The sequence below is a fragment of the Mesorhizobium sp. CA13 genome (assembly GCF_020165235.1).
In the GTDB taxonomy this organism is placed as follows: domain Bacteria; phylum Pseudomonadota; class Alphaproteobacteria; order Rhizobiales; family Rhizobiaceae; genus Mesorhizobium.
The window spans coordinates 1-57671 of the sequence record NZ_JAIUHS010000007.1 but is presented as its reverse complement, the minus strand read 5'-3'; the positions used below and the strand labels follow the sequence as shown (position 1 = coordinate 57671).

General features: G+C 65.4%; 48 protein-coding genes. 25 read left to right on the top strand and 23 right to left on the bottom strand.

What is annotated here, in order from left to right; translation table 11 throughout:
• Positions 1-40 precede the first annotated feature (40 nt).
• Both LB566_RS17600 and LB566_RS17595 read right to left on the bottom strand, forming a co-directional pair.
• Positions 41-217 (bottom strand): hypothetical protein, encoded by a 177-nt coding sequence (locus tag LB566_RS17600; RefSeq protein ID WP_181165187.1) that lies wholly within the window; start codon positions 215-217, stop codon positions 41-43.
• A 96-nt stretch (positions 218-313) separates the two neighbouring features.
• A complete protein-coding gene (locus tag LB566_RS17595; protein WP_224625444.1) occupies positions 314-2353 on the bottom strand; it encodes a transcriptional regulator in 2040 nt (679 codons plus the stop codon).
• 233 nt (positions 2354-2586) lie between these two features.
• On the opposite strand from LB566_RS17595, the gene LB566_RS17590 reads away from it, so the two are divergent.
• The 7 genes from LB566_RS17590 to LB566_RS17560 all read left to right on the top strand — a co-directional run bounded on the left by LB566_RS17590 (position 2587) and on the right by LB566_RS17560 (position 11482).
• Complete coding sequence (locus LB566_RS17590) at positions 2587-3675, top strand: PLP-dependent cysteine synthase family protein (protein WP_224625310.1); 1089 nt, start codon at positions 2587-2589, stop codon at positions 3673-3675.
• A gap of 12 nt (positions 3676-3687) precedes the next feature.
• Positions 3688-5172, top strand: coding sequence for a pyridoxal phosphate-dependent decarboxylase family protein (locus tag LB566_RS17585; protein WP_224625309.1), 1485 nt, complete (start codon positions 3688-3690; stop codon positions 5170-5172).
• A 48-nt stretch (positions 5173-5220) separates the two neighbouring features.
• The gene (locus LB566_RS17580) at positions 5221-5577 is read left to right on the top strand and encodes a hypothetical protein (protein ID WP_224625308.1); all 357 of its coding nucleotides are present in this window, start codon (positions 5221-5223) and stop codon (positions 5575-5577) included.
• Between the two features lie 116 nt (positions 5578-5693).
• Positions 5694-6065 (top strand): hypothetical protein, encoded by a 372-nt coding sequence (locus LB566_RS17575; protein ID WP_140551726.1) that lies wholly within the window; start codon positions 5694-5696, stop codon positions 6063-6065.
• 107 nt (positions 6066-6172) lie between these two features.
• Positions 6173-6799, top strand: a complete 627-nt coding sequence (locus tag LB566_RS17570; RefSeq protein WP_224625307.1) for a CDGSH iron-sulfur domain-containing protein — start codon at positions 6173-6175, stop codon at positions 6797-6799.
• A gap of 309 nt (positions 6800-7108) precedes the next feature.
• Positions 7109-9148 (top strand): hydantoinase/oxoprolinase family protein, encoded by a 2040-nt coding sequence (locus LB566_RS17565; protein WP_224625306.1) that lies wholly within the window; start codon positions 7109-7111, stop codon positions 9146-9148.
• Positions 9149-9310: 162 nt separating this feature from the next.
• Positions 9311-11482, top strand: coding sequence for a malate synthase G (locus LB566_RS17560; protein WP_224625305.1), 2172 nt, complete (start codon positions 9311-9313; stop codon positions 11480-11482).
• Between the two features lie 49 nt (positions 11483-11531).
• Here LB566_RS17560 and LB566_RS17555 read toward each other — a convergent pair whose 3' ends face one another.
• From LB566_RS17555 to LB566_RS17540, 4 genes are all read right to left on the bottom strand, one after another.
• Positions 11532-13064, bottom strand: a complete 1533-nt coding sequence (locus LB566_RS17555; RefSeq protein WP_140551722.1) for a YifB family Mg chelatase-like AAA ATPase — start codon at positions 13062-13064, stop codon at positions 11532-11534.
• Positions 13065-13249: 185 nt separating this feature from the next.
• The gene (gshB, locus tag LB566_RS17550) at positions 13250-14191 is read right to left on the bottom strand and encodes a glutathione synthase (protein WP_224625304.1); all 942 of its coding nucleotides are present in this window, start codon (positions 14189-14191) and stop codon (positions 13250-13252) included.
• A 73-nt stretch (positions 14192-14264) separates the two neighbouring features.
• Positions 14265-14639 (bottom strand): GtrA family protein, encoded by a 375-nt coding sequence (locus LB566_RS17545; RefSeq protein WP_224625303.1) that lies wholly within the window; start codon positions 14637-14639, stop codon positions 14265-14267.
• 4 nt (positions 14640-14643) lie between these two features.
• Positions 14644-15654, bottom strand: coding sequence for a glycosyltransferase (locus LB566_RS17540; protein ID WP_224625302.1), 1011 nt, complete (start codon positions 15652-15654; stop codon positions 14644-14646).
• Between the two features lie 163 nt (positions 15655-15817).
• Between LB566_RS17540 and LB566_RS17535 the strand changes: the two genes are divergently transcribed.
• The 7 genes from LB566_RS17535 to LB566_RS17505 all read left to right on the top strand — a co-directional run bounded on the left by LB566_RS17535 (position 15818) and on the right by LB566_RS17505 (position 23761).
• On the top strand, positions 15818-17614 hold the full coding sequence (locus tag LB566_RS17535; protein ID WP_224625301.1) for a GtrA family protein: 1797 nt from the start codon (positions 15818-15820) through the stop codon (positions 17612-17614).
• A gap of 153 nt (positions 17615-17767) precedes the next feature.
• Positions 17768-19117 carry a putative bifunctional diguanylate cyclase/phosphodiesterase gene (locus LB566_RS17530; RefSeq protein ID WP_140551717.1) on the top strand — a complete coding sequence of 450 codons (1350 nt, stop codon included), beginning with the start codon at positions 17768-17770 and terminating at the stop codon, positions 19115-19117.
• Between the two features lie 154 nt (positions 19118-19271).
• Positions 19272-20039, top strand: coding sequence for an SDR family NAD(P)-dependent oxidoreductase (locus LB566_RS17525; protein WP_224625300.1), 768 nt, complete (start codon positions 19272-19274; stop codon positions 20037-20039).
• Complete coding sequence (locus LB566_RS17520) at positions 20036-21010, top strand: 2-dehydro-3-deoxygalactonokinase (RefSeq protein ID WP_224625299.1); 975 nt, start codon at positions 20036-20038, stop codon at positions 21008-21010. The genes LB566_RS17525 and LB566_RS17520 overlap by 4 nt, the downstream gene beginning before the upstream one ends.
• The gene (locus LB566_RS17515; protein WP_140551714.1) at positions 21007-21645 is read left to right on the top strand and encodes a 2-dehydro-3-deoxy-6-phosphogalactonate aldolase; all 639 of its coding nucleotides are present in this window, start codon (positions 21007-21009) and stop codon (positions 21643-21645) included. Before LB566_RS17520 ends, LB566_RS17515 begins: the two co-directional genes overlap by 4 nt.
• Positions 21645-22526, top strand: a complete 882-nt coding sequence (locus LB566_RS17510; protein WP_224625298.1) for an SMP-30/gluconolactonase/LRE family protein — start codon at positions 21645-21647, stop codon at positions 22524-22526. The genes LB566_RS17515 and LB566_RS17510 overlap by 1 nt, the downstream gene beginning before the upstream one ends.
• Positions 22527-22693: 167 nt before the next feature.
• Positions 22694-23761, top strand: a complete 1068-nt coding sequence (locus LB566_RS17505) for a D-alanine:D-lactate ligase-like protein (protein ID WP_224625297.1) — start codon at positions 22694-22696, stop codon at positions 23759-23761.
• Positions 23762-23816: 55 nt separating this feature from the next.
• Here LB566_RS17505 and LB566_RS17500 read toward each other — a convergent pair whose 3' ends face one another.
• From LB566_RS17500 to dnaK, 9 genes are all read right to left on the bottom strand, one after another.
• Complete coding sequence (locus tag LB566_RS17500; RefSeq protein WP_224625296.1) at positions 23817-24233, bottom strand: GFA family protein; 417 nt, start codon at positions 24231-24233, stop codon at positions 23817-23819.
• A 29-nt stretch (positions 24234-24262) separates the two neighbouring features.
• Positions 24263-24727, bottom strand: a complete 465-nt coding sequence (locus LB566_RS17495; RefSeq protein WP_224625295.1) for an SRPBCC family protein — start codon at positions 24725-24727, stop codon at positions 24263-24265.
• Positions 24724-25044 carry an ArsR/SmtB family transcription factor gene (locus tag LB566_RS17490; protein ID WP_140551710.1) on the bottom strand — a complete coding sequence of 107 codons (321 nt, stop codon included), beginning with the start codon at positions 25042-25044 and terminating at the stop codon, positions 24724-24726. Before LB566_RS17490 ends, LB566_RS17495 begins: the two co-directional genes overlap by 4 nt.
• A 279-nt stretch (positions 25045-25323) precedes the next feature.
• Positions 25324-25611, bottom strand: coding sequence for a DUF1330 domain-containing protein (locus LB566_RS17485; protein WP_140491638.1), 288 nt, complete (start codon positions 25609-25611; stop codon positions 25324-25326).
• A gap of 28 nt (positions 25612-25639) precedes the next feature.
• The gene (gene pyrF / locus LB566_RS17480; protein WP_263498214.1) at positions 25640-26338 is read right to left on the bottom strand and encodes an orotidine-5'-phosphate decarboxylase; all 699 of its coding nucleotides are present in this window, start codon (positions 26336-26338) and stop codon (positions 25640-25642) included.
• 11 nt (positions 26339-26349) lie between these two features.
• On the bottom strand, positions 26350-26946 hold the full coding sequence (locus LB566_RS17475; RefSeq protein ID WP_224625293.1) for an NADPH-dependent FMN reductase: 597 nt from the start codon (positions 26944-26946) through the stop codon (positions 26350-26352).
• 105 nt (positions 26947-27051) lie between these two features.
• Positions 27052-27657, bottom strand: coding sequence for a phospholipid N-methyltransferase PmtA (pmtA, locus tag LB566_RS17470; RefSeq protein ID WP_140625262.1), 606 nt, complete (start codon positions 27655-27657; stop codon positions 27052-27054).
• Positions 27658-27863: 206 nt separating this feature from the next.
• Positions 27864-28994 (bottom strand): molecular chaperone DnaJ, encoded by a 1131-nt coding sequence (gene dnaJ / locus LB566_RS17465; protein ID WP_140551706.1) that lies wholly within the window; start codon positions 28992-28994, stop codon positions 27864-27866.
• A gap of 213 nt (positions 28995-29207) precedes the next feature.
• Entirely contained in the window at positions 29208-31124 is a 1917-nt protein-coding gene (dnaK, locus tag LB566_RS17460; RefSeq protein WP_140551705.1) for a molecular chaperone DnaK, read from the bottom strand.
• A gap of 568 nt (positions 31125-31692) precedes the next feature.
• On the opposite strand from dnaK, the gene LB566_RS17455 reads away from it, so the two are divergent.
• From LB566_RS17455 to LB566_RS17435, 5 genes are all read left to right on the top strand, one after another.
• Positions 31693-33690 carry a hypothetical protein gene (locus LB566_RS17455; protein WP_411910487.1) on the top strand — a complete coding sequence of 666 codons (1998 nt, stop codon included), beginning with the start codon at positions 31693-31695 and terminating at the stop codon, positions 33688-33690.
• Between the two features lie 10 nt (positions 33691-33700).
• Positions 33701-37459 carry a DUF11 domain-containing protein gene (locus tag LB566_RS17450; RefSeq protein ID WP_224625291.1) on the top strand — a complete coding sequence of 1253 codons (3759 nt, stop codon included), beginning with the start codon at positions 33701-33703 and terminating at the stop codon, positions 37457-37459.
• A 212-nt stretch (positions 37460-37671) separates the two neighbouring features.
• On the top strand, positions 37672-38349 hold the full coding sequence (rpe, locus tag LB566_RS17445; protein WP_224625290.1) for a ribulose-phosphate 3-epimerase: 678 nt from the start codon (positions 37672-37674) through the stop codon (positions 38347-38349).
• Between the two features lie 266 nt (positions 38350-38615).
• The gene (locus tag LB566_RS17440; protein WP_224625289.1) at positions 38616-39359 is read left to right on the top strand and encodes a GntR family transcriptional regulator; all 744 of its coding nucleotides are present in this window, start codon (positions 38616-38618) and stop codon (positions 39357-39359) included.
• Between the two features lie 219 nt (positions 39360-39578).
• On the top strand, positions 39579-41108 hold the full coding sequence (locus tag LB566_RS17435) for a malonate--CoA ligase (protein ID WP_224625288.1): 1530 nt from the start codon (positions 39579-39581) through the stop codon (positions 41106-41108).
• 107 nt (positions 41109-41215) lie between these two features.
• Here the strand turns inward: LB566_RS17435 and LB566_RS17430 are convergent, their stop codons facing one another.
• The 5 genes from LB566_RS17430 to LB566_RS17410 are packed head-to-tail and all read right to left on the bottom strand — an operon-like array spanning position 41216 to position 46219.
• Complete coding sequence (locus LB566_RS17430; RefSeq protein ID WP_224625287.1) at positions 41216-42328, bottom strand: NAD(P)/FAD-dependent oxidoreductase; 1113 nt, start codon at positions 42326-42328, stop codon at positions 41216-41218.
• 9 nt (positions 42329-42337) lie between these two features.
• Complete coding sequence (gene nagA / locus LB566_RS17425; protein ID WP_224625286.1) at positions 42338-43516, bottom strand: N-acetylglucosamine-6-phosphate deacetylase; 1179 nt, start codon at positions 43514-43516, stop codon at positions 42338-42340.
• Entirely contained in the window at positions 43513-44565 is a 1053-nt protein-coding gene (locus tag LB566_RS17420) for an SIS domain-containing protein (protein WP_224625285.1), read from the bottom strand. The genes nagA and LB566_RS17420 overlap by 4 nt, the downstream gene beginning before the upstream one ends.
• The gene (locus LB566_RS17415; RefSeq protein ID WP_224625284.1) at positions 44562-45344 is read right to left on the bottom strand and encodes a GntR family transcriptional regulator; all 783 of its coding nucleotides are present in this window, start codon (positions 45342-45344) and stop codon (positions 44562-44564) included. Before LB566_RS17415 ends, LB566_RS17420 begins: the two co-directional genes overlap by 4 nt.
• The gene (locus tag LB566_RS17410; RefSeq protein WP_224625283.1) at positions 45341-46219 is read right to left on the bottom strand and encodes a BadF/BadG/BcrA/BcrD ATPase family protein; all 879 of its coding nucleotides are present in this window, start codon (positions 46217-46219) and stop codon (positions 45341-45343) included. The genes LB566_RS17415 and LB566_RS17410 overlap by 4 nt, the downstream gene beginning before the upstream one ends.
• Before the next feature lie 199 nt (positions 46220-46418).
• Between LB566_RS17410 and LB566_RS17405 the strand changes: the two genes are divergently transcribed.
• The 6 genes from LB566_RS17405 to LB566_RS17380 all read left to right on the top strand — a co-directional run bounded on the left by LB566_RS17405 (position 46419) and on the right by LB566_RS17380 (position 53167).
• Positions 46419-47366, top strand: a complete 948-nt coding sequence (locus LB566_RS17405; protein ID WP_224625282.1) for an N-acetylmuramic acid 6-phosphate etherase — start codon at positions 46419-46421, stop codon at positions 47364-47366.
• A 121-nt stretch (positions 47367-47487) separates the two neighbouring features.
• Positions 47488-48747, top strand: a complete 1260-nt coding sequence (locus LB566_RS17400; protein ID WP_140551693.1) for an ABC transporter substrate-binding protein — start codon at positions 47488-47490, stop codon at positions 48745-48747.
• 248 nt (positions 48748-48995) lie between these two features.
• A complete protein-coding gene (locus tag LB566_RS17395) occupies positions 48996-49925 on the top strand; it encodes a carbohydrate ABC transporter permease (protein ID WP_224625281.1) in 930 nt (309 codons plus the stop codon).
• Positions 49926-49934: 9 nt separating this feature from the next.
• A complete protein-coding gene (locus LB566_RS17390; protein WP_224625280.1) occupies positions 49935-50774 on the top strand; it encodes a carbohydrate ABC transporter permease in 840 nt (279 codons plus the stop codon).
• Between the two features lie 106 nt (positions 50775-50880).
• Positions 50881-51942 carry a Gfo/Idh/MocA family protein gene (locus tag LB566_RS17385; protein ID WP_224625279.1) on the top strand — a complete coding sequence of 354 codons (1062 nt, stop codon included), beginning with the start codon at positions 50881-50883 and terminating at the stop codon, positions 51940-51942.
• A 226-nt stretch (positions 51943-52168) separates the two neighbouring features.
• Positions 52169-53167, top strand: coding sequence for an ABC transporter ATP-binding protein (locus LB566_RS17380; protein ID WP_140551689.1), 999 nt, complete (start codon positions 52169-52171; stop codon positions 53165-53167).
• A 176-nt stretch (positions 53168-53343) separates the two neighbouring features.
• On the opposite strand, the gene LB566_RS17375 is transcribed toward LB566_RS17380, so the two are convergent.
• From LB566_RS17375 to LB566_RS17365, 3 genes are all read right to left on the bottom strand, one after another.
• Entirely contained in the window at positions 53344-54189 is an 846-nt protein-coding gene (locus LB566_RS17375) for a fumarylacetoacetate hydrolase family protein (protein WP_224625278.1), read from the bottom strand.
• A gap of 168 nt (positions 54190-54357) precedes the next feature.
• Complete coding sequence (locus LB566_RS17370; protein WP_224625277.1) at positions 54358-55089, bottom strand: SDR family oxidoreductase; 732 nt, start codon at positions 55087-55089, stop codon at positions 54358-54360.
• A gap of 179 nt (positions 55090-55268) precedes the next feature.
• Positions 55269-57641, bottom strand: coding sequence for an aldehyde dehydrogenase family protein (locus LB566_RS17365; RefSeq protein ID WP_224625276.1), 2373 nt, complete (start codon positions 57639-57641; stop codon positions 55269-55271).
• Positions 57642-57671 lie beyond the last annotated feature (30 nt).

The following is a 57671-nucleotide window of genomic DNA, read 5'->3' as shown; positions in this document are numbered from 1 at the left end:
CACGCCTCTTGGGAAACGTGCGCTGTCGACGACCGTGCCCTTATCGCACCGATCCCGTTACCGTCCGGTCCACGGCGGGAACGGATTTGCGGTCGTTGCCGGCAAGTGCGGCTATGATCAGCAGGCTGGCGACGACCGGGACGAAAAGAACCGCCACGCGGGCTTGCACGTAAAGAATGGCGCGCCATTCATTGCGCTTGTCAGGGCTGTCGCTCATCATACACTCTCTGTCATGCCCCTCCGGGCGCTGACATAGCGACGAACGGTTAAACAACCACTTCCGAAATCGTTAATCGACGGAAATTGCGCGGATTCAGTTCAATCCGATCCGCCTTGCGCCTTGCCGGAACAATGCCTCCGCATCTGCTTCGAAACGGAACGTGCCGATGAAATCGTCGGCACGGTAGTCCGGCAGCGCCTTGCGGATGGCGGCGGCGAAATTGCGTGCCTCGTCGAGCCGACCGGCCAGCGCCAGGCAGTGTGCAGCGATCGCCAGGATGATGGCGTGGGCATTGGGCCGCGCCGCCGCCTTCAGCGCCCATTCGGCCGCTTCCTCGAACTGGCCGAGCCGCACATGCGCCATGGCGCGCGCGCCCAGCATGCCGAACAACAACGGGTCGAAGGGGCTGAGATGGCGCGAATGGTCGGAAGAGCCGATCGCCGCCTGCGGATCGCCGGACTGCGAGTGGACGAAGGACAGCGCATAGTGGCCGAGCGCGAAATTGGGGCTGAGCTCCACTGCCCGTTCCAATTCGAAGAGCGACCCGTCCTGTTCGCCGCGCAACCACAGCGCCCGGCCCATTGCCCAGTGCGCGGCAGGGTTCTGTTCGTCGACCAGGAGACTGTGCCCCGCTGTCTCGTAGGCCAGCGCGCTTTCGTGGTCGCGGTCGCCCCAGCGCTGGAAAGCGCTTTGCCAATGGGTGAAGGACAGGCCGGCATGGGCGCGGGCGAAGGTCGGGTCGAGCGCCGTCGCCACGCCGAAGAAGTGCTGCGCCAACTCGTTTTCCGGCTGGGTGAAGCGGTACATGTGCCAGAGGCCGCGGTGATAGGCTTCCCAGGCGTTGAGCGAGTTGGGCGCCTTCAGCATCGCGCGGTTGCGTTCGACCGTCTCGATCTCGGCCGAGATAGACGAGACGATCGCGTTGCCGATATCGTCGAGCACGCCGAAGAGGTCGTCGGCCCGGCGCTCGAAGCTCTCGGCCCAGACGATCCTGGCCGTGCGAACCTCGATGAGCTCGACGGCGATGACGACGCGGCCGGCCACGGTGCGCACCGTGCCGGTGGCGACATAGTCCACATTCAGCTTGAGCCCCGCTTCCTGCGGCGCGATGTTTTTCTCGGCGAGCGCGAAGACCGAGCCGCGCGCGATGACGAAGAAATCCCTGAGCTTGGCCAGGCGCGTGATGATGTCATGGGTCAGGCCGTCGGCGATCCCGCCGCGCGTGCCGCAAGGGCCGGCGGCCTCGACGAACGGCATCACCGCCAGCGAGGCGTGGCTGGGCTCTACGCCCGCCGGAGCGGGCGACGGCGGCGATGCCGCGATGCCGACGGGCTGCGCCGAAAGCCGATCTACAGCGGGCCGATCTACCGACGGCTTGTCGCGTAGCGCCTGCCATGCCGCGCGCACCGGTCCGAAGTCCAGCCCTTCCGATTGAAACAATTGCGCCGTCGCCGTCAGATGCTGCTCGGCCGCGCCGATGGCGCCGCGCCCGGCCAGATGCGTGAGCAGCGCCAGATGCGCGCGGCCGTCGAACGGCGCCAGCTCCACCCACCGGTCGAGACCGGCGGCTGCTGCTTCCGAACCGGGCGGAAGCGCCGCGACCAGGTGCTCCAGCACGGCGGCGTGACACGATTGGAAGCGGCGTCGTTGCGCGATCAGCCAACTCTCGAAAAACGGACTGCGGTCGAGCTCCAGACCGTCGAGAAAGTCGCCGGCGAACAGCTCCGACAGTGACCGCAGGCGCTCGGCGTCGAGCGAGGCGATCCCTTGCGCGGCGGCGGCGCCAACCTCCAGCGCGTCGACGAAACAGCCGTCGAGGCGCAATGCGACCGTGTCGTCCTGTGTCTCGACCCGACGGTGCCCCGGCTCGTCGAGGACGGCGCGAAGCTTGCTGAGGCACCAACGCAACTCGCCCCTGGGATCGTTCGGAACATCCCACAAAAGCTCGCACAGCCGAGCGCGTCCCACCGGATGCGGCGCCAGCGCCAGATAGGCAAGCAGCGCGCGCAGCTTGCGCGATGCCGGCAATTCGGCCCGCACGCCATCGCGCACGACCGCAAACGGGCCGAGCAGGCGCACGGCAAGAGCGGGCTTGCCGCGATCCAGGCTCGGTCGAGCGGATTCCACGTGCATTTCCACGCTTGCTCCCACGCTTCCTCCCACGTTGGCCGGTCGGCCCTCGTTTTATCACCGAACACGGCATGAACGCACCCGGTTTGCGAGTTGCGCGCCGGGATGCGGGCAGCCGCATTGCCGGCACGTCGAGCGACCCTAGCGCGGCAAGGTCTCGAAACCTCGCCGCCCAAGCCGCCGGTTTGTAACCGGCCCGTGACCGCAAGGCACCAACACAGACGAGGAGACCAGATATGTTGCAGCAAGCAAGAATCAGAACCACGGCCGGCCGCGGCCGCCTGTTCGACAGCATTTTGGACACGGTCGGCGACACGCCGGTCATCCGCATCAACAATCTCGGCCCGGCCCACGCGACGATCTACGTCAAGGCCGAGTTCTTCAACCCGGCTGCCTCGGTGAAGGACCGGCTGGCGCTCAACATCATCGAGGAGGGCGAGCGCAGCGGCGCGTTGAAGCCGGGCCAGACCATCGTCGAGGCCACCAGCGGCAACACCGGCATCGGGCTCGCCATGGTCTGCGCGCAGAAAGCCTATCCGCTGGTCGTCACCATGGCCGACAGCTTTTCCGTCGAGCGCCGCAAGCTGATGCGCATGCTGGGCGCCAAGGTGGTGCTGACGCCGCGCGCCGAAAAGGGTTTCGGCATGTACAAGAAGGCCGTAGAGCTGGCCGAGGCCAATGGCTGGTTCCTGGCGCGACAGTTCGAAACCAGGGCCAACGCCGCCATCCACGAGGCGACGACGGCGCGCGAGATCATCAATGATTTCGCCGGCTCGCGGCTCGATTGCTTCGTCACCGGCTACGGCACTGGCGGCACCGTCGTCGGCGTGGCGCGCGTGCTGCGCCGTGAGCGGCCGGATGTCCGCATCATCCTTTCCGAGCCGGCCAACGCCCAGCTCATCGGCAGCGGCAAGGCGCAGCAGCGCGGTGCCGACGGGGCGCCCGCCGCCAGCCACCCGGCCTTCGAGCCGCATCCGATCCAGGGCTGGACGCCTGATTTCATCCCCAACGTGCTGCAGGAAGCGGTCGACGCCGGCCTCTATGACGAGGTGATGCCGATCGCCGGACCCGAAGGCATCAAATGGGCCAAGGCGCTGGCGCAGAAGGAAGGCATCTTCACCGGCATTTCCGGCGGCGCCACCTTCGCCGTGGCGCGGCAGGTCGCCGAGAAGGCGCCGGCCGGATCGGTGATCCTGTGCATGCTGCCCGACACCGGCGAACGCTACATGACGACGCCGCTGTTCGACGGCATCGATGCCGAGATGGACGCCGACGAGACGGCGCTGTCGCGCTCGACGCCCGGCTGCCAGTTCCCGGCGGCTTGACGGGAGGCTGTCATGGACGTCGCGCAGGAAACCCTTGCCACTGTGGCCGAGGAGACGCTTGACCCCTCGGACTGGGCCGATGTGCAGGCTTTGTCTCACCGGGTCATCGACGATGCCGTCGACTATCTGCGCGACGTGCGCGACCGTCCGGTCTGGCGGGAGGTGCCGGCTGACGTGAGGGAGGTCTTCGCTGCACCCCTGCCGCGAACCCCGGCGCGGCTGGCCGCCGTCTATGGCGAGGTTTCCCGCACCGTGATGTCATACCCGATGGGCAACATCCATCCTCGCTTCTGGGCCTGGTACATGGGCTCGAGCAACTTCACCGGCGCGCTCGGCGATTTCCTGGCGGCGATCCAGGGCTCCAATCTCGGCGGCGGCAACCATGCCGCCGGGCTGATGGACTGCCAAGTCGTCAACTGGTGCAAGCAAATGCTGGGGTTTCCTGTCTCGGCCAGCGGCACGCTGGTCAGCGGCGGTTCGATGGCCAACATGATCGGGCTGACGGTGGCGCGCAACGTCAAGGCCGGCGTCGACGTGCGCGAGCATGGCGTTGCCGCCATCGAGAAACCCCTGCGCTATTATGGCTCGGACCAGCTCCATTCCTGTCACCGCAAAGCCATGGAGGCGCTCGGCCTCGGCAACCGGGCCTTGCGGCGAATACCGACCGATGCCGGGCTGCGCATCGACATCACTGCCTTGCGGGCGGCAATTGCCGAGGATCGCCAGGCGGGCTTCAAACCGGCCTGCGTGATCGGCAATGCCGGCACCGTCAACACCGGAGCGATCGACGACCTGCGGGCGCTTGCCAAACTGGCGCATGAGGAAGAGCTCTGGTTCCATGTCGATGGCTGCATCGGCGCCCTGGTCGCCATCGCCCCGCAGAACGCCCATCGGGTCGCCGGCATCGAATGGGCCGATTCGATCGCGCTCGATCCGCACAAATGGCTGCACGCGCCGTTCGAGGCCGGCTGCGCCCTGGTCAGGGACGCCGTCGCCCATCGCCGTACCTTCGCCGTGACCCCCGAATATCTGGAATCGACGCCGCGCGGTCTCGCCTCCGGCGAATGGCTGCACGACTACGGTTTGCAGACGTCGCGCGGCTTTCGCGCGCTCAAAGTATGGATGGCGCTGAAGGAGCATGGCGTCGACAAATTCGGCCGCCTGATCGACCAGAACATCGCGCAAGCAGCCTATCTAGCCGGACTGATCGAGGCCGAGCCGTCGCTGGTGCTGATGGCGCCGACCACGATCAACATCGTCTGCTTCCGGCATCGGCTTGCCGGGGCGTCCGGCGAGGAGCTTAAGCGGTTCAACACGGAGATCATGCTGCGTTTGCAGGAACAAGGCATTGCGGCACTGTCGGACACGACGGTGCATGGCCAGCATTGCCTGCGCGTGGCGATCACCAACCACCGGACCCGGCGCGACGATCTTCACCTGCTGGTGCGGGAAACGCTGCGGCTGGGACGCCAGATCGCGGCGGCGGCGGCTTCCTAGTTCGCGGCGGCCATGCGATTCTGCCGGCATGATTCGAAAGGTCCAACCGTGACGCTCTTTCGCACGGCCGCTGTCGCGGCATTGATCTTCACCACCTCGGCCGGGGCGGCCGACATGGCTTTCTTCGTCAAGAACCAGCGCGGGCAGGCCGTTGCGGTCGAGCTGTTCAGCCGCGACCGCGAAACGGTCTGGCCGGGCGACGACAAGGTGTTCCTGATCGATCCCGGCTCACGCAAATCGGTGCCGATCTCGTGCAATGAGGGCGAACGCATCTGCTACGGCGCGTGGGTCAACGGCAACGACGCCATCTCGGCCGGCGTCGGGCCGGACAACGACCGGCCCTGCGACGATTGCTGTTTCATCTGCGTGGACCATTCGACCGAGACCGTCGACCTGGTCGAGTAGGCCAATCTCCCCAAAATTAGTCCGGGATTGTCGCGGTCGACCCCTTTAGCGATCGCTGGCCCCGTGCAATGCCCGCAGGGCGGCCGGGTGGGCCGTTTATTTTTTTGGGGGATATCATGTTCTACGCCTATGCGCGCCGTTCGCTGGCCGCGCTGTCTCTTGCCATGCTGCTGGTGCCGTCGGCCCGTGCCGGCGACGTCACCTTCGCCATCAAGAACAGCCATCCCAATGCCATGCGCCTCGAGCTCTACAGCCAGGACCGCGACTATGTGTGGCCGGGCAACGGCAAGGATTTCTACCTCGATGACGGCGAGACCAGGCAACTGCCGGTCTCCTGCGACGAGGGCGAATCGATCTGTTACGGCGCCTGGGTCGATGGCGACGAAGGCACCTATTGGGGCGTCGGCCCGGGCGACAAGGAAAAATGCGACGATTGCTGCTATACCTGCAGCGGCGGCGAGACCGAGGAGATCGAACTGGTTCCCTGACCGGCTTGCCAGCTTGACGCTTTTCCTGCCTGGGGCATAGCCTGCAAGAACAGCACCCAAAGCACGCCGCATGCAGGCGGCGTGCGTCAGGCAACAGGAGCAAGGCGATGGCGGGTCCGGTCGAGGGCGAGAAGATCGATGTCGGCTTTGCCGGCCGGCGCTGCATCCATTCGCGCAATTGCGTGCTGGGCGATCCGCATGTCTTCGTGCCGAACGCGCCGGGAGAGTGGATCCATCCCGACGCGGCCAGCGTCGAGAAGATCGTCGCCATTGCCGAAAGCTGCCCGTCAGGCGCCATCACCTATGTCAGGAAGGATGGCGGGCCGCAGGAAAGGCCGCCGCTGGTCAACACCGTGCGCATCAGGGAAAATGGCCCGCTGGCCGTCCACGCCGAGATTATGCTCGACGGCGAGACGTTCCACCGCGCCACGCTCTGCCGCTGCGGCGCGTCGCAGAACAAGCCGTTCTGCGACGGCAGCCACAACAAATCAGGTTTTGCCGCCACCGGCGAGCCGGCGCTGAAGGACACGCCGGCGCTGGACGCGCGGAATGGGGCGTTGAAAGTGACACCGACGAAAGACGGCCCGTTAAAACTCGAAGGCAATCTGGAAATCGTCACCGGCACCGGCCACACGGTCGAGCGCACGACACGCACGTTCCTGTGCCGCTGCGGCCACTCGGCCAACAAGCCGTTTTGCGACGGATCGCATAAGAAGGTGGGGTTTGTGGGGTAGCCAATCGCGGAGGTTGGTGCGAGGCACCCCCCTCTGCCCTGCCGGGCATCTCCCCCTCAAGGGGGGAGATTGGCAGCTTGAACGCCGGCGCTCCTTCTGCAACGTTGGCGATTGGCGAAAGCGGTTGCGACATCTGATCTCCCCCCTTGAGGGGGAGATGTCCGGCAGGACAGAGGGGGGCGCCTCGCTCCGGCCCTCAATAAATCCTCCGTCGCGCCAACGCTGCTTCCCTTGGCCCAGCGCTCGCGGCTTTATCGGCCGGCCGCTATCGGCTAAGGGCAGGTAGATAAATGCGGGCCATCATCAGAAATGACCAAGACCAAGCCAAAACCTCTTTTCCTCGGCATCGACACTGGCGGCACCTACACCGATGCCGTGCTGTGGTCCGAAACCGAAGGCCCGCAGAGCGGGCCGAACAAGGGAAAGGTGCTGGCCAAGGCCAAGGCTCTGACCACCAGGCACGATCTCGCCGTTGGCATTTCCGGCGCCGTCGACGCGGTTCTGGAAAAAGCGGTCACCGATCCTGCCGCCATCAAGCTTGTCTCCATGTCGACGACGCTTGCCACCAACGCGCTGGTCGAGGGCCAGGGCGGCCGCGTCGCGCTTGTCATGATCGGCTTTTCCGAGGCGGACCTTGCCCGCGACGGGCTGAAGGCGGCATTGGGCACCGATCCGGTCGTGTTCTGCCCTGGCGGCCACGATGTGCACGGCAATACCGCCAAGCTCGACCTGTCCGGCCTCGAGGCGGCGCTGCCCGAACTCGGCGGCTCGGTCTCGGGCTTTGCCGTCTGCGCCTATTTCGCCACCCGCAACCCGGCGCACGAGATCGCCGCCCGCGAGCTGATCCGGGAGAAAACCGGCCTGCCGGTCACCGCAAGCCATGAATTGTCGGCCAAGCTCGGCGGCCCGCGCCGGGCGCTGACGACGCTGCTCAACGCCCGGCTGATCTCGATGATCGACCGGCTGGTGGCGGCGACCGAAGGCTTTCTCGAGGCGCGCGGCATCGCGGCGCCCCTGATGGTGGTGCGCGGCGACGGCGCGCTGGTGTCGGCGGCTTTTGCCCGCCAGCGGCCGATCGAGACCATTCTCTCCGGCCCGGCCGCCAGCCTGGTCGGCGCGCACCACATGACCGGATTGGAAAACGCGGTGGTTTCCGACATCGGCGGCACCACCACCGACGTTGCCGTGCTCGACAGGGGCCGGCCGCGGCTCGATCCGGAAGGCGCCACCGTCGGCGGCTTCCGCACCATGGTCGAGGCCGTCGCCATGCGCACCTTCGGCCTCGGCGGCGATTCCGAAGTGGCGTTGGAAGACGGCGCTCTCAATCCCAGGCTCCTGCTCGGACCGCGCCGGCTGGTGCCGCTGGCGCTGGCCGGCATGGTGCATCGCGAGGCCGTTTTGGCGGAACTCGAGCGCCAGCTGCGCGCGCCGAACACCGGCCGCATGGACGGCCGTTTCGCGATGCGCACCGGCGTGCCCGACCGTCTTGCCGCCGGGCTGACCGCTCCGGAAGCAAGGCTCTACGAAGCGATCGGCGCAATGCCCTTGCCTCTCGACAGGCTTTTGACCTCGAATGCGCAGAACGCCACCTTGAACCGCCTGGTGTCGCGCGGGCTGGTGCACATTTCAGGCTTCACCCCGTCGGATGCGGCGCATGTGCTTGGCAAGCAGGCGAACTGGGATGCCGCCGCCGCCCGCCTCGGCGCAGAGCTGTTCGCGCGCAAGCGCGACGGCCGCGGCCAGGCGATCGCGGCCTCTCCCGAGGCGATCTCGGAGCGCGTGCTGGGGGCGCTGACGCGCTGGTCGGCCGAATATATCCTCGAAACCGCCTTCGCCGAGGACGGGCTCGACGGCGCGGCCACCGTTGCGCATGCGCTGGTGCAGCGCGCCGTCGACGCGCATCCCGGCATTGCGCGCCTGAGTGTCGCGCTCGACCGGCCGGTGATCGGCCTCGGCGCCTCGGCACCGCTGCACTATGCCGGACTGCCGCCATTGGTCGGCAATGACTGCGTGGTGCCTGATGACACCGATGTCGCCAACGCGCTCGGCGCCGTGGTCGGCCAGGTCCGGGTATCGGCGGAGGCGCGCGTCAGCCAGCCCAAGGAAGGTCTGTTCCGTCTTGCCTCGGGCGAAACCGTGCGCGACTTCCTCGACGAGGCGGCGGCGATCGCGGCCGCCGAGGCCGATGTACGCGCCATCGCGGCGCAGCGCGCCAGGGATGCCGGCACCGACAGCGCCGAAATCGATGTCGCGACCGAATTCCGCGTCTCCACCGTCGAAGCCCAGCGCATGTTCATCGAGGCGCATGTGGTGGCGGTGGCTTCGGGCAGGCCACGGATCGCGGTGTGATGGAGAGTGTAATCTCCCCTAGTTGGGGGAGATTGGCAGCGTCGCCGCCGGCACCAAGCCCAAAAACCGCGCCTAGCTGCCCTGCCTTCACCCTAAGCTGAATTGACCCTGCACTCCCAACATGCCAAAGGCGCGCGAAAGCCTTTCATCTGGAGCAGCCTGATGACCGATCGCGTCGAAATCGCCGGATTGCGGATCGCCCGCGAACTCCATGACTTCGTTGTCAACGAGGCCGCTCCGGGCACCGGCATCGATCCGGATAAGTTCTGGAACGGCTTTTCGGCCATCGTCCACGACCTCGCTCCGAAGAACCGGGCACTGCTGGCAAAGCGCGACGCTATACAGGAAAAGCTCGATGACTGGTATCGCGCCAATGGCGCGCCGGTCGACCTGGAAGCCTACAAAACCTTCCTGAAGGAGATCGGCTATCTCGTCCCCGAAGGCCCGGCCTTCTCGGTGACGACCGAAAAGGTCGATCCCGAGATCGCCGTCGTAGCCGGGCCGCAGCTTGTGGTGCCGGTGATGAATGCGCGCTATGCGCTCAACGCCGCCAATGCCCGCTGGGGCTCGCTCTATGATGCGCTTTACGGCACCGACGCGATTCCCGAGACGGACGGCGCCGGGAAGGGCAAGGGCTTCAACCCCGCGCGTGGTGCGAAAGTCGTCGCCTGGGCCAAGGACTTTCTCGACCAGTCGGTGCCGCTCACATCGGGCAAATGGGCCGGCGTCAACGGCCTTTCGCTGGCCAATGGCGCGCTGCGGCTCAGCGCCGGCGCCGGCTCGACTACGCTTGCCGACGTCAGGCAGTTCGTCGCCTATCGCGGCGACGCCGCCAACCCGCAAGCCGTGCTGCTGGTCAGCAACGGCCTGCATATCGAGATATTGATCGACCGCGACAACCAGATCGGCCGCACCGATCCGGCCGGCATCGCCGACATCATCCTGGAATCGGCGCTGACCACCATCCAGGACTGCGAGGATTCGGTCGCGGCGGTGGATGCGCAGGACAAGGTCGTCGTCTACCGCAACTGGCTCGGCCTGATGAAGGGCGACCTCGCCGAAGAGATCACCAAGGGCGGCCGGACCTTTGTCCGCAAGCTCAACCCCGATCGGTCCTACACCTCGCGCAATGGCGGCACGGTGACGCTGCCCGGCCGCTCGCTGATGCTGGTCAGGAATGTCGGCCACCTCATGACCAATCCGGCGATAACGGCCCGCGACGGCAACGAGGTGCCGGAAGGCATCATGGACACGGCGATGACCGCGCTGATCGCGCTGCACGATGTCGGGCCGAACGGCCGCCGCGCCAATTCCCGCGCGGGCTCGATGTATGTCGTGAAACCCAAGATGCATGGACCCGAGGAAGTTGCCTTCGCCGTCGAGATCTTCGATCGCGTCGAGGCCCTGCTCGGTATGGAAAAAAATACCATCAAGATGGGCATCATGGACGAGGAGCGGCGCACCACCGTCAACCTCAAGGAGGCGATCCGCGCCGCCAGGGAGCGCGTCGTGTTCATCAACACAGGCTTCCTCGACCGCACCGGCGACGAGATACACACCTCGATGGAAGCCGGCCCGATGATCCGCAAGGGCGACATGAAGCAGGCTGCCTGGATTTCCGCCTACGAGGCCTGGAATGTCGACACGGGGCTGGAATGCGGGCTTGCCGGCCACGCCCAGATCGGCAAGGGCATGTGGGCGATGCCCGATCTGATGGCGGCGATGCTCACCGAGAAGATCGCCCACCCCAAGGCCGGCGCCAACACCGCCTGGGTGCCCTCGCCGACCGCGGCGACGCTGCACGCCACCCATTACCACAAGGTCGATGTCCACGCCGTGCAGGCGGCGCTGAAGAGCCGGCCGAAGGCCAAGCTCGACGACATCCTGTCGGTGCCGGTCGCGGTGCGGCCGAACTGGTCGCCGGCCGATATCCAGGCGGAGCTCGACAACAACGCGCAAGGTATTCTGGGCTACGTCGTGCGCTGGATCGACCAGGGCGTCGGCTGCTCGAAAGTGCCCGACATCAACGATGTCGGCCTGATGGAGGACCGCGCCACGCTGCGCATCTCCTCGCAACACATCGCCAACTGGCTGCACCATGGCGTCTGTGCGGCCGACCAGGTGATGGAAACGATGAAGCGCATGGCGGCGATCGTCGACCAGCAGAACCAGGGCGACCCGCTCTACCGGCCGATGGCCGCCGATTTCGACGGCTCCGTCGCCTTCCAGGCCGCCTGCGACCTCGTCTTCAAGGGCCGCATCCAGCCCAACGGCTACACCGAGCCGGTGCTGCACGCGCGGCGGCTGGAACTGAAGGTGAAGGACCGGGCCTGAGCGTTTCAGCCGGCGGGCGTTCCGTTCCCCTCTTCTCGAGGCAGCGCGACTACGCCGCCTGCGCCACGCGCTCCGAGCTCATACGATAGGAGATCGCTTCGGCCAGATGAATGCGGCCGACGGTCTCGCTGGCGTCGAGATCGGCGAGCGTGCGCGCCACTTTCAGCACCCGGTGGTAGGCCCGCGCCGAGAAGGCAAGCTTTTCGCTGGCGTCCTTGAGCAGCGACAGGCCCGCTGCGTCGGGCATGGCGATCTCCTCGATCACCGCCGGCGCGCAATGCGCGTTTGTGGTGGCGCTGGTGACGCCGAGCCGTTCGAAGCGCTCGCGCTGGAGGGCGCGGGCACGCGCCACGCGCAGCGCCACGTCGGCGCTCTTCTCCGCCCGGTCGGGCCGGATCAGGTCGCTGGCTGAAACCGCGGGCACCTCGATCCTGAGATCGATGCGGTCGAGCAGCGGGCCCGAGATGCGGGCCTGGTAGTCGGTGCGACAGCGCTCGCCCCGCAGGCAGCGATAGCCGGGCTCGCCGGCCATGCCGCAGCGGCACGGGTTCATCGCCGCCACAAGCTGGATGCGCGCCGGATAGGTGACGCGATGGTTGGCGCGCGCGATCATGCAGTCGCCGGTCTCCAGCGGCTGGCGCAACGCGTCGAGCGTCTGCGGTGTGAATTCGGGAAATTCGTCGAGGAACAGCACGCCGTGGTGCGCAAGTGACACTTCGCCCGGCCGCGCCCGGATGCCGCCGCCGACCATCGCCGCCATCGAGGCCGAATGGTGCGGCGCGCGGAACGGCCGCCGGTCGGTCAGCTTGCCTTCGCCGAGCTCGCCGGCGACGGAGGCGATCATCGAGACTTCCAAAAGTTCCTTCGGTGCCAGCGGCGGCAGGATCGACGGCAGCCGCTGCGCCAGCATCGACTTGCCCGATCCCGGCGGCCCGACCATCAGCAGATTGTGCCCGCCGGCCGCCGCCACTTCCAACGCCCGCTTGGCGGTTTCCTGGCCCTTGATGTCGGCGAGATCGGGCAGGTCGCGCGCCGCGGCATGGATGCCGGCTTCGGGGCGCGACAGCACCTGCGTGCCGCGGAAATGATTGGCGATGGCGATCAGGCTGCGCGGCGCGAGTATGTCGAAATCCTTGCCGGCCCAGGCGGCCTCCGAGCCGCAGGCGAAGGGGCAGATCAGGCCCTTGCCTTCAGAATTAGCCCCAATCGCCGCCGGCAGGGCGCCGGCGACCGCCGCAATGGTGCCGTCGAGCGAGAGTTCGCCAAGCACGACATAGCCGGCCAGCATGTCGCCCGGAATGGCGCCAAGCGCCGCCATCAGGCCGAGCGCGATCGGCAAATCGTAATGACTGCCCTCCTTGGGCAGGTCGGCGGGCGCCAGATTGACCGTGACCTTCTTGGACGGCATCGACAGGCCGGAAGCATGGAGTGCCGCCTGCACCCGTTCGCGGCTTTCGGCCACCGCCTTGTCGGCCAGGCCGACAATGTGCATGTTGACCTTGCCGGGCGCGATCATCACCTGCACGTCGACCGGCACGGCCTCGATGCCCTGGAAAGCAACCGTGCGAACCCGCGCCACCATGTTTTGCCCCCGGATCTGGGCTTGCCCCAAGCCTTTTGCAATCAGGCCGCGAAGGGCCTGGGCCGGAGACAATCACAGTTCCTCGGCTAAATCAAGAACATTACAGGAACACGCAATCGCTTAAGTTGCGGCGCGATTGTCTCCGGTTGCAAAAACGGAACATGGTTAATACGAAGTGAAAACGGCTACTTCCGCTTGGCCTCCACCGCGTCCCAGAACAGGCTGGCGATGTCGGCGCCGCCGAAGCGTTTGACTTCGCGCACGCCGGTCGGCGAGGTCACGTTGATCTCGGTCATGTAGTCGCCGATGACGTCGATGCCGACGAGGATGAAGCCGCGTTCCCTCAGTGCCGGCCCGATGCGGGCGCAGATCTCGCGTTCGCGTTCGGTCAGCTCGGTCTTCTCGGCGCGGCCGCCGACATGCATGTTGGAGCGGGAGTCGTGCTCGGCCGGCACCCGGTTGATGGCCCCGACCGGCTCGCCGTCGATCAGGATGATGCGCTTGTCGCCCTTGCGCACATCCTTCAGGTAACGCTGCACGATGTAGGGCTCCCGGAACATCTGGCCGAACATTTCGAGCAGCGATGCGAGGTTGCGGTCGGCCTCCAGCAGGTGGAAGATGCCCGCACCACCATTGCCGTAGAGCGGCTTGACGATGATGTCGCCGAATTTCTTGCGGAAGGCGGCGACCTCCTGGGGATCCTTGGTGATCAGCGTTTTCGGCATCAGGTCGGAAAACTCGGTGACGAAGATCTTTTCCGGGCTGTTGCGCACCCACGCCGGGTCGTTGACCACCAGCGTCCTGGGGTGGATGCGCTCCAGTATGTGCGTGGTGGTGATGTAGTTCATGTCGAAGGGCGGGTCCTGTCTCAGCAGGATCACGTCCATCTCCGACAGGTCGGTTCGCACCTTCTCCCCCAGCGAATAGTGGCTGCCCTTCTCGTCGCGCACCTGCATCTCCTCGATGCGGGCAAACACCTTGCCGTCGCGCAGCGACAGCCGGTCGGGCGTGTAGTGGTAGAGCTGATGGCCGCGCCGCTGCGCCTCCAGCGACAGCGCGAAAGAAGTGTCTCCGGCGATCGACACGGTGGAGATGTGGTCCATCTGGACGGCGATTTTCAGCTTCATGTCAGGTCCCCAGCACGGTCGATGAGAGAGCGATATAAGGGTCCCGGCGCCTTCTGCCAATCGGGCCACGCCGCTAGCGGTCGAAGACCAGCCTGGAATAGCCGAGGAAGGACACCGCCATCGCGGTCAGCGAAGCGAAAGCAAGGGCGGTCAATGGCGGGGTTGTCGGCAGGACGACACGGATGGCGCAGTAGACCAGATAGTTGGCGATGCTGGTGGCGATGCCGACGCCGCCATAGCGCGCGCCTTCCCGCACCAAGCCGCGGCTCGACGGCGAGAAGGTCAGATGCCGGTTTATCTGCCAGGTGACGCAGAGTGCAAAGCCGATGGACAGCATGCGGGCGCTGAAAGGGCCGAGCGGCGTGACCGCAAGCAGCAGCCAGAGGGCGGCAGCGTCGGCGACGAAGCCGATGCCGCCGGCAAAGAGGAAGCGGATGAGACGGCTCACCGCTTCATGCGGCGCGAGGCGTCTTGCCTGGGCCGGCCTTCGCGGCAGTCGGCTCGCTGGCGCGCTCGCGCCGCTCGACGCTGCCCGAAGGCATCGATAGATAGAAGATGCGCTTCTGTTCGGCGCGGCCGCGCGACACCGAATCGAGGATCACGCCGGTCACACCAGCCAGCATCGAGAGCAAGAGCAGGCCGACCGACAGCACCCATGTCGGCATGCGCGGCACCAGCCCGGTCTCGGCGAATTCGACCAGCACCGGCGCCATCAGGAACAGGCTCGACGCCAGGAAGACTAGGGCGAAGGCGCCGAAGAAACGCAGCGGCTGCGTTTCCTTCATCAGCATGGCGAACATCCAAAGGATCCTGGCACCGTCGCGAACGGTCGAAAGCTTCGACGACGAGCCGTCCGGCCGCTTGCCGTAATCGAGCGCGATCTCGCTGACGGGCAATTTGAGCTGCGAGGCATGCACCGACATTTCGGTCTCGATCTCGAAGCCGCCGGAGACGGCCGGGAAGCTCTTGACGAAGCGCCGGGTAAAGACGCGGTAGCCCGAGAATATGTCGGTGAAATCGCTGCCGAACAGCCCTTTATAGAGACTGTTGAAGGCGCGGTTGCCGAAGGCATGGCCGGTCCTGCCGGCATCGTTGGTGACGCCGCGCCGGGTGCCCACCACCATGTCGGAGCGCTCGGTCAGAAGCGTGTTGATCAATTGCGGCGCGTCTTCCGGCGCATAGGTGCCGTCGCCGTCGGCCATCAGGTAAATGTCGGCGTCGATGTCGGCGAACATGCGCCGCACCACATTGCCCTTGCCCTGGCGCGGTTCGCGCACCACGATGGCGCCGGCCGCGCGGGCGCGCAACGCGGTCAGGTCGCGCGAATTGTTGTCGTAGACATAGACCGTCGCCAAAGGCAGCGTCTCGCGGAAGCGCCGCACCACCTCGGCGACCGTCAATTCTTCATTGTAGCAAGGCAGGAGCACGGCAATGGTGGGTTCGTAGCGAAGCTCTTGCGGCATTTTCCTCTCCGGGTGCCTCGCCGCCACGCGCGGTTCGCGCCAAAGTCAGGCGCGTTCAGGCGGTTTTACTATTTATTGAAGCCGTTAAGGCTAGGTTTAAGGCCGGACTGTACGAGTGTCGATTGGCCGGAAAGGCCCGGCATTCCTGCCAGAGGCGATGGGGATGAGCACAGCCAGTAACGGCGCTTCCACCTGGAAGGCCGACATCGCGTTTGCGTTGCTTGCCACCTTGCTGCTGCTGGCGCTCGATCGCTATGCCGGATTCCCGCAACTGGCCAACCCGGCCGGCGACAATGACAGCCTGCTGCAACTGGTGGAGGTTCGCGACCTCCTGGCCGGCCAGGGCTGGTTCGACCTGCACCAGTACAGGATGGGGCTGGAGGGTGGCTTCGTCATGCACTGGTCGCGGCTGCTCGACGCCCCGCTGGCGCTCTGCATGCTTGCCCTGTCGGCCCTGACGGGCAGTGCCGCTTTGGGCGAGCAGGTCGTGCAGGTGCTTTGGCCTCTCCTGCAATTCTGGCTCGCGCTGTTCTCCATCATGCGCGCCGCGCGCGCTTTCGCCGGCGAGCACGCGGTCCTGCCCGCTGCGGTGGTCGGCGGAGCGGCTTTGTACTATCTCGGAATCTTCTCGCCCGGCGCACTCGATCACCACAATGTCCAGCTGATGCTGACCTTGGCCGGCCTGGCTTTGCTGCTTGAAGCACCTCGCCACCGGCCCGCCGCCCTGTTTGCCGGCGCGTGCGCCACCCTGGCATTAGCGATCGGCATGGAAAGCGCCCCCTATGCTGGAACCCTCGGCGCCGTCGTCGCCCTGCTGTTCCTCGTCAGCGGTGCCGGCGAAAGGCTGATCGCCAGGGATTTTGGCTTGGGCGTCACCGCCGTCTCGGCCCTTGTTTTCATCGCCACCATACCGGCTTCGGCATGGGGGCAGGCCCAATGCGACACCTTCTCGACCGTGCAGTTCGTGGTTGCCGCGCTTGCCGGCGCCGGCCTTGCGGTCATCGCCTCATGGCGGGCCGCCAATGCGACGTACGGCCGTCGCCTGGTCTCGCTCGGCCTGCTGGCATTCGTGCTTATCCTTGTCGTGATGTTTCTGTTCCCGCAATGCCTGGCTGCCCCCTATGCGGACCTCGACCCGCGCCTCCAGCAGATGTGGCTCGGTCATATCGACGAAGCGCAATCGATATTCCAGCTCGTCGCGGCCGATCCGGCCAGGGCGGTGGCGCGCTTCGCGACGCCGCTGGTGGCGATCATCCTGATGGCGCTGCGCCTCGGCAAGGGCGGCTGGCGGCGGCAGGACAGTCTCGTCGGGGCGCTGCTGCTGGTGGCTTTCCTGGTCAGTGCCTGGGAGGTCCGCGGCTCGACCTTCTCCATCGCCTTCGCGGTGATCCCGCTTTGCGCCTGGATCGCCAAATGGCGGCAGCGCGCCGAAAACAGTCCGTCCGGTGGCTCCGTGCTCCGTATGGCCGCAGCCTGGCTGATCTCGGTCAATGCAGTTTGGTCCAGCGCCGCCGAGGCGGCATCGAATGCCTTCCAGACCGGTACGGCCATCACGGACGCCGGCATCGATGCACCTTGCAACAGCAAGGCCTCGTTCGCCGCGCTCGCCCGCATGCCTCACACCACGGTGCTGGCCGTCTCCAATCTCGGCTCGCCGATCCTGGCCTTTACCCGCCATCGCGCGCTCGCTGGGCCCTACCACCGCAATGTTGCCGGAAACCTGCTCGTATTCGATGCCTTGCTGGGCTCGGCTACTGACGCGAAAGCCGTCGTGGCAAGCCATCGCGTCGGGATTGTCGCGCTCTGCCGCGGCAACCCCGAAACGAGGCTTCTCGCAGCCAAGGCGCCTGACGGCTTTCTGGCCGGGCTGATGCATGGCGGCGTGCCGGATTGGCTGGAACCGGTGGCGGAGACCCAGGGCGCGCCGCTGGAGCTCTATCGCGTTCGCCCCGCCGGTTGAGAATCCGCGTGAGCGACGACGCCCTTGAGCCTGGACGGCTTTGCGGAGAACAACGCGCTTTAGCGGCGAAAAATCGATTTTCCCGATACGTTTCCTAAAGGGTTTGCTGCCAGTCTCGGGCATAAATTCCGACTTCGAGAAACAGGGACACCGATGCAAACTTCGTTTGGCACCGGTCAGGCAAACAGGGAGAGCACGGATCTGGCATTCACCGATCCGTTGACCGGGCTTGGCAACCATCGCCGCTTCTTCGACAAGGTCGATCGCCTGATCAGCGACCGTGCCGACGATCCCGCGCCCTTCACCGTCGGCATTCTCGACCTTGATGGCTTCAAGCCGATCAACGATCTGTTCGGCCACAAGGCCGGCGACGACATCCTGATCCAGGTGGCGATGCGGCTGCGCGCCTCGATGGACGGCCATTCCACGGTCTGCCGCATCGGCGCCGATGAATTCGCCTTCCTCTACCCGCTGGTGTTCTCAGAGGAGGCGGCGGCCGAAAAGTCGCGCATGCTGATCGAGATCCTATCCGCCCCTTACGATGTCGGCGAGCGCACCGCCAGGCTGTCGGCCTCCGTTGGTTGTTCGCTGTTCTATTCCGGCGACGAGACCACCGAGATCCTCATCAACAAGGCCGAAACGGCGCTTTACCATGCCAAGCGGTCCGGCCGCGGGCGGGTCGTCGTTTATACCCGCGAAATGGAAGAGGCGGCCAAGCGCGTCACCCGCATCGAGCAGGCGCTGCGCCGCGCCGTCTCGGCCGGCGAGGTTGAGCCGCATTTCCAGCCGATCGTCGACCTCGCCACGCGCCGCACCATCGGCTTCGAGACGCTGGCGCGCTGGACCGACCGCGATCTCGGCTCGGTACCGCCGACCGTCTTCATTCCGATCGCCGAGGAGCGCGGCATCATCGGCCCGCTGTCGCAGCTGGTGCTGCGCAAGGCGACCGAGGCGGCGAGGAGCTGGCCGAAGGACCTGTTCCTGTCCTTCAACCTGTCGCCCTCGCAGCTCGTCGACCAGAACACCGGCCTGCACATACTGGCGATCCTCGACCGCACCGGCTTCGATCCGCGCCGTCTGGAGATAGAGATAACCGAGACCGGCCTGATGAACGATCCGGCCTCGGCCGCGCAGATCGTCGAGGACCTGCGCCGCGTCGGCATCCGCGTTTCGCTGGACGATTTCGGCACCGGCCAGTCCTCGCTCGGGCGGCTGCGCGAATTCCATTTCGACAAGCTCAAGATCGACCGCGCCTTCGTCTCCTCCATTCTGGATGACCGCCCGTCGGAGCACATCATCCGCGCCATTCTCGCAATGTGCGAAGGGCTTGGCATGGATGTCGTCGCCGAAGGCATCGAGGAAGAGGCGCAGGCCGACCGGCTCGTCCAGTTCGGCTGCGCCGGTGGGCAGGGCTATCTGTTCGGCAAGCCGGCCGACGCCGACGCCACGCTCGGCTATCTCCGCGACTCCTTCCGTGGCGCCCTGCGCGCCAAGGCGATCTGAACGGCGATCGTCCGTCCCGATCGAAGTCCAGGCGTGCCCGTGCGCGGCCTCCAGGCTTTTTGTCAGACATAAGCCGGAAAATCCGTCTTTTCGCCCTTGCCCGCCGGACCGGTCTGGCTAGGATGCGCGCCGGTCAACCCGGGAGACGAAAACCATGATGCCATCGGCACGTTTTGCCGACCTCGAAGGTGCTTCGGTGCTGATCACCGGCGGCGGCTCCGGCATCGGCGCGGCATTGACCGAGGGTTTCATGCGCCAGGGCGCCAAGGTCGCCTTCATCGATATCGCCGACAAGCCCAGCACCGCGCTTGCCGACCGCATCGAGAAAGAGCTCGGCCGCCGGCCGCTCTACCTCAAGACCGATCTGCGCGACATCGAATCGCTGCGGGCGTCTGCCGCGAAGGCGGCCGAAGCGCATGGCGACGTCACCGTGCTGGTCAACAATGCCGCCTGGGACGAACGCCACGCCGTCGAGGACGTGACGGTGGAGTTCTGGGACAACAACCAGGCGATCAACCTCAGACCGCATTTCTTCACCGCGCAGGCCGTGGCGCCTGGCATGAAGCGCGCCGGCGGCGGCTCGATCATCAACTTCACCTCGACCTCCTACCTGATCAACCACCCCGACATGCCGGCCTACACCGCCGCCAAGGCGGGCATACTCGGCCTTACCAAGGGTTTGGCCGGCAAGCTCGGCCCCGACCGTATCCGCGTCAACGCCGTCGCGCCCGGCTGGGTCATCACGGAACGGCAGCAGGAACGCTGGGTCACGGAACAGGCGCTTGCCTCTCATGTCGCCAAGCAGTGCATCAAGGATGTCATGCGGCCGGACGATTTGGTCGGCACCGTGCTTTTCCTGGCCTCGGATGCCTCGCGCATGCTGACCGCGCAAATGCTGATCGTCGATGGAGGTTTCCTGTGAGCCCCGGGTTTGCCGGCCCCCGATTTGCCGGCAATGTGCCGGCAGTCGCGGCGCTCGATTGGGGCACGACCCGGCTTCGTGCCTGGCTGATCGACGGCGGCGGCAAGGTGCTTGCCGAGCGTCGCGGCGACGACGGACTGATCACCGCGCGCGACAAGGGCTTTTCCCGGGTTCTCGAGGATCATCTCGCCGCCATGGGCGCGCCTGAAACGCTGCCCGTCATCATCTGCGGCATGGCAGGCTCGCGCCAAGGCTGGCTCGAAGCGCCCTATGTCAGCGTGCCGGCGCCGATCGGCGCCATCCTGGCCGGCGCGGCCCGGATCCCGGGGGAGTGCCGCGACATTCGCATCGTACCCGGCCTCGCCCAGCGCCTGGCCGATGCGCCCGACGTCATGCGTGGCGAGGAGACACAGCTTGCCGGCGCCGGTTTGCCGGCAAAGGGCCGTGAAATCGTCTGCATGCCGGGCACCCATTCGAAATGGGTTCTGGTCGAGGACGGCGCCGTTGCCGGTTTCGGCACCTGGCCGACCGGCGAGCTGTTCTCGGTGCTGGCCGCGCATTCGATCCTGCGCCATTCGCTCGGCGAGCATCCCAAGCCGGTTGAAGCCGACAACCCCTTCTTCAGCCGCTGGTGCGAGGCGGCGCTGGATGAAGGTGGCGACGTCAGCGCAAGGCTGTTTTCGATCCGCGCCGCCGGCCTGCTCCAGGATTTGAAGGCCGACGATGCCGCGGCCTGTCTGTCCGGCCTGCTGATCGGCGGCGAGATCGCTTCGGCGAGGCGCCGCCAGGCCGCCGGCGCCACATCGGTGGTGCTGATTGCCTCCGGCGCGCTTGCGGTGCTTTATCGGCAGGCGCTCGGCCTTGCCGGGCTTGGCGTGCGGACCGTCGACGCTGACGAGGCGGTGCGCGCCGGACTGATCGAGGCGGCGCGCGAGAACGGCATGATCGCCAGAACCGGAGTTGCCCGATGAGCCAGACCGCTGCCTTCCCGAAGCTCAAGCGCGGGCTGGTCGCCATCCTGCGCGGCCTCAAGGCAAGCGAGGCGATCGCCATCGGCCAGGCATTGTTCGATGCCGGCATCGAGGCTATCGAGGTGCCGCTCAATTCGCCTCAGCCGTTTTCGTCTATCGCCAGGATTGTCCAAGTGCTGCCGAAAACAGCCCTGGTCGGTGCCGGCACGGTGCTGACCGCGGTCGATGTCGATGGCCTGCACGAGGCCGGCGGCCGGCTGCTGGTCAGCCCCAACATCGATGCCGAGGTGATGGGGCGCGCCATGCATTACGGCATGGTGACCATGCCGGGTGTGTTCACGCCGACGGAAGCCTTCCAGGCGATCCGGCTTGGCGCCTCGGCGCTGAAATTCTTCCCGGCGAGCGTGCTGGGTGCATCGGGCATTTCGGCGATGCGTGCCGTGCTGCCGGCTTCGACGCTGGTCGGCGCGGTCGGCGGCGTCTCGGAAAAGGACTTTGCCGGCTACAAGGCCGCCGGCGTCTCCGTCTTCGGCCTCGGCTCCAGCCTGTTCAAGCCGGGCATGAGCGTCGACGACGTGGCCGCGCGGGCCCAGGCGGCGGTAACAGCCTGGGATGCGGTGTTCGGAGAGGCATGATGAGCGAAGCGATCGTTTCGGTTTTTTCCGACCATGTCTGCCAGCTCGGCGAGGGGCCGAGCTACGACCCCGCCACAGACACACTCTACTGGTTCGACATCGTCAAGGGCCATCTCCTGGAAAAGCGCCTGTCCGGCGGGGCGACCCAGGTGCACGAGCTCGGCCGGATGGCCAGCGCTATCGCCATCATCGACGACAAGCGCCAGCTGATCGCCACCGAAACCGGGCTTTTTGTCCGCGACGTCGCCACCGGCAGGATGACGCTGCACACGCCTGTCGAGGCCGACAATCCGGTCACCCGTTCCAACGATTCCCGCGTCCATCCCTGCGGCGCCCTGTGGACCGGCACGATGGGCAAGGGCGAGGAGAAGCGCGCCGGCGCGATTTACTGGTTCTTCAAGGGCGAATTGCGCAAGCTGTTCTCCGACATCACCGTGTCGAACTCGATCTGTTTTTCCGCGGACGGCGCGCTCGCCTATTACACCGACACGTCGACCGGGCTGTTGATGCGTGTTGCCTGCGATCCGGCGACCGGCCTGCCGGCGGGCGAGCCGAAGGTGTTCGTCGATCACCGGTCGGCCAAGGGCTTCGTCGACGGCTCTGTGCTCGACCGCGACGGCATCCTGTGGAATGCCGTCTGGGGCGGCAAGGTGGTCAAGGGCTACGCCCCGGACGGCAAGCTGGTGCGCACGATCGCCATGCCGGTGACGCAGCCTTCCTGCCCGGCCTTTGTCGGCAAGAACGCCAGCCGGCTGGCGGTTACCTCGGCCTGGCACGGCAAGGACGACAAGCAGCGCCAGCTCGACCCCCAGGCTGGCATGACCTTCCTCCTCGACATCGAGGTCAATGGCCGGTTCGAGCCGCGCGTACTGATCGCCTAGGGCACCTGGCACTCACGCTATGCCGGCCTGCAGGCGACGGGTTCCCACCGCACCTGACTGGATCATTCGGCCGGCTGTCACGCAGGCGTCCGGCCCGCGTCGGTTTCGCGAAAGCCTGACGTCTCTGCCATGCGATGGTGTGGAATTGCACCACTGGGAATCATGTCATGTCCAGCCCCAGGCTGATCCTCGTCCATGAGCCGGAAAAGGCCTGCCTCGAGCGGCTCCTAGCCGATGGCCACGCGCCGGAGCGTGCCGCCGAAATCGCTTCTTACCTGGCGCAATCGACCGATCTCGCGCACGAGTTCGGCGCGCTCGCTTCTGCCTTCGGGCGGCGCGGTCTCGGCTTTGCGGCGGTGGAGTTGGACGATGCCGCCGATATGCTCGCCAAGGCCGATCTGGCCGCCACGCTGGTCTGGACGCTGACCGACGGCATCGCCTATTTCCGAGGCGGCGCGGCGCCTGCGCTTGCCAGGCTGAACGGCCTGAAGACGATCGGCGCCGACGATTCGTTGTTCGCCCTCTGCCAGGACAAGTTTCGCTCCGGCGCCGTGCTCGGCGCGCTGGGCCTGCCGGTGCCGCAGGCCGGTCTGGCGCGCAACGGACAATGGCTGGTCGAACCGCCGGTTTCCGCCGCCGGCTGGTTCGTCAAGCCGAACCGGCTCGGCGCCAAGATCGGCATCTGGCCGGATTCGCGCTGCGGCGATCTCGGCCATGCGCTGGAGCTTAGCCGGCGTGTTTTCGCCGCCTATCGCGACGACGTCGTCGTCCAGCCCTATGTCGCCGGCCGCAACGCGCGCGCCAGTCTCCTGGGCCTGAGGCCGGACACCGGCGTCGAAGCGCTCGGCGTCGCCTTCGTCGAGTCCGGCGGCGATTTCCAGACCATGGAAGACAGCCTGGCGCTTTACGGCGAGACCGGCGAGGCGGCGAAGGCGGCGGGCAAATACGCCGAGCCGCTTCTGCTTCCGGTCGCCGAAAGCCAGCCGGTCGCCGATGCAAAAGTCCGCGCCATCGCCGAGCGGCTGATGAGCGGGCTCGGCCTGCGCGACGTGTTTTCCATCGATCTCAGGGTCGAGCCCGACGACACCGTTCACCTCATAGAATTCGAGGTTTGCCCCGGCCTGCCTTGCTTCGATTTCCGCGCCTATTGCAGGTCGCAATGGGGGCTGGGGCTTGCCGACGCCATGGCGGAAACCGCCGCGAACAGGATAACGGCCCGGACCGTCGCTTCTTAGCGGTGCGGCGGTAAGCGAACCCGCAGCATCGTAATGCTTCCACGTTCCGGTGTGTCTATCCCAAAGGCATTCGCTCGAATGTCTGCAGGGAGGGGTCGATCATGTCCCAGGCATGGCCGCGGATGGCATATGTGACCACCTGCGGATTGAACTGGCTCGGGTCGTCAAGGCTGGTCGCGTGCACCGCTATCAGCTCCGGTCTTGCGACCTGCGTCAGGTAGACCGGCGTTCCGCAGGTCGGGCAGAAGGCGTGGATCTTTTCGTTGCCGCTGTCGCCCGCCACCCGCCAGGTGCTCGCTTCGCCCGTTATCGTCACATCGGCTCGCCCAGGAAAGGTCAGATAGGAGCTGTGGCCCGTGCCGCTTCGCTTCTGGCACTCGTGGCATTGGCAGTGGTTTTCGAAGATGGGTTCGCTGCTCGTTTCATAGCGGATCGCACCGCATGCGCATCCGCCGGTGTAGCGTTTGGTCATTGTCGTTTTCCCGCAGACGGATTTGCTGGTCAGGCCGATTTCGGCTTGGCGAAAATGTCGATGCCGCTGCCGGTTTCCAAAAAGGATTTCATGCTGGACAGCACCGCCGGCCATCCCTGGCTGACGCCCTTCGCCATGCCGCTGCCGGCTTCGAGTTCGTCATGGCTGACGGTCAGCCGCACCATGGTGTCGTATTCCTCGATGGCGAACGTCACCCGGCTGTATTTCGATGGATCGTCGGCCTGCGAAGCGTTTGCCCAGGTCATCACGAGACGCGTCGGCGGTGAAATCTCGACGACCTTGCCGACCAGTTCGACGGTCCGCTCGTCATTGGCGCGGATATGTTCCCATTTCGATCCAACCTTCCAGTCCGAGACGTTCTCGTGGCCCCAGTAACGCCGTGCGATGTCGGGCCTGGTTATGGCCTCGAACACTTTTTGTGGCGTCGAGCGGATGTAGGTCACGTAGACAAAGCTGGTCATCTCTGCGGTCATTGGTCTTCTCCTTCGAGTTCCTGTTTCAGGTCGTGCAGCAGGCTGAGCCGCTGGCGTTCGAATTTGCGCACCCACCGCTCGTAGACCTCGTGCAGCGGTACGGGATTGATGAAATGCAGCTTCTCGCGGCCGCGTTTGACCGTGCTCACCAGGTTGGCCGCCTCCAGCAGGTCGATGTGCTGGGTGGCGGATTGCCTGGCCATATCGAGATGTTCGCAAAGCTGGCCCAGCGTCTGCCCGTTCTTCTCGCACAGAAGGTCAAGCAGCCTTCTGCGTGTCGGGTCGCCCAGCGCTTTGAAAACCTTGTCCGCATCCATCGGCTTCACTCTGTGTGAAGTCATAATATGCAGGTAAATACCTGCATGTCAATAGGCGACCAGCCGGCATCGCGATAACCGGGGCTAAGGCCTACTCGGGCGTCGATTGCTGAACGGGTTGTGAGCCGGCCATGTAGCGGCCGTTGTCGAACGGCTGCGCCGGTTGTCTCTCAAGGACAACCGGTCAGGGCATCGCCTGCTGGCCAGGCTGCGGGTTGTGAGCCGTGAGGACTTCCTGTGAAGGCCGCCGCCAGCACCGGGTGCTGGCCGGGATAGACTTCAGACGCCTTCGACCAGCACGATCTCGCCGTCGGCCACCTTCTGGCGAATGGCGGCGGCGCGCTGGTATTCCGGCGAATGGTAGCAGTCATGCGCGGCGGCAAGCGTCTCGAACTCGATGACGACGTTGCGCGCGCGCCCGGCCCCTTCGGCCTTTTCATGCTCGCCGCCGCGCGCAAGGAACTTCGCGCCGAAGCGCTCGAAGGCCGGTTTGGCGGCGGCGACATAATCCTTGTAGCCTTCCGCATCGCGCACATCGACGCGGGCGATCCAGTATCCCTTGGGCATTCTTCTTCTCCGAACCGTTCGTTGGAAATTATGCCGAGCGCATTTCGTCGAGGATGGCTTCAGCCGCCGCGCGTCTGTCCGCCGCGGCGACGATCGGGCGCCCGACGACCAGATGGCTGGAGCCGCTTCGGATGGCATCGGCCGGCGTCATCACGCGCTTCTGGTCGCCATGGTCGCTGCCGGCGGGGCGTATGCCTGGCGTCACCACCGCCATGTCGGGCCCGACGATGCGGCGCACCGCCTCTGTTTCCGCGGCCGAGCAGACGATGCCGCCCATGCCGGCATGCAGCGCCTGTTCCGCACGCCGCAGCACCAGCGTGTGCGGATCGTATTCATAGCCGGCGTCGATCACGTCCTGTTCGTCCATCGACGTCAGCACGGTGACGGCAAGCAGGCAAAGCTCGCTGCCTCTCGCCGCCTCCACCGCCGCCCGCATGGTCTTTGGGTAGGCATGCAGCGTCAGCATGGTCATACCCATCTTGACGATGTTCTCGACCCCCTTGGCCACCGTGTTGTCGATGTCGAGCAGCTTCATGTCGAGAAAGATCTTGCTGCCCCCGCTGGCGAGCTCCCTGGCGAAATCGAGCCCGCCAGCGAAGGCGAGCTGGTAGCCGATCTTGTAGAAGGAGACGACGCCGTCGAGTTCGCGCACCGCCTTCTCGGCCTCCTTCAAGCTCGGCACGTCGAGGCCGACGATCAGCCTTTCGCGCATTGTGTCGGCTTGCATCGCGCTGGCGATCACGGCTCGACCCGGGTCGACAGCATGCGCGAGGTTTCGATCAGCGTGCGGCATAGGTGCTCCATCGATTGGTGTAGTCGTTCGTCCCTGAAACGCCCGTCCTCGTCGAAGGCATTGCCGCCTTCCGGCACCGAGCATTCCGGCGTCACCACCTCCATCTGGCAACGCACCAGCACGGCGCGCAGATGATTGATGCAGCGTATCCCGGCGAAGTGTCCGCTGGAAGACGAACTGAGGCCGGCGACCTTGCCGGCAAACGGCCTCACCGCACGGCCGCCATCCTTGCGCACCCGGCTCACCCAGTCGATCGTGTTCTTGAGCAGCGGCGGAATGGAGCCGTTGTATTCGGGCGTGGCGATCAGCAGCCCGTCATGGGCAATGATCATCCGGGCGAGTTTCAGGGCGTTTTCGGGGACGCCTTTTTCCTTCTCGAGATCCTCGTCCAGGATCGGCAGGGGATAGTCGGCAAGCGAAATGCGGGTGACCTCGGCGCCTTGCACCGCAAGTTCCTTCTGCGCCACGTCGGCAGTCCTGCCACTGAAGGCCCCGATCCGGACCGAGCCGGCAAAGACCAAGATTCTTGGGATCACTGCCATTGGCTAACCTTGTTCCCGGACAGGTACAGCCAGAGCCCGCTCAAATCAATGCAGATCAGGCAAAGCGTCGACTTTCGAAGACATTCGCGGTCGACTTCGCAATCCCTAATGCGCCTCGCGCCGGTAGATCCACAGCTGCGTCGGCGGAATGTTGCGGATGATGAAGTCGAAATGCTTGACCGTGTAGTCGCCGCGGCCGGGCGGGATCGGCGACATCGGGCCGTAGGTCAGCTGCACGATCGGCCGGCCGGCCGGAATGCGGTCGAGCAGGCTTTCGATATAGGCGATACGCTGGGCGACCGGGAAGTTGAGCAGCGGCACGCCCGAGACCACCGAATCGAACATCATCCCGCTCTTGTCGCCAAGCGTGGCGTTGAGATTGAAGGCGTCGCCCTCGATGACGTTGACGCCGGGATAGAGCCGGCGCAGATGGCGCACGAAATCGGTAGAATATTCGACTGCGTAGAGGTTTTCAGGCCTCACGCCCTGGGCCAGTATGGCGCGGGTGATGACGCCGGTGCCGGGCCCGACCTCGAGCACCGGCAGGCCGGACTTCGGGTCGACGATCGAGGCCATCTTGCGGGCGGTGATGGAGCTGGTCGGCACGATCGACCCGACCGTCTTCGGCTTGTCGATCCAGCCCTTGAAGAACTTCAGCTCGTCGTCGAACTTTTCGGCAAGCGCCTTCCGCAGTCCCGGACCACGTGTCATGCAAGCTCTCCTCAGCGCTCCCCTGAGAGCTACTTAACACCTAAGCCGCCCAAGGCAAGGCAGGGTCATGCCAATGTCGTGGATAAGATAGTTTTCGTCGCGTCCAAAAATGCGCGCCTTCTGCGGTTGACGGTGTGTCTTGGTTGCCGGCAGGTGGGGAGGCCGCCGACGCCGGCAAGGCAAGCCACACGTGCACAGGCCGTCGATCAATGCTCGCCGAACGACTCGAAAAAGTCCTTCATGCGGGCGAAAAAGCCGCTCGACTGGGGGGAATTGTCCTGTGAGGAGAGCTGTTCGAACTCTTCAAGCAACTCGCGCTGGCGGCGCGACAGGTTCTGCGGTGTCTCGACCGCCGTCTGGATGTAGAGGTCGCCGACATTGGGCTGGCGCAGCACCGGCATGCCCTTGCCCTTGAGGCGGAACTGGCGTCCGTTCTGGGTGCCTTCCGGCACCTTCACCTTGGTCTGCGTTCCGTCCAGCGTCGTCACCTCGAACGAGCCGCCAAGGGCGGCCGTCGTCATCGAGATCGGCACCTTGCAGTAGAGGTCGGCGCCGTCGCGCTGGAAGAATTCGTGCGGTTTGACCGCCAGGAAAATGTAGAGGTCGCCCGACGGCCCGCCGCGCAGGCCGGCTTCGCCCTCATTGGCAAGCCGGATACGGGTGCCGTCCTCGATGCCGGCCGGAATGTTGACCGACAGCGAACGCTCCTCGGTGACGCGGCCCTGGCCGGCGCATTTCGGGCACGGATCCTTGATGGTCTGGCCGCGGCCCTGGCATTGCGGGCAGGTGCGCTCGATGGAGAAGAAGCCTTGCGTGGCGCGCACCTTGCCGTGGCCGTTGCACATCGAGCAGGTGACCGGCTGGGTTCCGGGCTTGGCGCCGGTTCCCGAGCATTCCGAGCACGAGATCGAGGCCGGCACGCGGATCTGCGCGGTCTTGCCGGCAAAGGCCTCTTCCAGCGAGATTTCCATGTTATAGCGCAGGTCGGCGCCGCGCTCGCGGCCGCCCGAAGAGCGGCGCTGGCGGCCGCCCATCATGTCGCCGAAAATATCCTCGAAGATGTCGGCGAAGCCGCCGGCGCCGAAGCCGTGTGCGCCGCCGTTCATGCCGCCCTGCTCGAAGGCCGCGTGCCCGAAACGGTCATAGGCCGCGCGCTTCTGGGGGTCCTTCAGCGTCTCGTAGGCTTCGTTGATTTCCTTGAACTTGTGCTCGCAGGCATGGTCGCCCGGATTGCGGTCGGGGTGGAACTGCATGGCGAGCTTGCGAAAAGCGCTCTTCAGTTCCTTGTCGTCGGCACCCTTGTGCACGCCCAGCGTTTCGTAGAAATCAGCTTTCATTTTTTCCCGCTGTCCGGATGCTCAACGTCTTCATGCAGTGTTGCGTCGTTTGCCGGCACGTTGCCACGATTTAGGATCGGCGCAGCCCGGATGCTAGGGCCGGTGCGGAGCTGTTCGTGCTTTTCGACGATTTTTTCCGCACTTTTTCTGCCAGGGTTGCAAAAAAGCCCGGCTTTGCGCCGGGCTTTCCGCTTTGTCTTGCCGTCAGCCGGTTCAGGCCGACTTCTTCTTGTCGTCGTCCTCGTCGATTTCCTCGAAATCGGCATCGACCACATCCGAGTCCTTGGCGGCGTCCGCCTTGGCGTCGGCTTCCGCCGCTTCCTTCTGCGAGGCTTCGTACATGGCCTGGCCGAGCTTCATCGAAGCCTCCGCGAGCGCTTGGCTCTTGGCTTCGATTTCCGCTGCGTCGTCACCCTCGGTGGCGGTCTTCAGAGCCGCGATCGCGTCCGATATCGCCGTGCGGTCGGCTTCCGAGACCTTGTCGCCATATTCCTTCAGCGACTTCTCCGAGGAATGCACCAGCGCCTCGGCCTGGTTGCGGGCCTCGACCAGCGCACGCCGCTTCTTGTCGGTCTCGGCATTGGCTTCGGCGTCCTTCACCATCTTCTCGATGTCGGCGTCCGAAAGGCCGCCCGAGGCCTGGATGCGGATCTGGTGCTCCTTGCCGGTGCCCTTGTCCTTGGCCGAAACGTTGACAATGCCGTTGGCGTCGATGTCGAAGGTGACCTCGATCTGCGGCACGCCGCGCGGAGCCGGCGGAATGCCGACCAGGTCGAACTGGCCGAGCGCCTTGTTGTCGGCGGCCATTTCGCGCTCGCCCTGGAAGACCCGGATGGTCACGGCCGACTGCGAATCCTCGGCCGTCGAGAACACCTGGCTCTTCTTGGTCGGGATCGTCGTGTTGCGCTCGATCAGCCGGGTGAACACGCCGCCCAGCGTCTCGATGCCGAGCGACAGCGGGGTCACGTCGAGCAGCAGCACATCCTTGACATCGCCCTGCAGCACGCCGGCCTGGATGGCGGCGCCGAGTGCGACGACCTCATCGGGGTTGACGCCCTTGTGCGGCTCCTTGCCGAAGAACTGCTTCACGATCTCCTGGATCTTGGGCATGCGGGTCATGCCGCCGACCAGGACGACTTCGTCGATCTCGCCAGCCTTCAGGCCGGCATCCTTGAGCGCCGCCTTGCACGGATCGATGGTGCGCTGGACGAGGTCTTCGACCAGGCTTTCGAACTTGGCGCGCGTCAGCTTCAGCGTCAGGTGCTTCGGGCCAGTCGCGTCGGCGGTGATGAACGGCAGGTTGATCTCGGTCTGCGTCGTCGACGACAGCTCGATCTTGGCCTTTTCGGCAGCCTCCTTGAGGCGCTGGAGGGCGAGCTTGTCGTTCTTCAGATCGATGCCCTGTTCCTTCTTGAACTCGGCCGCCAGATATTCGACCAGGCGCATGTCGAAATCCTCGCCGCCGAGGAAGGTGTCGCCATTGGTCGACTTCACCTCGAACACGCCATCGCCGATCTCGAGCACCGAAATGTCGAACGTGCCGCCGCCAAGGTCATAGACGGCGATGGTCTTGCCGTCCTTCTTGTCGAGGCCGTAGGCGAGGGCCGCCGCGGTCGGCTCGTTGATGATGCGCAGCACTTCGAGGCCGGCGATCTTGCCGGCGTCCTTGGTCGCCTGGCGCTGGGCGTCGTTGAAATAGGCCGGAACGGTGATGACCGCCTTCTCGACCTTCTCGCCGAGATAGGCTTCCGCCGTTTCCTTCATCTTCTGCAGGATCATGGCCGAGATCTGGCTGGGCGACTGCTTCTTGCCGCCGGCCTCGACCCAGGCATCGCCATTGTCACCCTTGACGATCTTGTAGGGGACAAGCTTCTTGTCCTTTTCCGTCACCGGATCGTCATAGCGGCGGCCGATCAGGCGCTTGACCGCGAAGATGGTGTTTTCAGGATTGGTGACCGCCTGGCGCTTGGCCGGCTGGCCGACGAGACGTTCTCCGTCGCCCGAAATGGCGACGATGGAAGGCGTCGTGCGCGCGCCTTCCGCATTCTCGATCACCTTCGGTTCCTTGCCATCCATGATGGCGATGCAGGAGTTGGTGGTGCCAAGATCGATACCGATTACTTTTGCCATTTTTCTAGTCTCTCCGCTAAGCAGGCTCTCAGGACCCGTAAGGCGTTCCGACGAAAGCCCCTGTTCACAAGAAATCCCGTTCGGCAACCGCTGTCGCGGCGCTGGACGGCTTGGCGCGTATATAAGAACAGGCGGCATCGGGCGCAAGCATTCTGCGCAACGCTTCCACCATCCTCGCCAGCGCATGGAAAAACGACCCGATCAGGCCTGCCTCGCTGTCGTTTGGAAGAATAGCCAGGCCCCTCTGTGAACCTTTCCGCCTTCGCGTCCGACTGACGCTCAGGCGCCGCATCATGCGGCCACGGGAAAGGGAGCCACCATGACCAGCACCCCAGGGACGCCATGGCCTCCCCGACCAACAGGAGCTCGGCGCGACCATCGTCTTCGAGACAAGGTCGATGCGCTTGGCTTTCCGCTGGTTCCGTTGACCCTGCACAGGGGCGGGCGTATCGTAATCATGAGGAAAGCAGACAATTCGATCGGGGACGAACGTGCCGGAACGCCGCGCCTTGCCTTGGTTTGCGCGGCAGGATCGGTTGGTTCTCCCTTAGACTTCGGGGGGAGTTCCATGTCTCGCGATCACGGCCGGTTCGTGCCCTTTCGTGCCGGCCGATTGCGCCGCGTGGCGAAGGCAACCAGCGCATTTCTTGTCCTAGCGCTGACCGCCGGCCTGTGGCTTGGCGGCCCCGCGCGGGCGCAGGAAACCCGGATCATCTATCCCGGCTCGATGGCGGTCACCGGCTTTTCCGGCACTGTCATTCCCGATTTCGACTCTTCTGATTCCGAAAAGGGGGGCCTGCCGCCCGGCGTCGATCCGGTCGACGAAACCTTCATCGACACGGCGCGCGCCACCTTGCGCGTTTTCGACGTTTCACGCCTGGGCGGGCCGGCTTCGGGCCAGCTCGTCTACACGCCGCCGCCTTTCGAGGTGACATCAGGCCAGATCGGCCAGGTGTTCGGCCTCACCTATGATGACGGCATGCGCGATGGCGTCCAGTCAGGCATCCCCAATCTCTATGCCGGCGCCACCTCGCTGCATGGCATCCGCATCGTCACGCCTGACGCCGACGATGACGGCCGTCCGGAGCGGCAGCGCCGCGGCATGGCAGGCGCTGCTTTCATGGAGGGCCAGTTCGGCACCGAGAACGGCGGCGGGCCGGGTACGATCTGGAAGATCGACGGCATCACCGGCCAGGTCGCCAAATTCGCCGATATCGATACCAACAGCGGGCCGGGCATCGGCAATCTCTCCTTCGACCCCATCCACCGTCAGGTCTTCGCCTCCGACCTCGATACCGGCCTGATCCATCGCATCGACGCCGGTGGCGCGCTGGTCGACACGTTCGACCATGGCGTCGCCGGGCGCCCGGCGCATGGCCTGGCTCCGGTCGCCGACGATGGCGCCGTCATGGACATAAAGGGGGCCGCCTTCGACACGGAAGACCCCGAGACCTGGGGCTACACCCAGGACGAGCGCCGTGTCTGGGCCGTCGCCTATCATGGCGGCCGGCTCTATTATTCCGTCGGCGAGAAGGCCGAGATCTGGTCGGTGGGCATTGCCCGCGACGGCCGCTTCGCCGGCGATCCCCGTTGGGAGCTGACGGTCAAGGCCGAAAAGGACTATGCCATCACCGACATCGCCTTCGACAATAGCGGCTTCATGTACCTGGCCCAGCGCGGCCCGGTCGAGAACCGCTACGACTACAGCCAGTTCGCCGATTCCGGCAAGGGCGAGGTCGTCCGCTACTGGCGCGAGTCTCCGGACGATCCGGCAACGGAATCGGCCTGGGTGGAAGCGCCGCAGGAATATGCGGTCGGTTTCCCGCAAGGTTTCCGGCAGTCGGCCGGCGGGCTGGACCTGCAATATGGCTATGATGCCGAGGGCAATCTCGATACCTCGGCCTGCACCCAGACGCTGGTCAAGTCAGGCGACAAATTGCGTGACAATCCGGCCCTTGCCGAGCGGCTCGCCGCTGGCGGGCCGCTAGCCGTCCACGGTGTGCAGATCACGCCCAGGGAACTGGTCAAGCCGGCCAATGTGCCGCCTTTCGGCTCCTGGTTCGTCGACTTCGACGGCTATTTCGAGGACCCGGAAGTGGAAGGCCATGTCGGCGACGTCGCCGTCTGGTATCCCTGCGAGGGCCGCGCCGGCTATTATGAGGAAATCCCGGGCGGCTACCTGCCACCGTTCTATCCGCCGGACTTCCCACCGCCCGGCAACCTGCCCCCCTGTCTCGATGTCGACGATGTCAGATATTTCTGCACGCCGCGCGGGCTCGAGGCGGACCTCTACCTTCATGACCATACCGGCTTCGGCGGCGATTCGATCAAAGCCCAGCCGTCGACCGAGACAAGGTCCAGGACGCCAGGCATCGGGGTGACCTCGCCCATGTCACATGCGCCTGATAAGCCCTACACGATCGGCATCACCGGCCACGATCCGGGCGACACGGTCGATGTCGGGCTCTGCTTCTACAGGAAGTCCGACAAGGACAAGGGCGGCTACTACCCTTGCTGCAAGATGACCTTGCCGCTCAGAATGCCAGCCGTCAGCTGCGAACGTTGAGGAGGGGACGATGAACAATCTCGCACGCTCCCTGCTTGGCGTCGCCGACAAATCAACCGTCATGAACACGAGGCGCCTGTCTTTTGCCCGGCGCGCTGCGCTCTGGCTGGTGGCGGCTGGTATCGCGGTCCCCATGCTGCCTGCGCTGCCGGCACTTGCCGAAGACACGGCTCCGGCCAAGACCGTCCAGGCCGCCGGCCCGGATATGGAATTCAGGCTCGACAATCCGCGCATCATCAATCCGGAGCCCGGACGGGCCGTGCCGGTCTTCACCAAGACCGGCGGCCAGCGAAGCTGCGATTATGTCTTCTACATGTTGAGCTTCGGCCTGCGCGGCGCCCCGCAAGGCTTCGCCAGCCCGGGCCTGGCGGCTTCGCTGAAGAGAGCCCGGCTCGACTTCAAGGACCAGCTGCCGCACGGCCTGCAAATCACCAATGTGCAGGTCTCCGGTGACGGCACCGATGCGTCGGGCGGATCTCTGCCCGGCGCCGTCCTCAGCAATTCGGCCGGCCCCAACGACACCGCAACGGTTTCCGATTTCCGGATTTCCGCTTCCGACCTCGACGGCTCGGGCGCACTGGGCGAACGCGTCATCACGTTCCGCATCACCGCCAGGATCGACCATGCGGCGTTCCCCGCGCCGGCGACGGTCGACAATCAGGGCCTGATCAAAGTCACCGTCGGCACCGGCACGGGAACTGTCATCCCGTCGCAGGATCCCGGTAAGCCGGACGACGGCAATTTTCTCACCGGCGAAAAAACCTCGATCCGGATCGACCTGACCAAGTGCAATCCGCCGCCACCGCCGCCACCCGGCAAGGAATGCTTCAAGGTGGAGCGCGGCACGGTCGACTGCGTGCCCGGCGGCGGCGCCTTCATCTACCATATGCCTGTCGGTCCCGAGATGGACGGCAAATGGGTGCAGCTTTCGACGACGACGCCCGGCATCACCATAGTCCCCGACACCCAGAAGGTGCCGGCCGGCGGCGGTGTGCTGAACTGGAAGATCGTCGGCGCCTCGCCCGGCGACGTCATCCACCTCGTCGTCACCGGCATCGAGACCTATGCCGGGCAGAAAGAGGGTTGGGGGCTCTGCTGCACGCAGACCATCGACATTGTCATCCCGCGTGACCAGAGATGTCCGCCCAGGGACAGGCAACCGGACCTGAAGGTCGAGAAACGCGCCGATGTCACGCGCTGTACCATGGGCGGCGGCTGCGACTTCACCATCCGGGTCAGCAATGTCGGCGACGCGCCCTATAACGGCAAGATCGTACTCGACGACGTGACACTGCCGGCCGGCTCGACGCTCGACTCAGGGCCCAATCCGCCCTGGGTCTGTGTGCCCGGCACCGCGCCGATGACGTGCACCCATCCGGTGACTACGCTCAATCCGGGAGCTTTCGTCGACCTCGAGCTCGGCTTCAAGCCGGCCGGGAGCTGGCAAGGCGCAAGCTTGCGCAACTGTGCCGCCTATAACTATGCCGCCAGCGGCAAGCCGCTGTTCGGCAGCCAGGCCAACGACCGTGGCTGCGCCTCGATCCCGATCTGCCGGCGTGGCGATCGCGACCGCGATTGCCGGCCGCCGGTCGAGAAGAAGACCGACCTGATCCTGAAAAAGCGTGCCCGTGCCGAAGCCTGCACCGCCGATGGCGTGTGCAGCTTCGTCATCGACATCATCAACAACGGCACCTCGACCTATAGCGGGCCGCTGACCGTGATCGACACCTATCTCGGGGGGGCGCCGGCTTCCTCGACTTTCGGCCCGAGCCCGCCCTGGACATGCGGTCCGAACGGTCCGGGCCAGTTCCGCTGCGACAATGCCGGCATCTCGCTGCCGCCGGGCGCCTCGACGGCGATCGTCGTCAAGGCGGTGGTGCCGGCCAGCTATCGGTCGGACGCGATCGAGAATTGCGCCGAGGTGAAACCGATCCCCGGCGAGACCGACCTCACCAACAACCGGGCCTGCGCCAAGCAACGCATGCCTCGTCCCAATGGCGGCCAGCCAGTCCTGCGCATCACCAAGACATGCGGCGGCTCGCTGGCGGGTGCCGCTTTCGTCTCCTGCCGCATCACCGTCAGCAATGCCGGCACGGCTGCCCCCACCGGTCCGGTGCGGGTCAACGACGCCGCCACTTTGGTGTCGGGCGGCGCGCCCGTCGAGATCCGGACCGTCACCCCTGACGGCGCGGAATGGGCGTGTGGACCGCTTCCGGCCGACACGCTGGCGTGCCAGATTCCCGGTGCCGTCATGACGCCGGGAACCAGCAGGCACTTCGACGTCACCGTTTCGGCCAACGGCGAGTTCGAGAACTGCGCGCGGGGCTCTTACGGCCCGGCGCAGGGCGACGATGTCGTCCATCTGATCGGCCGGGCCTGCGCCAAGGGCGGCGGGGCCTCGTCCATCCGCGTCGAGAAGACCGGCGACAGCGAGTGCCGACCCGGAAAACCTTGCTCGTTCGAGATCACCATCACCAATGACGGCCCGACGGAATTTGCCGGCGCGGTCCGCATCGGCGACGCGATCGGCGTCGAAGGCCTCGGCCGGCTGGAAGGCGTCGCGATCACCTCGATCGAGCCGCCCTTCGGCTGCTCGCCGGAACCGGCGGTCTTGCCTGCGTCCTGCATCGCCAACCTGACGCTTGGCGCTGGCGAAAGCCGCGCCCACAAGGTCACCGTGGTGATCCCCGGCGATGGCCGCCTGGCCAATCTGCAAGGCAGCCTCAACGGCCAGAACTGCGTCGGCGTGCTCTCTCCCGACACGCGGGTGCAGGGCGGCGGTGACGATGTGCTTTCCCGCGACCAGGCCCAGAGCGAACGCGGCAAGGCCTATGCCTGCCATCCCTTCACCATCAGGCATGAGACGAAGAAGGAATGCTCGGCGGGCTTCGTCATGAACGACGCCGGCCGGTGCGTCTGCCCGCAAGGCACCACCTATCGCAACGGCCAGTGCTCGTCCGGCGGCGTCATCATCCCGCCGAAGGAGCCAAAGCGTTGCGTGCTGCTCGAGGGCCAGATCCGCACAGGGGATGGACGCTGCGTCTGTCCGCGCGGCACCGAGCTGGAGAACGGCGCCTGCGTCAAGACCTCCAGGCCGGGCTGTGCGATACCGGGCTCGGTGCCGACATCGGACGGAGATCGCTGCACCTGTCCCAGGGGCACGCATCTCGACCGGGATGCCAACGCCTGCATACGCGACAGGCCGAAGCCTGAGCAGTGCACCATCCGCGGCCAGGTCCATGACGCTGACGGCGACTGCGTCTGCCCGAGGGGCACAGAGCTGCGAAACGGCGCCTGTCGTCAGGTCCGGCCGAAGCCTGAACAGTGCACCATCCGTGGTCAGGTCCACGGCGCGGACGGCGAATGCGTCTGCCCAAGGGGTACCGAGCTGCGCAATGGAGTGTGCCGGCGCAAGCGGCCCGATGTGGAGCAGTGCGACATACGCGGCCAGATCCACAACAAGCGCGGCGAGTGTGTCTGTCCGCGTGGCACCCAGGTGATCGACGGCGCATGCCGGCGGTCCAGGCAAGAGAGCGAATGCGCGCCGGGCTCGCAAATGGTCAACGGCCAGTGCCAGCCGATCTTCAGGCGGCGTTGTCCGGAAGGCACGATCGGTCGTTATCCAAACTGCAGGCCGGTGCGCGGGCAGCCCTCGCTGGAACTCAACCCGGGCATGCTGCTGCAGCAGGTTCTGCCACGGCGCAGGCCGCAGTCCGAACAGCGCCAGGATACGGCTCCAAACAGAATCCTGAATCTCCAGCAGCAGTAACCATCGCCTGAAAGGCACATCGGAAACCCCGCCGGAGCAATCCGGGGGGTTCTTCGTAGCCCAGGAGCAAGTCGAAACTGGCTGCAACACGACGAGGACGCCGCCACACTATCCCAGCCTGTGGAACCGCCACGCTCGCGCTCTCGACAAGTCATCCGCTGCGCTTTAGGCAGTGACCAGATGAAAAAGGCGCTCGGAAAGGCCCCATCATCATGACGAAAAAAACCTTGATCGCACCTTCGGTGCTGGCTTCGGACTTTTCGAAGCTGGGCGACGAGGTCGAAGCCGTCGCGGCAGCCGGCGCCGACTGGATCCATCTCGATGTGATGGACGGCCATTTCGTCCCCAACATCACCTTCGGTCCGCCGGTGATCAAGGCGATTCGCAATCGCACCAAGGCTTTCTTCGACTGCCATTTGATGATTGCGCCGGCCGATCCCTATCTGGCCGCCTTCGCCGAGGCCGGTTGCGACGGCATGACGGTGCATGCCGAGGCCGGTCCGCATCTCGACCGTTCGCTGCAGACGATCAGGAATCTCGGCAAGAAGGCCGGCGTTTCGCTCAATCCGGCAACGCCGGAAAGTGCGATCGAATACGTGCTCGACAGGCTCGACCTGATCCTGATCATGACCGTCAACCCGGGTTTCGGGGGCCAGGCCTTCATTCCGGCAATCCTCGATAAGGTGAGGCGGGTCAAGGCGCTGATCGGCGGGCGGCCGATCCGCATCGAGATCGACGGCGGCGTGTCGCCCGAAACCGCGCCGCTGGTGACCGCCGCCGGCGCCGATGTGCTGGTGGCCGGCGCCGCCATCTTCAAGGGCGGCAGCGTCGAAGCCTACCGGGCGAATATCGAGGCGATCAGGACGGCGGCCGACAAGGCAGCCGGCTAAAAGCACCGCACAAGGAGCCTATGGGCCGGAGGCCTGGATTTCCTACGTGGTCAATTCCGCGGACGTTAAATTTCTGGCGGTTGTAGCCGAACACGATTTCGTTCGACCAGATATAGGATCGTGCATATTTCTTTGTTCTAAAGTACAATGACGCGATCTCCCGCTTGAGCCCGTCGAGACGCGCGCGGTAGGGTAAGTGTACGGAAAGGGACCTGTTTCTCGGACTCGAATTGCCCAGGACCGGAATTGGGGACAAGGAGCCGATTTTGACATACGCAGCTGCCAACCTGAATGACGACGGCACCGGCTCGAAGAGTACGCTCGCCAGCACCGTCTACCATCAACTCCGTGCCGATCTTCTGCGGGGTGCCCTTGAAACCGAGAGCAAGCTGCGGGTCGAATGGGTTGTTTCCAAATACGGCGCCGGCGCTTCCCCGGTTCGTGAGGCTCTCAATCGCCTGGCCTCGGAAGGGCTTCTCGGTCGCCATGACCAGCGAGGCTTCTTCATCATGCCGGTCAGCGCGGCAGAGCTCGAGGAATTGACGCGCACCCGTTGCTGGCTCGAGGAACGGGCGCTTCGCGAATCCATCGCCCACCGCACCGCCGAGTGGGAAGAACAGCTGGTGCTGGCGCTGCATCGGTTGGGGCGCACCTCGCGCCTCATCCTACCGGACATGTCGCTCAATCCGGACTGGGAGAGACTGCATCGCACTTTCCACCGTGTGCTGATCTCGGCCTGCCGGTCGCAATGGCTGGTGGGCTTCTGCGACCAGCTTTCCGATCACGCCTACCGCTACCGGCGAATGGCCAGTAACGGCGAAGGCGTCCAGCGCGACGATTTCGCGGAGCACCGCCTGATCGCGGAAAATGCGCTGGACGGTAATGCCGACGCCGCGGTCGAAGCCCTGCTCAATCACTATCGCCTGACGGCAGCCATGTGCATGGAGCGCTTCAAGCAGGTCGAAGCATCAGAGCCGGCCAGCGCCGGGGCCGAGCGCACGCCACGTTAGCGCCGCATCGCGCCCCAAGTCTTTGCCACCTCACCGGCAAGGCCTTTCCGCTTTTCGCCCGGCGACATGATCATGGCGGCCGCGTGGAGCCGCCCTTGCGGGCTTGACGGGTCGGTAAGAACCACCAACAGTCTGGCGTCGTGCAAAGCGGCCGAACCGGAAGACAGGCCCGGCTCCGTCCGGATGCATGCCTTTCTCCGCCAGATGCAGGAAGACCTCATGAGCAATCATCTGTTCGACATTTTCCGGTCCCGGATGCCGAAGCCCGGACGCCTGTTGATGCGGACGGATGACGGCCGAGTGCTGACCTATGGCGACATGCTGGCGCGCTCGGCGCAATTGGCGCACGCGCTTTTGCAACTTGGTGTCGAGCCCGGCGACCGGGTCGCGGTGCAGGTCGAGAAGAGCCCGGAGGCTATGCTGCTGTATCTCGCCTGCCTGCGCGCCGGCGCCGTCTTCCTGCCGCTCAACACCGCCTATACGCTGGCCGAACTCGCCTATTTCTTCGGCGATGCCGAGCCCCGGCTCGTCGTCTGCGATCCGGCTCGGGCAGCCGAAATCGAAGCCCTGGCGCAAAAGGGCGGCGCCCTTGCCGTCACCCTCGGCGGCAAGGGCGAAGGATCGCTGACGGACCACGCGTCGCGGCAATCGCCCGACTTCCACGACGTGGCGCGCGGTCCTGACGATCTTGCGGCGATCCTCTACACGTCGGGAACGACTGGCCGCTCGAAGGGCGCCATGCTCAGCCACGAGAACCTCGCCTCGAATGCGCGCGTGCTGGTCGACTATTGGCGCTTCACATCAGACGATGTGCTGATCCACGCGTTGCCCATCTTCCACACGCATGGCCTGTTCGTCGCCACCAACGTCATCCTGATGGCCGGCGCCTCGATGCTGTTCGAGCAGAAGTTCGACGCAGGGCGCGTCGCCTCGCTCTTGCCGGACGCCACGGCGCTGATGGGCGTGCCGACCTTCTATGTCCGGCTCTTGCAGCAGGACGGGCTGACCCGCGAGGCGGCAAGAAACATCCGCCTGTTCGTTTCCGGCTCGGCGCCGCTGCTGGCCGAGACGCACAAGGCCTGGCGCGAGCGCACCGGCCACGCCATTCTCGAGCGCTACGGCATGACCGAGACCAACATGAACACCTCCAACCCCTATGATGGCGAACGCCGCCCCGGCACCGTCGGCTTTCCCTTGCCGGGCGTGTCGCTGCGCATCGCCGACCCCGACACTGGCAGGCCGCTTGCCCAGGGCGAGGTCGGCATGATCGAGGTCAAGGGGCCGAACGTCTTCTCCGGCTACTGGCGCATGCCGGAAAAGACCAGAGCGGAATTCCGCGCCGACGGTTTCTTCATCACAGGCGATCTCGGCATGATCGATGCCGACGGCTATGTCCACATCGTCGGCCGCGGCAAGGACCTGATCATCTCGGGCGGCTACAACATCTATCCCAAGGAGCTCGAAAGCGAGATCGACGCGCTTGACGGCGTCCTGGAAAGCGCCGTCATCGGCGTTGCCCATCCCGATTTCGGCGAAGGCGTCACGGCCGTGGTGGTTCGCTCGCCGGCGTCGACCGTCACCGCTGCCGCAATACTCGCCGCCATTGCCGGGCGCGTGGCCAAATACAAGCATCCCAAGCGCGTGGTCTTCGTCGACGAATTGCCGCGCAACACCATGGGCAAGGTGCAGAAGAACCTGCTGCGCGATGCCTACAAGGACCTTTTTTCTGGCAATACGCCGGCTAACTGAACCCATCCAGGCAAGATGCCCTCATCTCCCGGTCCTGCTGTTTGACGAGACACAGCGCGAACAGGTGTACGAGGACATGCGAACAGTTTCGCGCGGTCGCCTGGGCATCATCGGGGATACAGGAGACCGACGACATGCTCGGCCAGGGCCAGGCTTGCCGTCAGGCCGGGGCTCTCTATGCCGAACAGGTTGACGATCCGGCCGGCGCCGTGGTCGGCCGGCCCCTGCACCATGAAGTCGGCAGCCGACTGGTTCGGGCCGGATAGTTTCGGCCTGATCCCGGCATAGGCCGGCAGCAGGGCGCCGTCCCTCAGATCCGGCCAATAGCGCCGGATCTCGTCATAGAAGACCGCGCCTCGGCCGGGATCGACCGTATAGTCCGTCTGGTCGATCCATTCGACGTCGGGCCCGAAGCGGGCGCTGCCGCCGAGATCGATGGTCAGGTGCACGCCGAGGCCGCCATTGACCGGCACGGGATAGATCAGCCGTGAGAATGGCGAGCGGCCCGAAAGCGAAAAGTAGTTGCCGCGCGCCAGCCAGAGCGGCGGCACGAGCTCTGGGGGGAACCCTTCGATGCTACCGGCCAGCGCCTGCGCGTCGAGCCCTGCGGCGTTGACGAAAGCGCCGGCTTTCAACGTGAATGTCTCGCCGTCGGCGTCGTGCGTGCTGATACGGATCCCATCGGGGTCTATTGCCGCCCCGGCGATGGCGGTCAGGAAGGCCAACGACGCACCGGCCGCCTCCGCGTCGCCGCGCAGCGACAGCATCAGCGCCTGGCTGTCGACGATCCCCGTCGACGGCGACAGCAGCGCGCCGGCGCAGCTCAGCGCCGGTTCGAGGTTTTCGGCTTGCGCGGCGGTCAGCAGGTCGAGGTCGTCGACGCCGCATTGCTCCGCATTGGCCCGGATTGCATTCAGCCGGGGCAGCTGGCCAGGTTCGACGGCGACGATCAGCTTGCCGGTGCGTCGATGGCCGATGCCACGCTCGCGGCAATAGGCATAGAGCCGTTCGCGCCCTTCGACGCAGAAACGCGCCTTCAGGCTTCCGGGCGCGTAATAGAGCCCGGCATGGATCACTTCCGAATTGCGCGAACTGGTGACGGTGCCGATCGAGGCTGCCTTTTCGACCACCAGCACTTCGCGGCCCGACAAGGCGAGCGCCCTGGCAATGGCGAGCCCGACGACGCCGGCTCCGGCGACGACGCAATCGACGTCAGCCATGGCCGGCTTTCACCGTTGCCCGCCGACGCTGGTCGAAAAAACCCTGTCGCCGCCGATCCAGACGCTTTTGATGTCGAGATCGTCCGAAAGCGAAACGATGTCGGCGGCGGTACCCTTGGCGAAGCGCCCGAGCCGGTGCGACTGGCCGACCGCCTGCGCCGGGTAGAGAGACGCCATGCGCAAGGCCTCCGAAAGCTCCACGCCCACGCTGCGGTGGGTGAAACGCACGGCTGAGATCATGTCGAGATCGGCGCCGGCCAACGTTCCGTCGGCAAGCCGCAGGCTGCCGTCCTTGCGGTAGATGGTGCGGCCGTTGAGCGTGAAGGAGGTCATGTCGGTGCCGATCGTCGCCATGGCGTCGGTGACCAGCACGATCCTGCCCGGCCCCCTCTTGGCCCGCAGCGCTATTGCGATGGTGGCCGGATCGACATGGATGCCGTCGGCGATCAGGCCTGCGGACAGGCTGCCGATGTCGATTGCCGCACCCGCCAGGCCCGGCTCCCGGTTGCCGATCTGGCTCATGGCGTTGAACAGGTGGGTGACCACGCTGGCGCCGGCCTCGCTGAAGGCTTTGGCCGTGGCGTAGCCACTGTCGGAATGGCCGAGGCTGACGATGATGCCGGCCTTGGCCAAGGCCGCCACGCGGGTCGCCTCGACGGATTCGGGCGCGACCGTGGTGAGCAGCACCGGGAGCTTGCCTCGCGCGGCGATCAGCATCGCCTCGTCCTTGTCCGTCATCGGCCGGATCAGCGCCGGGTCATGCGCGCCCTTGCGGGCGACCGACAGATGTGGACCTTCCAGATGCAGCCCGAGAAACCCCGGTACTTTCCGCAGTGCCGACGCCTCGCCGGCGGCGATCGCCGCGGCGGTGATATCAGCTGTATCGGTGATCAGCGTCGGCAGCAGCGCCGTGGTGCCGAACGGCGCATGCGCCCGGCAGATGGCCTCGATCGAGGCGACATCGGGGTGGTCGTTGAGCATGACGCCGCCGCCGCCATTGACCTGGATGTCGACGAAGCCCGGCGCCAGCATGCCGCCGCCGGTGTCGAGGCGGCGCATATCCACGGCAAGCGCGCCGGTGGGCAGGATGGCCTCGACCAGGCCGTCGCGCACGACGAGGGCATGACCGTCATGCCAGTCGTCGCCGTCGAAGATAGTGGCGCCAGTCAGGGCAAAACGGTCGCTCATACGGTCTCCGTCACCTTGCGAAGGTTGCGCGGCGTGTCCGGATCGAGACCGCGGTGGCGCGCAAGAGCCTCGACGAAAACGTAGAAGGACACGATCAGCGCCAGCGGATCGGTCAGCGGATGGCCGGTGGCGACATGCGGCAGGCGCGTGGCCTTGGTGGCAAGCATCGAGGTGACGAAGACCGGCGCCCCCTTGGCCGCCAGGCTGTCGGCGGCTTCGGCCACGGACGGTTCGGACGCGTCGCGCGCGGCCAGCGCCAGCACCGGAAAATCGGGGCCGATCAGCGCCAGCGGGCCATGCATGACTTCGGCAGCACTGTAGGCCTCGGCATGCATGCCGCAGGTTTCCTTGAATTTCAGCGCCGCCTCGTTGGCCATCGCCGCGGACGGGCCGCGGCCGAGGATGAACAGCGACTTCTGCTTTTCGATCGTTTCGACGAGCACGCTCATCCAGTCGCAGGCGATCGCCTTGCCGAAATGCTCGGGCAAGCGGGCGAGCGCCTTGAGAAGCGCTTCGTCGCCGGTGGAATGCGCCATCAGAGCAAGGCCGGCGACGGCGGAATTGACGAAGGTCTTGGTCGCCGCGACGCTGCGCTCGGGCCCGGCCAGTATGTCGATCGCATGGTCCGAGGCACGCGCCAGCGGCGAATCGGCGGTGTTGGTGACGGCGATGGTCAGCGCGCCGCCGGCCCTTGCGGTCTCGGCCATCGCGACGATGTCGGGGCTCTTGCCCGACTGCGAGATGGCCAGGCACGCGGAGCCGCCGAGCCTGAGTTTGCGGCCATAGATCGAGGCGATCGAGGGGCCGACCGAAGCCACCGCCAGACCGGCGGTGAGTTCGACCGCGTACTTCATGAAAGTGGCGGCATGGTCGGACGAGCCGCGCGCCACGGTGACGACGAAATGCGGGTCGCGCTCGCGAATGCCGCGGCCGGCTTCGGAAAGCACGGCGCCGGAACCGTCGAGCAGACGGGCGACGGCTTGCGGGATCTCCTCGATCTCGCGCCGCATATGGGTCGGCTCAGTCGATTTGTTCGGCTCGGTTGTCATGGTCGGCCCTCTTCGCTTGGCCCTGTCAGCCGCAGCTCGGCGACGAAATCATAGGCGTCGCCCCTGTAGATGGAGCGGGTGAACTCGATCACCTTGCCGCTCGCCAGATAGGAGATACGCTCGATGTGCAGGCCGGCAATGCCCGGCGGCACTTCGAGCAGGCGCGCGTCGCCGTCACCGAGATTGGCGGCCGAGATGCGCTGCACCGCGCGCACCGGCCTGTTGCCGGTCAATTCCAGGGCTGCGTAGAGCGAGGAGCCAATTCCAGCGGGGTCCGGCAGCACGCTGGCCGACAGCGAGGCGCGTTCGATCGCCAGCGGCGTATCGTTGGCGATGCGCAGGCGCGCCACGCGCGCAACCAGTTCGTTCGACGACAGACCGAGCACCATCATCTCGTCGGGCGAGGGCGCGTAAAGGCCGCGGTCGAGCCAGGCCGAGCGCACCGCCATGCCGCGCCGCGCCATGTCCTCGGTGAAGGAGGTCAGCCGCGACAGCGACTGCTCGACCCGCTCCATGCGCGGCGCCACGAAGGTGCCGGAGCCGTGGCGCTGGACCAGGATGCCGCCCTTGACCAGGTCCTGCACCGCCTTGCGCACGGTGACACGCGAAATATCGGCCTTGATGGCGATGTCACGCTCGGAAGGCAGCGCGTCGCCGGGCCCGATCAGGCCGCGGTTGACGGCATCCTCGATGCTCTTCCTGAGCTGCAGGTAAAGCGGCGCACCGCTTTGCGAGGATTGCTTGAGCGTAGCGAAGATCTGGTCGGCGGCGTCGTTCATCGAGCCGCTCCCCTCGGCGCGAACAGGCGGACCGCCATCTGCACGGCGCCGCCGAGCGCATCGTCGAGCGGCTCCCGAAGCAGCGCCCGGTAGCGTGCCGACAGGCGCGGCGCGTAGAGCGGCGCCAGCCCGCCGAGCAGGCAGAGCGGCGCGTCGTCCGCCAACTCCAGCGCGCCGAGCGAGGCCTCGACATCGGCGACCGCCTTGTCGAGGATCCAGTTGGCGACCGCGTCGCCCCTTTCGGCATGTTCGAACACTTTGGGGGCGAAGCCGCCGAAGTCGCCGGGCTTGGCATTGGTGGTGAACTCGACAACGTCCTCCGGATTGTCGCGGAACACGGCCATCATGCTGTCGGTCAACGGCGTGCGCGCGCGCACGCCGTCATGAGCAAGCAGGGTCTGTTCGAGCAGGTCGCGGCCGATGCGGGCGCCGCTGCCCTGGTCGCCGACCTGGAAGCCCCAGCCGCCGATGGCGCGTGACTTGCCGTTCTTGCGCGCCATGTAGGCGGTGCCGGTGCCGAGGATCGCCATGGCGCCGTCACCGGAACCGACGGCGCCTTCGAGCGCGATCTCGGCGTCGGTCTCGACGCGGCTGGTGCTGAACGGCAGGATCGCCTCGAGCTGCTGCCGGTAGGTGCCGACATTGGCGCCGGCAAGGCCGAGAATGGCCGGCGTTCGCGGGATCAGCTCCGGATCCTGGCCAGCGGCGACAAAGGCTTGCCGCGCCGCCTCGACGATGTTCGCCCGGGCGCCGGTCAGGTCGGTGCGGATGTTGGCGGCGCCGCTTTTGGCGCGGCCGAGGACCGTGCCGTCCGCCATTGCCAGGGCCGCCCTGCAGCTGGTGCCGCCGCCATCGATGCCAAGCACGAATTTCACGTGATTTCTCCTCCGGGCCGATAATACCAATAAAATACCAATAGCCAAGGGTTAATTTCCGCTGCAAAAAGATTAGGGCATATTTTATTGAAAAACTTGGCCGTTTACCTGCGTCAGCGATTTCGGCACCGCGAATTCGTTAATGCGTGTGGACAAGTGGTATTTTTTTGGTATTGTTTTCCGAATTGGAGGAACTGGGATGGCCGAAACGCGCACTGAAGCGCTGCACAGGAACGCCGAGGGGCTGGATATCCAGGCACCCGAAGCCATCCTTGCTTCGCTGGCCGACGCGCAGGTCGAGGCCGCGAAGGCCGTGCGCGATGCCATCCCTTCCATAGCCAAAGCAGCCGAGGTCATCGCGAGCTGCCTGAGCAACGGCGGCAAGCTTGCCTACGCCGCGGCCGGCAGCTCCGGCCTGATGGCGCTTGCCGATGCGCTGGAACTGCCCGGCACTTTCGGCATCCGGCGCGACCGCATCGCCATTCTGGTCGCCGGTGGCGACGACGCCTTCAGGACGCTGGCCGGCGGCCCCGAAGACGACACCGAGGAGGCCGCTACAGCGGTCGCCAACGCCGGCATCGGCAAGGGCGACTGCCTGATCGCAATCTCGGCCAGTGGCACGACGCCCTATGCGCTGCGGGCGATCGAGGAAGCCGCCCGTCGCGGTGCGGCCACCATCGGCATCGCCAACAACCGGGACTCAGCTCTGCTGCGTCTGTCTGGAACCGCCATCCTGCTCGAAACACCGCCGGAAGTGATCGCCGGCTCGACGCGCATGGGCGCAGGCACCGCCCAGAAGATCGCCCTCAACATGCTGTCGACGCTCGCCGCCATCCATCTCGGCCATGTCCATGACGGTTACATGGTCAATCTCATGGCCGACAACAGCAAGCTGCGCGACCGCGCGGCGCGGATCGTAGCTGCCATCAGCGGCGGCAGCCGCGACGACGCGGCCCGCCTGCTCGAAAAGAGCGGCGGCGCGGTCAAGACCGCCATTCTGCTTGCCGCCGGCGCCGACAGCGCCGACACGGCGCAGAAGATACTGGAAGAGGCCGGCCAGAAGCTGCGGCCGGCCCTTTCCGCGCTGGGGCATGATCCCGAAAAGTGGAGACCGCTTTTCGGAAAAGATCATGCTCGAACGAAGTAATAGAGCCTGTTTCGTCCCGATTTCCATCGGGGGTGAAGCAGGCTTGCGAGGGGAGCAAGGGGCGCAACGCCCCTGTTCTCATCAAAACCGAACCTGAAAAAGGTCAACAGGGAGACTGAGCATGACAACGAAACTACTGACGGCACTGCTTTTGGGCACCAGCATTCTCGGCTCGGCCGGGTTGGCTCACGCCGAGGACGTAACGCTCAACATCGAAAGCTGGCGCGGCGACGACCTTGCCATCTGGAAGGACAAGCTGATCCCGGCCTTCGAAGCCAAGAATCCCGGTATCAAGGTGGTGTTCGCGCCGTCGGCGCCGACCGAATACGACGCGGCCCTCGGCGCCAAGCTCGCCGCCGGTTCGGCGGGCGACCTGATCACCTGCCGCCCGTTCGACAAGTCGCTCGAGCTGTTCAAGAAGGGCAACCTCGCCGACCTCTCCTCGCTGCCCGGCATGGACAATTTCTCGCCAGTGGCCAAGTCCGCCTGGCAGACCGACGACGGCAAGGCGACCTTCTGCGTGCCGATGGCGTCCGTCATCCATGGCTTCATCTACAACAAGGACGCCTTCGACAAGCTCGGCATCAAGGTGCCGGAGACCCGCGATGAGTTCTTCGCCGCGCTCGACAAGATCAAGGCCGACGGCACCTACATCCCGATGGCGATGGGCACCAAGGATCTCTGGGAAGCCGCGACCATGGGCTACCAGAACATCGGCCCCAACTACTGGAAGGGCGAGGAGGGCCGTGCGGCCCTCATCAAGGGCGAGCAGAAGCTGACCGACAAGGACTGGGTGGCGCCCTATGAGGAACTGGCCAAGTGGAAGCCCTATCTCGGTGACGGTTTCGAGGCGCAGACCTATCCGGACAGCCAGAACCTGTTCACGCTCGGCCGCGCCGCCATCTACCCGGCCGGCTCGTGGGAAATCGGCCTGTTCAACACCCAGGCCCAGTTCAAGATGGGCGCCTTCCCGCCGCCGGTCGAGAAGGCCGGCGATACCTGCTACATCTCCGACCATACCGATATCGGCATGGGCCTGAATGCGGGCTCCAAGCATGCGGACGCGGCCAAGACCTTCCTGTCCTGGGTGGCCTCGCCGGATTTCGCCACCATCTACGCCAACGCGCTGCCGGGCTTCTTCAGCCTGAACTCCTCGCCGGTGAAGATGGAAGACCCGCTGGCGCAGGAGTTCGTCTCCTGGCGCGGCAAGTGCAAGTCGACGATCCGCTCGACCTACCAGATCCTGTCGCGTGGCACGCCGAACCTCGAGAACGAGACCTGGGTCGAATCGGCCAATGTCATCAACGGCACCGATACGCCAGAAGCCGCTGCCAAGAAGCTGCAGGACGGCCTCGACAGCTGGTACAAGCCCGCCAAGTAACGCTCGGGCAAGAGCTGGGCCGTTCCAAGTGGACGGCCCGGCGTTTTTCGATAGCATCGACTGCGAAGGACGGCGCCGCTCCTTGTCCGCCTGCCGGCACTTTCTCCCCGTACAGTGACGGCGAGAAAGGAAGTTGCCGCAACGCTGGCGACCTCCTCTCTCCGTTCTTCACCAGGAGAGGGTAAGGATGAGGGGCAGCGCTGTTGTCGAAAGCATTTTCCCAGACCTGATCGGCGGGGACCGAACTCATGGCCGCAGATATCAGACCGAAAAGACCGTTCCGCTGGCATATCGCCGTCTTCCTGGCGCCGGCGGTGCTCGTCTACACGGCGATCATGATCCTGCCGCTCGCCGGCACTTTGCAGCTGTCGCTGTTCCGCAACATCGAGCAGTCGCAGGTCTTCGTCGGGCTGGACAATTTCCGCACCCTGTTCGGCGATCCCAACTGGTCGGTGAATTTCTGGAATGCGCTTCGCAACAATGTCTGGTTCTTCATCATCCACATGCTGGTGCAGAACCCGATCGGCGTGCTGCTGGCCGCTCTTCTGTCCAGTCCCAGGCTGCGCTTCTCGGCCTTCTACCGCACGGCGATTTTCGTGCCGACCATCCTGTCCTTCGTCATCGTCGGCTTCGCCTGGAAGCTGATCCTGTCGCCGCTATGGGGCGTGGCGCCGCATATGATGGATCTGGTCGGCCTCAAAAGCCTGTTCACGCCATGGCTAGGCAAGGAGCAGTATGCGCTGACCGCGCTTAGCCTGGTCTCGGTGTGGCAGTTCGTCGGCATTCCGATGATGCTCATCTACGCCGCGCTGCTGTCGATCCCCGACGAGGTGATCGAGGCGGCCGAATGCGATGGCATCACCGGCCTGTCGCAGTTCTGGAAGATCAAGCTGCCGCTGATCCTGCCCTCGATCGGCATCATCTCGATCCTCACCTTCGTCGGCAATTTCAACGCCTTCGACCTGATATACACCGCGCAGGGCGCACTCGCCGGGCCGAATTATTCGACCGACATTCTCGGCACCTTCCTCTATCGCGCCTTCTTCGGTTTCCAGCTGCAGGTCGGCGATCCCAACATGGGCGCCGCCATCGCCACGATCATGTTCCTGATCATCCTCGGCGGTGTCTGCGTCTACCTCTTCCTCATCCAGACGCGCCTGCGTCGCTACCAGTTCTAGAGGCGAGAGATGAGCACCGCCACACGTTCGCTGCCCCGCACCATCGGCGCCCATGCGGTCCTGCTGACCTACACGGCGATCGCGCTGTTCCCGGTGATCCTGGTCATCATGAATTCGTTCAAATCCCGCGCCGGCATTTTCGGCGCGCCTTTGACGCCGCCGACGCCAAAGACCTTCGACCTGATCGGCTACACCACGGTGATCGGCCAGGGCGACTTCATCCACTATTTCCAGAACAGCCTCGTGGTCACCGTCGCCTCGCTGTTCTTCGTGCTGCTGTTCGGCGCCATGGCTGCCTTTGCGCTGTCGGAATACCGCTTTCGCGGCAATACGCTGATGGGCCTATATCTGGCGCTGGGCATCATGATCCCGATCCGGCTGGCTACTGTTGCCATCCTGCAATTGATGGTGGCGGGCGGGCTGGTCAACACGCTGACGGCGCTGATCCTGGTCTACACCGCGCAAGGCCTGCCGCTGGCTGTCTTCATCCTTTCGGAATTCATGAAACAGGTGTCCGACGACCTGAAGAACGCCGGCCGCATCGACGGCCTGTCGGAATACACCATCTTCTTCCGGCTGGTGCTGCCGCTGGTGCGGCCATCGATGGCGACGGTCGCCGTCTTCACCATGATCCCCATCTGGAACGATCTGTGGTTCCCGCTGATCCTGGCGCCGTCGGAAGAGACCAAGACGGTGACGCTCGGCGCGCAGCTCTTCCTCGGCCAGTTCGTCACCAACTGGAACGCCATCCTGGCCGCGCTCTCGCTGGCGATCATGCCGGTGCTGATCCTCTACGTCATCTTCTCGCGGCAGCTGATCCGCGGCATCACGTCAGGAGCGGTGAAGTGATCGAGGGGCGGCAAATCCTCGTAGGGCCGCGCTGCACCCCACCCGGCGCTGCGCGCCGAAGCGCCGGGTGGGGTGACACCCTCTCAAGAGAAAGTGGAGTAGTCAGGTGAGCGACAAACCACCCCTTCGCGTCGTCGTCGCCGGCCTCGGCAATATGGGCCGCAGCCATGCGCTGGCCTACCACACCAATCCGGGCTTCGAGGTCGCGGCGCTCATCAACCGCTCCGACGTGCCCCTGCCGGACGGGCTGGCGAGCTACGGCATCAAGCGCTCCTTCGAGGATGCGCTGCGCGACGAAAAGCCCGATGTCGCCTGCATCGCCACCTATTCCGACAGCCATGCCGACTATGCGGTGAAGGCGTTCGAGGCCGGCTGCCATGTCTTCGTCGAGAAGCCCCTGGCAACGACGGTGGCCGATGCCAGGCGCGTCGTCGCGGCCGCCAGGGCCAATGGCAGGAAACTGGTGATCGGCTACATCCTTCGCCATCACCCGTCCTGGATCAGGCTCATCGCCGAGGCGCGCAAGCTTGGCGGCCCTTATGTTTTCCGCATGAACCTCAACCAGCAATCCTCCGGACACACCTGGGAGACGCACAAGCAGTTGATGCGCACGACCTCACCGATCGTCGACTGCGGCGTGCATTATCTCGACGTCATGCTGCAGATCACCGACGCCAGGCCGGTCGAGGTGCGCGGCATGGGCGTGCGGCTGACCGACGAGGTCGCACCCTCCATGTACAATTACGGTCATCTCCAGGTGCTGTTCGATGACGGCTCGGTCGGCTGGTACGAGGCCGGCTGGGGACCGATGATCTCGGAAACCGCCTTCTTCGTGAAGGATGTCATGTCGCCCAATGGCTGCGTGTCGATCGTCATGAAGGAGGGCGTGAAGTCCGACGACATCGACACCCACACCAAGACCTCGACCATCCGCCTGCACAGCGCGGCAACCGGCGCGGACGGCAAGTTCGCCAAGCCGGATGAGATGCTGTCGATGGAGGGCGAACCCGGCCACCAGGATCTCTGCGATCTCGAACAGGCTTTTGTCCTGAAGGCGATCCGGGAGGACCTGGACCTTACCAAACATATGGACGACGCAGTCAAGTCGCTCGCCGTCTGCCTTGCCGCCGACGAGAGCGTGCGCAGCGGGAAGGCGGTGCGGTTGTGACCAGCGAATTGTCGGCAGAGGTTGCGCCCTACGGCGCCCCCCTCTGGCCTGCCGGCGATCTCCCCCTCACGGGGGGAGATCGGATGTCACCACGGCTTTCGCCAATTATCAGCGCCGGAGAAAGGCGCGAGGCCTCGAAGCTGCCGATCTCCCCCCTTGAGGGGGAGATGGCCGGCAGGCCAGAGGGGGGTGCCCTGGCGCCCGCTTATCAATTTGGAGGACTGCCGTGGGCTCGCTGAAGATCGAAAACGTGAAAAAAGCCTTCGGGCCGGTGGAGGTGCTGAAGGGCATCGACCTCGAAGTGACGGATGGCGAATTCGTCGTCTTCGTCGGCCCTTCGGGCTGCGGCAAGTCGACTTTGCTCAGGGTGATCGCCGGGCTGGAGGATTCGACCTCGGGCCGGGTTGTCATCGATGGTGCGGATGTCTCGGCCACGCCGCCGGCGAAACGCGGCATCGCCATGGTGTTCCAGACCTATGCGCTCTATCCGCATCTGACGGTGAAGAACAATATGGGCCTTGGCCTCAAGCAGGCCGGCACGCCGGCGGCGGAGATCGACCGCCGCATCGGCATCGCCTCGTCCATGCTGTCGCTTGAGCCCTATCTGGAAAGGCGTCCCGCGGAACTCTCGGGCGGCCAGCGCCAGCGCGTCGCCATCGGCCGCGCCGTGGTGCGCGAGCCAAAGCTGTTCCTGTTCGACGAGCCGTTGTCCAATCTCGACGCGGCACTGCGCGTCAACACGCGGCTGGAAATCGCCCAGCTGCATCGCCGGCTCAAGGCGACGATGATCTACGTCACCCACGACCAGGTCGAGGCGATGACGCTGGCGGACAAGATCGTGGTGCTGAATGCCGGAAAAATCGAGCAGATCGGTGGACCGATGGAGCTCTACAATGCGCCGGCAAACGAGTTCGTGGCCGGCTTCATCGGCTCGCCGAAGATGAACTTCATCGACGGCGCTCGCCTCGGCGAAACCGCCAAAACCATCGGCGTGCGGCCCGAGCATCTGACCGTCGATCCGAAATCCGGCGCCTGGAAAGGCACCGTCGTGCATGCCGAGCACCTCGGCGCCGACACCAATCTCTACCTCGACTGCGAAAAGGCCGGGCTGATCACCGTGCGCATCTTCGGTGTTTATGACGCCGAGCCCGGTGCGACGCTCTACGCGACGCCGGATCCGGCGAAGACCTACCGGTTCGGGGAGGACGGAAAGGTGCTGAAGTAAGCTGGCGACTGGTCTTCCTTCTCCCCTTGTGGGAGAAGGTGTCGCCGAAGGCGACGGATGAGGGGTGTTCCAGGGAACGCCAGCGCCTCACTCCGCTGGAGCACCCCTCATCCGTCTCGGCGCTGCGCGCCGATCCACCTTCTCCCACAAGGGGAGAAGGAAGAAAGCACGTCGCGCTACTCGTCCGCCTTGAACGTCTGCTTCTGCTGGCCGAGCCCTTCGATGCCCAGCTCCACCACGTCGCCAGCCTTCAGGAACACCGGCGGCTTCATGCCCAAGCCGACACCGGGCGGCGTGCCTGTCGAAATAATGTCGCCGGGATGCAGCGACATGAACTGGCTCAGATAGGACACGAGATAGGCGACGCCGTAGACCATGGTCTTGGTCGAGCCGTTCTGCATGGTCTTGCCGTTGACGGTCAGCCACATCTTCAGGTTCTGCGGGTCTGCTACTTCGTCCTTGGTCACCAGCCACGGACCGGTCGGGCCGAACGTGTCGCAGCTCTTGCCCTTGGTCCACTGACCCTGCCGCTCGGCCTGGAAGGCGCGCTCGGACACATCGTGCGCGACGCAGTAGCCGGCGACATAATCGAGCGCATCGGCCTGGCTGACATATTTCGCTGTTTTGCCGATGACCACGCCGAGCTCGACCTCCCAGTCGGTCTTCTCCGAGCCGCGCGGGATCAGCACGTCATCGTCCGGTCCGACGATGGCCGAGCTGGCCTTCATGAAGATGATCGGCTCCGGCGGCACGGTGGCCCCGGTCTCGGCGGCGTGATCGGAATAGTTGAGGCCGATGCAGATGAACTTGCCGGTGCCGGCAACGCAGGCGCCGAGCCGCGGCTTGCCGGAAACCGCCGGCAGCGACTTTGCGTCGAGCCTGGACAGCATCTCCAGCGAGGCCGGATGAAGCGTGGTGCCGGCAATGTCGGCGACATGGGCGGAGAGATCGCGGATCGTTCCATCCGCATCGAGCAGGCCGGGACGTTCGCTCCCCACCTCGCCATAGCGCAGCAGTTTCATTTAAACCCTTCTCCTGGTTGCGGCCTCGCGGCCTTTTGCAAACGCTTCACCGAAATGAATGGCTCTTTTGAGGAAGCCGGCGGACCGTACCACCGGCCTGATCCAGGGCAAGCGCGGACATCCTATCGTGATAGCCGGTGAGCGGGATTTTCAGACTCCTCGATCCGGTCAGATCGACCAGCCACCATCGATGTTGTAGGCCTGCCCGGATGTGTAGGTGGCGCCGGCCAGGTAGACGGCCAGATCGGCGATTTCCTCCGGCGTGCCGAGCCGGCCCATCGGCTGGCGCGCGATGAAGGCCGCGCGAGCCGCTTCATAGTCACCCTGCGCATGCATGCGATCCTGCAGCGACGGGCTTTCCACCGTACCGGGGCAGATGGCGTTGCAGCGTACGCCCTTGCCGACATAATCGGCCGCGATTGCCTTGGTCAGGCCGATCACCGCAGCCTTGGTGACGCCATAGGCGAAACGGTTCGGCACGCCCTTCTGCGAGCTCGCCAGCGAGGCCATGTTGATGATTGACCCGTCGCCGCGCTCGAGCATGCCGGGCAGCACGGCGCGGATGGTGCGGATCATGGCGCGCACGTTGAGATTGAAGGCAAAATCCAGATCGCTGTCCTTCATCTCCAGGATCGATCCCGAGTGGACGAAGCCGGCGCAGTTGAACAGCACGTCGACGCGGCCGATCCCGGCGAAGGCGGTGGTGACCGCCTCGTCGTTGAGCACGTCGACCTTGCGGGTTTTAATTCCCGCCGTCTTGGCGAGTTCCGCCAGCAGCGTCTCGTTGATGTCGGTGGCGTGGACCACGGCACCTGCCTTGGCGAAGGCGAGCGCGCTTGCCTTGCCGATGCCTTGCGCCGCTGCCGTGATGACGACGACCTTGCCTGCCAGATCCGCCATGCTGTTCTCCTCCTGGGTCAACTGCCTTTATCGGCGGCCTGCGAAGGCGTCATGTGCCAGTCACAGGCCATGAAGTGGCCTGCTGTGTCAGTTCACAGATAAAGATGTTTTTTCTCGTTAAAGAACATAAGCCCGAGCGTCAAGCCCGAACCCGATCTCCATTGTGACAGCATGGAACGTCAGTCGCCGTAGGGCACCCAGACATTCTTCACCTCGACGGCGCGGCGCAGCAAGGCATCGCCCGCGGCCTCGTCGGAGGCCCAGTCCAAGCTGCGGCCATTGCCGGTCCAGACGCGCTTGAGGTTGCCGATGGACTCGGCCTCTGTCTTGGCGCAGGTCTCGGCGTCGGCAAACAGCCAGAGCCCGTCGACATCGTCATGCTTGGCCAGCACGCCGGCAAGTTCGGCCGTGCGCCCGGTGACGATGTTGATGGCGCCGGCCGGAACGTCGGAATATTCGATGACCTGATAGAGATCGGTGGCGAGCAGCGGATGGCGCTCCGAAGGCACCGCGACCACCGTGTTGCCCATCGCCAGCGCCGGCGCGACCAGTGAGATGAACCCGAGCAGCGGCTGATTGTCGGGCGCCACGATGCCGACGACACCAATCGGCTCATGCAATGCCAGCGTCACGGCCCGTGCCGGCGGCTGGTGCACGCGCCCCTCGAACTTGTCGGCAAGTCCGGCATAGAGGAACAAGCGCTCGATCGACTGGTCGACCTCCTCGCGTGCCGCCTTTGCGGTCGCGCCCGTGAGCTGGACGAGACGGGCGCCGAACTCCTCCGCCCGGCCGGAGAGGTTTTCCGCCAGATAGTAGAGCACCTGTGAGCGGTTGTAGGCGGTCGCCTCCGGCCAGCCCTTGCAGGCTCGCGCGGCCGCGACGGCGTCGCGTATATCCTTGCGGTTACCGAGCCCAACCTCGCCGGCGAGCTTGCCCTTGGCGGTAACAACCGCCAGCGAGTAGTTGCCGTCCGGCCGGACTTGCTTGCCGCCGATGAACAGTTTTGCCGTCCGGTCGATTGCCGCGCCATCGGCCTGCTCGACCGGTTGTGTCGAGGCTGCCGCCGGCTTGATGACCGGGCCAAGCGGGAGTTTTGCCGTGAGATATTCGAACATGCCTTCGCGCCCGCCCTCGCGGCCGAAACCGCTCTCGCGATAGCCGCCGAAGCCACAGGCGGCGTCGAACATATTGGTGCCGTTGACCCAGACGACACCCGCTTTCAATTGCGGCGCGACGTGCAAGGCAAGGTTGACGTTTTCGCTCCACACCGAAGCGGCAAGGCCATAACGAGTGTTGTTCGCGAGCTCGACCGCTTCCTCGGTGTTGCGGAACGTCATAGTCGCCAGAACGGGGCCGAACACTTCTTCCTGGGCGAGAATATTAGCCGGCGAAACGCCGGTAGCGAGGGTCGGCAGATGGTAATAGCCGGATGAGGGCAGCGCCGCATCCGGCTGCCAGCAGACCGCCCCCTGTTTTGCGCCCTCGGCGATCAAGCCCTTGACGCGATCGAGCTGCGTCAGATCGACCAGCGGGCCGATATCGGTGTTCTTGTCCAGCGGGCTGCCGACGCGCAGCCGGCTCATCCTGACCTTGACCTTAGCGATGAAGGCGTCGGCGATGCCTTCTTGCACCAGCAGCCGCGAACCGGCGCAGCAAACCTGTCCCTGGTTGAACCAGATGCCGTCGACCAGACCCTCGACGGCGCTGTCGAGATCGGCATCATCGAACACGATGAAGGCCGACTTGCCGCCAAGCTCCAGCGACAGCTTCTTGCCCGAGCCGGCGGTAGCCTTGCGGATGATCTTGCCGACTTCGGAAGAACCGGTGAAGGCGATCTTCTGGATACCGGGATGGTTGACGATGGCCGCACCCGCTTCCGGGCCGCCCTGCACGATGTTGACGACGCCTTTCGGCACGCCGGCTCGTTCGCAGATCTCGGCGAACAGGATGGCTGTCAGCGGCGTGAACTCGGCCGGCTTCAGCACCACCGTGCAGCCGGCGGCCAGCGCCGGCGCGATCTTCCAGGCCAGCATCAGCAGCGGAAAGTTCCACGGGATGATCTGGCCGACGACGCCGACGCCCTTGTGGCCGGGGAAATCCCTGTCCAGCGCCTGCGCCCAGCCGGCATGATGGATGAAGTGGCGGATCGCCAGCGGCACGTCGATGTCGCGGCTCTCGCGGATCGGCTTGCCATTGTCGATTGTCTCAAGCACCGCGAACAGGCGCTGGTGGCGCTGCATGGCGCGGCCGATGGCGTAGAGCACTTTGGCCCTGGCATAGCCCGAGGAGGCCGACCATTTCGGCAGCGCCTTGCTGGCCGCCGCGACCGCCGCGTCTATGTCGGCGGCGCCGGCGTCCGAGACCTTGGCCAGCAGCTTGCCGGAAGAAGGCTCGCTGGTCTCGAAGGTCTTGCCGCCACCAGCCGCCTTCCAGGTGCCGTCGATGAACAATGCCTTGGAAAAATCGCGCCCGGCAAGCCACGCGTCCGCCTCGTTGCGGGCTTCCGGCGCCGGGCCGTAGTCCATGGCGTGATAGCGTTCGAGAATGTTCATGGAGTGCTCCAGATAATTGTCTCGGCAGGA

Excerpts from the sequence above, each read along its gene's own strand:
- LB566_RS17600 (WP_181165187.1), bottom strand. The coding sequence starts at position 217 with ATGAGCGACAGCCCTGACAAGCGCAATGAATGGCGCGCCATTCTTTAC.
- LB566_RS17595 (WP_224625444.1), bottom strand. The coding sequence starts at position 2,353 with ATGCACGTGGAATCCGCTCGACCGAGCCTGGATCGCGGCAAGCCCGCT.
- LB566_RS17590 (WP_224625310.1), top strand. The coding sequence starts at position 2,587 with ATGTTGCAGCAAGCAAGAATCAGAACCACGGCCGGCCGCGGCCGCCTG.
- LB566_RS17585 (WP_224625309.1), top strand. The coding sequence starts at position 3,688 with ATGGACGTCGCGCAGGAAACCCTTGCCACTGTGGCCGAGGAGACGCTT.
- LB566_RS17575 (WP_140551726.1), top strand. The coding sequence starts at position 5,694 with ATGTTCTACGCCTATGCGCGCCGTTCGCTGGCCGCGCTGTCTCTTGCC.
- LB566_RS17570 (WP_224625307.1), top strand. The coding sequence starts at position 6,173 with ATGGCGGGTCCGGTCGAGGGCGAGAAGATCGATGTCGGCTTTGCCGGC.
- LB566_RS17565 (WP_224625306.1), top strand. The coding sequence starts at position 7,109 with ATGACCAAGACCAAGCCAAAACCTCTTTTCCTCGGCATCGACACTGGC.
- LB566_RS17560 (WP_224625305.1), top strand. The coding sequence starts at position 9,311 with ATGACCGATCGCGTCGAAATCGCCGGATTGCGGATCGCCCGCGAACTC.
- LB566_RS17555 (WP_140551722.1), bottom strand. The coding sequence starts at position 13,064 with ATGGTGGCGCGGGTTCGCACGGTTGCTTTCCAGGGCATCGAGGCCGTG.
- gshB (WP_224625304.1), bottom strand. The coding sequence starts at position 14,191 with ATGAAGCTGAAAATCGCCGTCCAGATGGACCACATCTCCACCGTGTCG.
- LB566_RS17540 (WP_224625302.1), bottom strand. The coding sequence starts at position 15,654 with ATGCCGCAAGAGCTTCGCTACGAACCCACCATTGCCGTGCTCCTGCCT.
- LB566_RS17535 (WP_224625301.1), top strand. The coding sequence starts at position 15,818 with ATGAGCACAGCCAGTAACGGCGCTTCCACCTGGAAGGCCGACATCGCG.
- LB566_RS17530 (WP_140551717.1), top strand. The coding sequence starts at position 17,768 with ATGCAAACTTCGTTTGGCACCGGTCAGGCAAACAGGGAGAGCACGGAT.
- LB566_RS17525 (WP_224625300.1), top strand. The coding sequence starts at position 19,272 with ATGATGCCATCGGCACGTTTTGCCGACCTCGAAGGTGCTTCGGTGCTG.
- LB566_RS17515 (WP_140551714.1), top strand. The coding sequence starts at position 21,007 with ATGAGCCAGACCGCTGCCTTCCCGAAGCTCAAGCGCGGGCTGGTCGCC.
- LB566_RS17510 (WP_224625298.1), top strand. The coding sequence starts at position 21,645 with ATGAGCGAAGCGATCGTTTCGGTTTTTTCCGACCATGTCTGCCAGCTC.
- LB566_RS17505 (WP_224625297.1), top strand. The coding sequence starts at position 22,694 with ATGTCCAGCCCCAGGCTGATCCTCGTCCATGAGCCGGAAAAGGCCTGC.
- LB566_RS17500 (WP_224625296.1), bottom strand. The coding sequence starts at position 24,233 with ATGACCAAACGCTACACCGGCGGATGCGCATGCGGTGCGATCCGCTAT.
- LB566_RS17495 (WP_224625295.1), bottom strand. The coding sequence starts at position 24,727 with ATGACCGCAGAGATGACCAGCTTTGTCTACGTGACCTACATCCGCTCG.
- LB566_RS17490 (WP_140551710.1), bottom strand. The coding sequence starts at position 25,044 with ATGGATGCGGACAAGGTTTTCAAAGCGCTGGGCGACCCGACACGCAGA.
- LB566_RS17485 (WP_140491638.1), bottom strand. The coding sequence starts at position 25,611 with ATGCCCAAGGGATACTGGATCGCCCGCGTCGATGTGCGCGATGCGGAA.
- pyrF (WP_263498214.1), bottom strand. The coding sequence starts at position 26,338 with ATGCAAGCCGACACAATGCGCGAAAGGCTGATCGTCGGCCTCGACGTG.
- LB566_RS17475 (WP_224625293.1), bottom strand. The coding sequence starts at position 26,946 with ATGGCAGTGATCCCAAGAATCTTGGTCTTTGCCGGCTCGGTCCGGATC.
- pmtA (WP_140625262.1), bottom strand. The coding sequence starts at position 27,657 with ATGACACGTGGTCCGGGACTGCGGAAGGCGCTTGCCGAAAAGTTCGAC.
- dnaJ (WP_140551706.1), bottom strand. The coding sequence starts at position 28,994 with ATGAAAGCTGATTTCTACGAAACGCTGGGCGTGCACAAGGGTGCCGAC.
- dnaK (WP_140551705.1), bottom strand. The coding sequence starts at position 31,124 with ATGGCAAAAGTAATCGGTATCGATCTTGGCACCACCAACTCCTGCATC.
- LB566_RS17455 (WP_411910487.1), top strand. The coding sequence starts at position 31,693 with ATGTCTCGCGATCACGGCCGGTTCGTGCCCTTTCGTGCCGGCCGATTG.
- LB566_RS17450 (WP_224625291.1), top strand. The coding sequence starts at position 33,701 with ATGAACAATCTCGCACGCTCCCTGCTTGGCGTCGCCGACAAATCAACC.
- rpe (WP_224625290.1), top strand. The coding sequence starts at position 37,672 with ATGACGAAAAAAACCTTGATCGCACCTTCGGTGCTGGCTTCGGACTTT.
- LB566_RS17435 (WP_224625288.1), top strand. The coding sequence starts at position 39,579 with ATGAGCAATCATCTGTTCGACATTTTCCGGTCCCGGATGCCGAAGCCC.
- LB566_RS17430 (WP_224625287.1), bottom strand. The coding sequence starts at position 42,328 with ATGGCTGACGTCGATTGCGTCGTCGCCGGAGCCGGCGTCGTCGGGCTC.
- nagA (WP_224625286.1), bottom strand. The coding sequence starts at position 43,516 with ATGAGCGACCGTTTTGCCCTGACTGGCGCCACTATCTTCGACGGCGAC.
- LB566_RS17420 (WP_224625285.1), bottom strand. The coding sequence starts at position 44,565 with ATGACAACCGAGCCGAACAAATCGACTGAGCCGACCCATATGCGGCGC.
- LB566_RS17415 (WP_224625284.1), bottom strand. The coding sequence starts at position 45,344 with ATGAACGACGCCGCCGACCAGATCTTCGCTACGCTCAAGCAATCCTCG.
- LB566_RS17405 (WP_224625282.1), top strand. The coding sequence starts at position 46,419 with ATGGCCGAAACGCGCACTGAAGCGCTGCACAGGAACGCCGAGGGGCTG.
- LB566_RS17400 (WP_140551693.1), top strand. The coding sequence starts at position 47,488 with ATGACAACGAAACTACTGACGGCACTGCTTTTGGGCACCAGCATTCTC.
- LB566_RS17395 (WP_224625281.1), top strand. The coding sequence starts at position 48,996 with ATGGCCGCAGATATCAGACCGAAAAGACCGTTCCGCTGGCATATCGCC.
- LB566_RS17390 (WP_224625280.1), top strand. The coding sequence starts at position 49,935 with ATGAGCACCGCCACACGTTCGCTGCCCCGCACCATCGGCGCCCATGCG.
- LB566_RS17375 (WP_224625278.1), bottom strand. The coding sequence starts at position 54,189 with ATGAAACTGCTGCGCTATGGCGAGGTGGGGAGCGAACGTCCCGGCCTG.
- LB566_RS17370 (WP_224625277.1), bottom strand. The coding sequence starts at position 55,089 with ATGGCGGATCTGGCAGGCAAGGTCGTCGTCATCACGGCAGCGGCGCAA.
- LB566_RS17365 (WP_224625276.1), bottom strand. The coding sequence starts at position 57,641 with ATGAACATTCTCGAACGCTATCACGCCATGGACTACGGCCCGGCGCCG.